General features: G+C 54.5%; 47 protein-coding genes and 3 pseudogenes (2 of these 50 running past the window's edge). 39 read left to right on the top strand and 11 right to left on the bottom strand.

Going from position 1 to position 57,671, the window contains the following annotated elements:
• The 3 genes in view from GMET_RS11210 to GMET_RS11200 are tightly spaced (at most 48 nt apart) and all read right to left on the bottom strand, a layout consistent with a single transcriptional unit that may run on beyond the window.
• On the bottom strand, positions 1 to 591 hold the 5' portion of the coding sequence (locus GMET_RS11210; RefSeq protein WP_011365981.1) for an SDR family NAD(P)-dependent oxidoreductase. It extends 195 nt beyond the left edge of the window; 591 of the gene's 786 nt are visible here — the first part of the coding sequence; its start codon is at positions 589 to 591; its stop codon lies off the left edge, out of view.
• 48 nt (positions 592 to 639) lie between these two features.
• Positions 640 to 2,250 (bottom strand): FAD-binding protein, encoded by a 1,611-nt coding sequence (locus GMET_RS11205; protein WP_011365980.1) that lies wholly within the window; start codon positions 2,248 to 2,250, stop codon positions 640 to 642.
• Positions 2,251 to 2,289: 39 nt separating this feature from the next.
• Positions 2,290 to 3,087: an enoyl-CoA hydratase/isomerase family protein gene (locus GMET_RS11200; protein WP_148206080.1), complete on the bottom strand. Its 798-nt coding sequence runs from the start codon at positions 3,085 to 3,087 to the stop codon at positions 2,290 to 2,292.
• A 246-nt stretch (positions 3,088 to 3,333) separates the two neighbouring features.
• Between GMET_RS11200 and GMET_RS11195 the strand changes: the two genes are divergently transcribed.
• The gene (locus tag GMET_RS11195) at positions 3,334 to 5,004 is read left to right on the top strand and encodes a sigma 54-interacting transcriptional regulator (protein WP_011365978.1); all 1,671 of its coding nucleotides are present in this window, start codon (positions 3,334 to 3,336) and stop codon (positions 5,002 to 5,004) included.
• A 224-nt stretch (positions 5,005 to 5,228) separates the two neighbouring features.
• Here the strand turns inward: GMET_RS11195 and GMET_RS11190 are convergent, their stop codons facing one another.
• The 5 genes from GMET_RS11190 to GMET_RS11175 form a co-directional block, all read right to left on the bottom strand.
• Positions 5,229 to 5,594: a hypothetical protein gene (locus tag GMET_RS11190; protein ID WP_041249148.1), complete on the bottom strand. Its 366-nt coding sequence runs from the start codon at positions 5,592 to 5,594 to the stop codon at positions 5,229 to 5,231.
• Between the two features lie 171 nt (positions 5,595 to 5,765).
• Complete coding sequence (locus GMET_RS11185) at positions 5,766 to 6,020, bottom strand: hypothetical protein (protein ID WP_011365976.1); 255 nt, start codon at positions 6,018 to 6,020, stop codon at positions 5,766 to 5,768.
• A 58-nt stretch (positions 6,021 to 6,078) separates the two neighbouring features.
• Entirely contained in the window at positions 6,079 to 6,219 is a 141-nt protein-coding gene (locus GMET_RS18825) for a hypothetical protein (protein ID WP_187148444.1), read from the bottom strand.
• A gap of 162 nt (positions 6,220 to 6,381) precedes the next feature.
• Positions 6,382 to 7,401 (bottom strand): adenine deaminase C-terminal domain-containing protein, encoded by a 1,020-nt coding sequence (locus GMET_RS11180; RefSeq protein WP_274377791.1) that lies wholly within the window; start codon positions 7,399 to 7,401, stop codon positions 6,382 to 6,384.
• Between the two features lie 2 nt (positions 7,402 to 7,403).
• On the bottom strand, positions 7,404 to 8,120 hold the full coding sequence (locus tag GMET_RS11175) for an adenine deaminase (RefSeq protein ID WP_041249146.1): 717 nt from the start codon (positions 8,118 to 8,120) through the stop codon (positions 7,404 to 7,406).
• Positions 8,121 to 8,370: 250 nt separating this feature from the next.
• Here GMET_RS11175 and GMET_RS11170 point away from each other — a divergent pair, with 250 nt between their 5' ends.
• The 26 genes from GMET_RS11170 (at position 8,371) to GMET_RS11045 (ending at position 39,056) form a co-directional block, all read left to right on the top strand.
• Positions 8,371 to 9,285: an amidohydrolase family protein gene (locus tag GMET_RS11170; protein WP_011365974.1), complete on the top strand. Its 915-nt coding sequence runs from the start codon at positions 8,371 to 8,373 to the stop codon at positions 9,283 to 9,285.
• A gap of 204 nt (positions 9,286 to 9,489) precedes the next feature.
• Positions 9,490 to 10,266, top strand: a complete 777-nt coding sequence (locus tag GMET_RS11165) for a glucose 1-dehydrogenase (protein ID WP_011365973.1) — start codon at positions 9,490 to 9,492, stop codon at positions 10,264 to 10,266.
• A gap of 262 nt (positions 10,267 to 10,528) precedes the next feature.
• Positions 10,529 to 11,098 carry a TetR/AcrR family transcriptional regulator gene (locus tag GMET_RS11160; RefSeq protein WP_011365972.1) on the top strand — a complete coding sequence of 190 codons (570 nt, stop codon included), beginning with the start codon at positions 10,529 to 10,531 and terminating at the stop codon, positions 11,096 to 11,098.
• A gap of 342 nt (positions 11,099 to 11,440) precedes the next feature.
• Positions 11,441 to 12,892: a 4-hydroxyphenylacetate 3-hydroxylase family protein gene (locus GMET_RS11155; RefSeq protein WP_011365971.1), complete on the top strand. Its 1,452-nt coding sequence runs from the start codon at positions 11,441 to 11,443 to the stop codon at positions 12,890 to 12,892.
• A gap of 7 nt (positions 12,893 to 12,899) precedes the next feature.
• Positions 12,900 to 13,214 (top strand): hypothetical protein, encoded by a 315-nt coding sequence (locus GMET_RS11150; protein WP_011365970.1) that lies wholly within the window; start codon positions 12,900 to 12,902, stop codon positions 13,212 to 13,214.
• 27 nt (positions 13,215 to 13,241) lie between these two features.
• Entirely contained in the window at positions 13,242 to 14,450 is a 1,209-nt protein-coding gene (locus tag GMET_RS11145) for a thiolase family protein (protein WP_238378916.1), read from the top strand.
• Between the two features lie 100 nt (positions 14,451 to 14,550).
• Positions 14,551 to 15,339, top strand: coding sequence for an enoyl-CoA hydratase/isomerase family protein (locus GMET_RS11140; protein ID WP_011365968.1), 789 nt, complete (start codon positions 14,551 to 14,553; stop codon positions 15,337 to 15,339).
• 43 nt (positions 15,340 to 15,382) lie between these two features.
• Complete coding sequence (locus GMET_RS11135; protein ID WP_011365967.1) at positions 15,383 to 17,230, top strand: acyl-CoA dehydrogenase; 1,848 nt, start codon at positions 15,383 to 15,385, stop codon at positions 17,228 to 17,230.
• Positions 17,227 to 18,219, top strand: coding sequence for a methylmalonyl Co-A mutase-associated GTPase MeaB (gene meaB, locus GMET_RS11130; protein ID WP_011365966.1), 993 nt, complete (start codon positions 17,227 to 17,229; stop codon positions 18,217 to 18,219). The genes GMET_RS11135 and meaB overlap by 4 nt, the downstream gene beginning before the upstream one ends.
• Before the next feature lie 80 nt (positions 18,220 to 18,299).
• Complete coding sequence (locus GMET_RS11125; RefSeq protein WP_011365965.1) at positions 18,300 to 19,970, top strand: methylmalonyl-CoA mutase family protein; 1,671 nt, start codon at positions 18,300 to 18,302, stop codon at positions 19,968 to 19,970.
• Positions 19,971 to 20,048: 78 nt separating this feature from the next.
• Positions 20,049 to 20,456 carry a cobalamin B12-binding domain-containing protein gene (locus GMET_RS11120; RefSeq protein ID WP_011365964.1) on the top strand — a complete coding sequence of 136 codons (408 nt, stop codon included), beginning with the start codon at positions 20,049 to 20,051 and terminating at the stop codon, positions 20,454 to 20,456.
• A gap of 45 nt (positions 20,457 to 20,501) precedes the next feature.
• The gene (locus GMET_RS11115) at positions 20,502 to 21,299 is read left to right on the top strand and encodes an enoyl-CoA hydratase/isomerase family protein (protein WP_011365963.1); all 798 of its coding nucleotides are present in this window, start codon (positions 20,502 to 20,504) and stop codon (positions 21,297 to 21,299) included.
• Between the two features lie 71 nt (positions 21,300 to 21,370).
• Positions 21,371 to 22,135 (top strand): SDR family NAD(P)-dependent oxidoreductase, encoded by a 765-nt coding sequence (locus GMET_RS11110; RefSeq protein WP_011365962.1) that lies wholly within the window; start codon positions 21,371 to 21,373, stop codon positions 22,133 to 22,135.
• A gap of 61 nt (positions 22,136 to 22,196) precedes the next feature.
• Positions 22,197 to 23,996, top strand: coding sequence for a CoA-transferase (locus GMET_RS18175; RefSeq protein WP_011365961.1), 1,800 nt, complete (start codon positions 22,197 to 22,199; stop codon positions 23,994 to 23,996).
• Between the two features lie 73 nt (positions 23,997 to 24,069).
• Positions 24,070 to 24,861 (top strand): enoyl-CoA hydratase/isomerase family protein, encoded by a 792-nt coding sequence (locus GMET_RS11100; RefSeq protein ID WP_011365960.1) that lies wholly within the window; start codon positions 24,070 to 24,072, stop codon positions 24,859 to 24,861.
• Between the two features lie 132 nt (positions 24,862 to 24,993).
• The gene (locus tag GMET_RS11095) at positions 24,994 to 25,866 is read left to right on the top strand and encodes a 3-hydroxyacyl-CoA dehydrogenase family protein (protein ID WP_011365959.1); all 873 of its coding nucleotides are present in this window, start codon (positions 24,994 to 24,996) and stop codon (positions 25,864 to 25,866) included.
• 230 nt (positions 25,867 to 26,096) lie between these two features.
• Entirely contained in the window at positions 26,097 to 28,163 is a 2,067-nt protein-coding gene (locus GMET_RS11090) for an FAD-dependent oxidoreductase (RefSeq protein WP_011365958.1), read from the top strand.
• 45 nt (positions 28,164 to 28,208) lie between these two features.
• Entirely contained in the window at positions 28,209 to 29,984 is a 1,776-nt protein-coding gene (locus tag GMET_RS11085; protein ID WP_238379030.1) for an adenine deaminase C-terminal domain-containing protein, read from the top strand.
• Positions 29,981 to 30,874 (top strand): MBL fold metallo-hydrolase, encoded by an 894-nt coding sequence (locus GMET_RS11080; protein ID WP_081431791.1) that lies wholly within the window; start codon positions 29,981 to 29,983, stop codon positions 30,872 to 30,874. Before GMET_RS11085 ends, GMET_RS11080 begins: the two co-directional genes overlap by 4 nt.
• Positions 30,875 to 30,990: 116 nt before the next feature.
• On the top strand, positions 30,991 to 32,157 hold the full coding sequence (locus GMET_RS11075) for an acyl-CoA dehydrogenase (RefSeq protein ID WP_011365955.1): 1,167 nt from the start codon (positions 30,991 to 30,993) through the stop codon (positions 32,155 to 32,157).
• Positions 32,158 to 32,168: 11 nt separating this feature from the next.
• Positions 32,169 to 33,305 carry an acyl-CoA dehydrogenase family protein gene (locus GMET_RS11070; protein ID WP_011365954.1) on the top strand — a complete coding sequence of 379 codons (1,137 nt, stop codon included), beginning with the start codon at positions 32,169 to 32,171 and terminating at the stop codon, positions 33,303 to 33,305.
• Positions 33,306 to 33,325: 20 nt separating this feature from the next.
• Positions 33,326 to 34,534: an acetyl-CoA C-acetyltransferase gene (locus GMET_RS11065; protein ID WP_011365953.1), complete on the top strand. Its 1,209-nt coding sequence runs from the start codon at positions 33,326 to 33,328 to the stop codon at positions 34,532 to 34,534.
• 38 nt (positions 34,535 to 34,572) lie between these two features.
• On the top strand, positions 34,573 to 35,412 hold the full coding sequence (locus GMET_RS11060; RefSeq protein ID WP_011365952.1) for an enoyl-CoA hydratase-related protein: 840 nt from the start codon (positions 34,573 to 34,575) through the stop codon (positions 35,410 to 35,412).
• 58 nt (positions 35,413 to 35,470) lie between these two features.
• On the top strand, positions 35,471 to 36,244 hold the full coding sequence (locus tag GMET_RS11055; protein WP_011365951.1) for an enoyl-CoA hydratase/isomerase family protein: 774 nt from the start codon (positions 35,471 to 35,473) through the stop codon (positions 36,242 to 36,244).
• Between the two features lie 33 nt (positions 36,245 to 36,277).
• Positions 36,278 to 37,045: an SDR family NAD(P)-dependent oxidoreductase gene (locus tag GMET_RS11050; protein WP_011365950.1), complete on the top strand. Its 768-nt coding sequence runs from the start codon at positions 36,278 to 36,280 to the stop codon at positions 37,043 to 37,045.
• 73 nt (positions 37,046 to 37,118) lie between these two features.
• Positions 37,119 to 39,056 (top strand): NAD(P)/FAD-dependent oxidoreductase, encoded by a 1,938-nt coding sequence (locus GMET_RS11045; protein ID WP_011365949.1) that lies wholly within the window; start codon positions 37,119 to 37,121, stop codon positions 39,054 to 39,056.
• Between the two features lie 61 nt (positions 39,057 to 39,117).
• Here the strand turns inward: GMET_RS11045 and GMET_RS11040 are convergent, their stop codons facing one another.
• Positions 39,118 to 40,824, bottom strand: a complete 1,707-nt coding sequence (locus GMET_RS11040; RefSeq protein WP_011365948.1) for an alginate export family protein — start codon at positions 40,822 to 40,824, stop codon at positions 39,118 to 39,120.
• A 122-nt stretch (positions 40,825 to 40,946) separates the two neighbouring features.
• Positions 40,947 to 41,072 (bottom strand): hemin uptake protein HemP, encoded by a 126-nt coding sequence (gene hemP, locus GMET_RS18385; RefSeq protein ID WP_081431789.1) that lies wholly within the window; start codon positions 41,070 to 41,072, stop codon positions 40,947 to 40,949.
• A 375-nt stretch (positions 41,073 to 41,447) separates the two neighbouring features.
• On the opposite strand from hemP, the pseudogene GMET_RS19190 reads away from it, so the two are divergent.
• The 3 pseudogenes from GMET_RS19190 to GMET_RS19290 all read left to right on the top strand — a co-directional run.
• Positions 41,448 to 41,692 (top strand): annotated as a pseudogene (locus GMET_RS19190) (metal-sensitive transcriptional regulator); the annotation flags it as partial.
• Positions 41,693 to 41,747: 55 nt separating this feature from the next.
• A pseudogene (locus GMET_RS11035) lies at positions 41,748 to 42,119 on the top strand (YkvA family protein); the annotation flags it as partial.
• Between the two features lie 78 nt (positions 42,120 to 42,197).
• Positions 42,198 to 42,305, top strand: a pseudogene (locus GMET_RS19290) (hypothetical protein); the annotation flags it as partial.
• A gap of 201 nt (positions 42,306 to 42,506) precedes the next feature.
• Here the strand turns inward: GMET_RS19290 and GMET_RS11025 are convergent.
• Positions 42,507 to 43,814: an SAM-dependent methyltransferase gene (locus GMET_RS11025; protein ID WP_011365944.1), complete on the bottom strand. Its 1,308-nt coding sequence runs from the start codon at positions 43,812 to 43,814 to the stop codon at positions 42,507 to 42,509.
• Between the two features lie 177 nt (positions 43,815 to 43,991).
• Here GMET_RS11025 and GMET_RS11020 point away from each other — a divergent pair, with 177 nt between their 5' ends.
• The 9 genes from GMET_RS11020 to GMET_RS18165 all read left to right on the top strand — a co-directional run.
• Entirely contained in the window at positions 43,992 to 45,137 is a 1,146-nt protein-coding gene (locus GMET_RS11020) for a sensor histidine kinase (protein ID WP_011365943.1), read from the top strand.
• Positions 45,138 to 45,515: 378 nt separating this feature from the next.
• The gene (locus tag GMET_RS18170) at positions 45,516 to 47,486 is read left to right on the top strand and encodes a DUF5666 domain-containing protein (RefSeq protein WP_011365942.1); all 1,971 of its coding nucleotides are present in this window, start codon (positions 45,516 to 45,518) and stop codon (positions 47,484 to 47,486) included.
• Between the two features lie 163 nt (positions 47,487 to 47,649).
• A complete protein-coding gene (locus GMET_RS11010; protein ID WP_011365941.1) occupies positions 47,650 to 50,151 on the top strand; it encodes an SLBB domain-containing protein in 2,502 nt (833 codons plus the stop codon).
• A gap of 49 nt (positions 50,152 to 50,200) precedes the next feature.
• On the top strand, positions 50,201 to 51,427 hold the full coding sequence (locus GMET_RS11005) for a GumC family protein (protein WP_238378914.1): 1,227 nt from the start codon (positions 50,201 to 50,203) through the stop codon (positions 51,425 to 51,427).
• A complete protein-coding gene (locus GMET_RS18590) occupies positions 51,361 to 51,765 on the top strand; it encodes a hypothetical protein (RefSeq protein WP_148206077.1) in 405 nt (134 codons plus the stop codon). Before GMET_RS11005 ends, GMET_RS18590 begins: the two co-directional genes overlap by 67 nt.
• Entirely contained in the window at positions 51,750 to 53,198 is a 1,449-nt protein-coding gene (locus GMET_RS10995; protein WP_011365939.1) for a lipopolysaccharide biosynthesis protein, read from the top strand. The genes GMET_RS18590 and GMET_RS10995 overlap by 16 nt, the downstream gene beginning before the upstream one ends.
• A 66-nt stretch (positions 53,199 to 53,264) precedes the next feature.
• Positions 53,265 to 53,840, top strand: a complete 576-nt coding sequence (locus tag GMET_RS10990; protein WP_148206092.1) for a class I SAM-dependent methyltransferase — start codon at positions 53,265 to 53,267, stop codon at positions 53,838 to 53,840.
• A gap of 2 nt (positions 53,841 to 53,842) precedes the next feature.
• Entirely contained in the window at positions 53,843 to 54,910 is a 1,068-nt protein-coding gene (locus GMET_RS10985; protein ID WP_011365937.1) for a glycosyltransferase, read from the top strand.
• A gap of 124 nt (positions 54,911 to 55,034) precedes the next feature.
• Positions 55,035 to 57,671, top strand: the 5' portion of a protein-coding gene (locus tag GMET_RS18165; protein ID WP_011365936.1) for an FG-GAP-like repeat-containing protein. Its footprint extends 15 nt past the window's final position; 2,637 of the gene's 2,652 nt are visible here — the first part of the coding sequence; it begins with the start codon at positions 55,035 to 55,037; the stop codon falls past the right edge of the window.

Genomic DNA, 57,671 nt, shown 5'->3' with positions numbered 1-57,671 from the left:
CCTGTCCAGCCCGTGCGGATTGAACATCGGTGTATCGACTGTGCCGGGATGGAGTGAATTGACCCTGATACCGAAGGGGCCCACTTCCATGGCTACACACTTGGTAAGGCCACGGACCCCCCACTTGCTGGCATTGTAGGCCCCCATGCCGCAGGACCCGCGCAGACCGTCCGTGGATGAGACATTGACGATGGACCCTGACCGCTGTTTTTTCATGATCGGGATTACCGTTTTCATTCCAAGGTAAGGGCCGATAACGTTGATGTCGAGTAACCGCCTGAAGGCTTCGCTCCTGGTTTCGTCAATTAATGCGTATAAAAAGATGGCGGCGTTATTGACAAGTATGTCGATGCGGCCGAATGAATCTATCGCACTTCTTGCCACATCTCCCCATCCCCTTTCGTCTGATACGTCAAGATGGCGGTAAATTGCGCCGTCTCCCATCTCTTGTGCCAGTGCCGTTCCTTCGGCATCAAGAACATCTGCGATGATTACCCTGGCGCCTTCTTTAGTGAAAACCTCGACAGTAGCCCGACCCATGCCGCGCGATCCACCGGTAATAATTGCCACCTTTCCGGCGAGTTTTCCCATCTGTTCCTCCTGTTATCATCGGTTTATAAAATTTGCGGCCCAGTGGTTTCAATCCCCTTGGCCGCAGGCATGACGCGCGGCACGATACGCTAAGACGCACCCCTGTCCCAGGGTTGCGCCGGCGCCGGGGTAGAAGTTCCCGAAGAAGGAAGCGGCAGCGTTTCCCGAGGCGTAGAGTCCGGTCACGAATTGGCCGTTTTCCAGCTGAGTGCGACCGTACTCATCGGTGATCGGCCCCATCTTCGTTCCGAGCGTACCAGCATGCATCCGCACCGCCTGGTATGGCCCTTCGACCTTCTCGATATTGGGGTGGCCGTTTCTGAACTTGTCTCCCATATAATTGTCGTACGGACTCTCTCCCCGGTGGAAATCGTCGTCTTTTTGCTTTCCTGCCATGGAGTTCCAATGCTCCACCGTTTCCCTGAGGTTTGCCGCAGGGATTCCGATTTTGTCCGCCAGATCTTCGAGTGTCTTTGATTTGTTCATGTAGCTCTTGGCAGGTTGCAGGTAAGAGACGATTCCCCTGACGTAGTTTTTGACGTAGTAGTCGCCCCAGATGAGCCATACGTTGTTAAGTGCCGGATCCTTTCCCTGGGCAAGCACTCCGCCGACAGTATTGTAACAGGCTGATTCATTGGTAAACCGTTTGCCGTTGCCATCGACCATGATGCCTCCAGGCCAGCAACGGTCATAGAGAGCACTGTGATAGGCCCAGAGATCCGGTCCCGGTTTTTCCTCGATCCGGTCATCGTAGGTTTTGAAGACAGGTGACCACCAGCAGTACGGATTGCCGATCTTGAGCCCGGCTTCCAGTGCAAGGCCCAGCCCTCCGTTGCCGGTATCGCACTCCTCGGGGGCTACGGAGAGAATGGGTCTCTCGGCGTCGATCCGCTTCATCAGTTCAGGGTTGTGGGAGAAACCGCCGTTTGCCATCATGACTACCGGCGCCGTTATCCGCTGACCGTTTATTATCGCCCCGGTCACGGTGCCATTCTCTATTTCCAGCCTTTCGGTAGTGCTGTTGAGGGAGAGATCAACACCGGCCTCGATGCACGCCTCCAGCAGGAAAGCAATGAATGCCTTTCCCATGGTCATATGTCCGGCAACGGCTCGTTTGGTCAACAGAGTCTTGTTCCAGTGCCCGAAACGGTGCACACCCCAGGTCATAGCCTCATTAAGGGTAAAGGGGACATAATAGGCGGGGGTTTTGCGGACCAGGGAGCGGTATTTCTTTGGCCCCTTGTAGACTCCGGGGAAAACCGATCTCTCCCTGGCGGAGCCTTCCTTCTCCATGTAGTAATCGGGGTAGCCGATGGATTTCTCCATCTCGACACCATTGGCGATCCAAAAATCCAACAGGTTTGGTGCATCAGCAAGGAATCCTTCGAGGCATTTTTCGTCAATCTCCGGGTAAACATTTTTGACATACCGGCGGGCCGCTTCGGTGTCCTGGGAAGGGTCTGCCATGAACCGGTGGCCGGGGAGCCAGACTCCTCCGCCGCTGTATGCCGTACACCCGCCGACACTCTCGGTCTTTTCCACCACGTGAACGTGCAAATTCGGTTTAAACTTTTTTACGGCGAGCGCAAACGTAAGTCCGGCCGCACCCGAACCAATGATTAAAATATCGCATTTCTTTGGTAAGTTCTTGATTATCATGATTTTCTCCTGTTGTTTTGAGATCTTTAGAATTTATTCCTATTTGAAAACCGGAGTTCGTTTTTCAATAAAGGCCTTGATTGCATTGCTCGAATCCTCAGTTCCAATCAGCAGCGCCTGCCCCAGTTCTTCGTGTTTCAAGGCATCCTCCAGGTCGAGTTGCAATCCTGTATAAATGGCCCATTTTGCCATTTTGTAGGCCTGTCTCGGCCCCTTGGCCAGTTCCTTCGCATAACTGAGGGCTGCGGTTCTGAATTCTGCGTCGGGGAAGACCTTGTTGACCAGACCTATACGGCAAGCCTCTGCGGCATCTATCTTCTCGGCAGTGAGGATCATTTCAATGGCACGTCCCACACCGACGATTCTGGGAAGGAAGTAGCTGCCACCCATATCTGTCATGATTCCGGCCTTGATAAACGATTCGGTAAAGACAGCGGTATCGGAAGCAAGCCGGATGTCGCAGGATAGAGCGATATTCATCCCCGCCCCGGCGGCTACCCCGTTGACCGCTGCGACAACTGGCTTAGGCATGTGGTGCAGAAGGAGTATCGCCTGATGGGATTCCTTGACGTATCCCTCGCGAACCAGCGGGTCCGATGTTTCAAAACTCGGATGGCCCTTGAGGTCACCCCCGGCACAGAACCCTTTTCCCGCGCCGGTGATAAGTACAACCCGTACCTCGTTATCGGTAGTCGCTTCCTGCAACACCTGGATCAACTCCAACAGGATGGTGCGGTTGAGAGCGTTCAGCCGATCTGGTCTGTTCAGGGTGATTACCCCGACTCCCTCTGTTTTCTCGTAAAGCAATTCCTGAAATCCCATGATGAATCCTTTCATTTTTTGTATTTTGATGCTGCTGCACTCTATTTATTATCGCAGCTTTCGTGCCATATACCGATCGTGCGAGCAGAAACTGTAACTAGCCGTTAATCTGCTATGTTATAGTCACAACATTTAATGGTACGCAGAAAGATAATGCTTGTTTCCTGTTGTATTTAACAGTAGTGTAACAATTGAAAGAAAAGTTTCGCTGGAAAGCGCTGTCGTGGGTGGCAGCGATGTCGTTAGCCGAGGAGGCGATGAATGGAGAAACCTGGAGGAAGCGGAAACAGGGGGGGTGCGACGCAGGGAGAGAGCAATCCTCCGGTAGACTGTTCTTCTTGTGGTCCAAACAGCAGCACGTTGGAAGAACGTCTGAGATTCGAGATGCTTCTTTCGGAGATATCTTCAGTCTATTCCAATCTCCCTGTGGAAGAGGTGGATAAGACGATTGAGTCTGGTCTCCAGAGGCTTGGTGAATTTTTGGGGGCCGACCGATGCAACCTGGTGCAATTCTCCGAAGACGGTTCCCGCGTCCTTGTTTTTCATTCGTGGATACACGATGACGCAAAGCCTGACCCCGGGTTTATCGCCCCCGATCATAATCTTTTCCCCTGGTTTGCGAAGATGTTTCATCTTGGGAAGGTCGTACAGTTTTCCCATCTGGATGACCTGCCGGCGGAGGCGGCGACTGATATAACGGCACTGCTGGCATTGCGCATAAAGTCGCAGGTGTCGGTTCCGATCTCGGTAGGGGGGCATGTCTTCGGGACTCTTTCCCTTGCGACGGTCCGGAGCTACCGTTCCTGGCCGGATGAACTGGTGCCACGGTTGCGTCTTGTGGGGGAAATCTTTGCCAACGCCCTGGTAAGGAAGCAGAAAGAACTGCAGATTCGCAAAGCGTTTCAGCAGATCAAGGAACTGAACGAGGAACTTGCGGCTGACTGCACGTATTTGCGGGAGGAGATCGATCTGAACTACGATGTGCATCATATCATCGGCCAGAGTCTTCCCCTCAAACGGGTGTTGGCCAAGATCCAGCAGATTGCCCTTACGGACACGACCGTCCTCATACTGGGGGAAACCGGCACTGGCAAGGAACTGGTTGCCCGGGCGATTCATGCGGCGAGCCAGCGTCGAGATCGGCCGATGGTTAAGGTGAACTGTGCCTCGCTTCCTGCAAATCTTATAGAGAGCGAGTTGTTCGGCCACGAGAAGGGTGCGTTTACCAGTGCCCAGGTGAGGCAGATCGGGCGTTTCGAGTTTGCCGACCGCAATACCCTCTTTCTCGACGAGATCGGTGAACTTCCTCTGGAATCCCAGGCGAAACTCCTCCGGGTGCTCCAGGAAGGAGAGTTCGAGAGGTTGGGCAGTTCGCGCACGTTAAAGGTCGATGTCCGTATCGTTGCCGCCACCAACAGGGACCTGGAGGAAGAGGTCCGCAAGGGGCGTTTTCGTCAGGATCTGTGGTATCGCCTCAACATCTTTCCCATCACGGTTCCGCCGCTGCGTGAGCGTACGGAAGATATCCCCCTGCTCATCAATCTCTTCGTGAACAAATTCGGCCGGAAACTGGGGAAGAGTATTCGGCGCATTCCCGCAGGTGTGATGAAGTCCTTACAGGCCTACGATTGGCCGGGGAACGTGCGGGAACTGGAAAACGTCATCGAGCGTGCGGCGATCAATACCGTCGGCCCATCCCTCCAACTGCTCGATAACCTGAAGAGTTCCTTGGTAACGGAAAAGACCGCAGCACCACGGCTGACCCTGGAAGAAGCCGAACGGAGCCATATCCTGCAGGTGCTTGCGGATACGAACGGCCGTATAGAGGGACCCAAGGGGGCCGCATTGATACTCGGTATCAACCACTCGACTCTTCGTGCCAGGATGCGCAAGCTCGGCATTCACATCCGAAGGATTTCAGACGCCGATTGAGCTGCAATGCAGGTGTAACGAGGCGTTGATTACAGGCGTTGGCAGAGCTTTTTTCGCAATATCGCAGTCAATTTTCCGGTAACGTCCTTTGCCGGTCCCTCCGCTTTTGGCTGTTTTCCCCCTCCCATATCATGAGTTGTTTTCGTTCTTCATGGTCCGGTCACGATCGGGGAACAATCTTCTCGAGCCATGTCAGAACTATTTCCGCCAGCCCCTCGGGGGGTTCACGGTAGAAGTGTCCGCAGTCGGGGATGACGGCCCGCGTCACCGGCCCTCCCCATACTCCGGCAATCCAGTCCCCTTTCTCTCGGATCGGGACGAGAGCTGCTTCCTTTTCCCCCTAGGGTGTGGAGAAGGGGGACCGAGAGACCGGACAGGAATTCGCACTGCTCGATGGCGTTGTGATCGACCCAGAGGTTGAGAACGGTTGCGGCCCTGGCAATAACCGGGAACCGGCCGGTGGGACGCTCGAGCACGATCTCGTCCGGCCTTCCCTCCTCCACCAGGGTGCGGGCCCGGGCAACGAACCCCTCCCAGTCATCCACCCAGAAGCGGTGGTTTGCACGCATGCCGGCCGGGGGGCTCATCATTGCCAGGGCCTCGATGCCGCTCCCCGGAGTCTGGGAGAGAAAATATCCCCCCCCGTTGGCTGGAGAAGCTATGACAGACGAGGATGAAGCGCCGGCAGCCCTGGGCACGCCCCCAGGCCAGGGCTCCGGGGAGATCGAGCAGGACATCCTCGAAGCGGCACCGGAACATCCCTAGCAGGTGCCGGTGGGGGGATGGAGATAGCCAATATCCCGGTCGCGGCTGTTGATGGCAAGGCAGTCATACCCTGCCAGGACCAGGTAGCGGGGCAAAAAACGTTGCGGGCCGGTGTAGAAATTCATCCAGGAGGCCCCGTGGGTCAAGATGATGAGGGGATCAGGGGCATGTCCTTTCCCTCTCTGCCGGTACAAGGCGGCATCAAGTTCGAGACCGTCCTCGGCTGTATAGGTTATTAACTCAAGATACATGATGTTCCTGCCTTTCAGAGCTGCATGCCGCCGGTAGCGCAGATGACCTGACCGGTGATTATCCAGCCCGCGTCGGGGCGACAAGGTTGGCGACGATGCCGGCAATATCGGACGGCTCCCCGATCCGGCCGAGGACGGTGCTGGCTTTGAAGGCTGTGTGGCTACTTTTGAAGGGGAGGGCTCCTGATATCCATTCCATGACGTGCAGGTCAGAGTGGCAGGTTCCGGCACCCCCAATCTTGATGAGCGCCTTGCCGTGCCCTGACTCAGGGACCGTAGCGTCGCGCAGTTACGGGGGCTGTCACTGGACAAGTTGAAATATCTTCATCGTATGCCTCATCGGGTTGATGTGCTGCCCGGTTCAGTCAAGCACCGGTGGCAGAAAGGCCCGTTCCTTCACGTCGTAGATCCCCCAGGGGGGCATGCGGAAAAAAGGGACGCCAATGTAGGTGAAGTAGCGCTGAATGAGGAAGATGTCGTCCCATGGGCACCCGAGCTCCTGGGCCCAGCGGTTCAGGAGCTCGATGTCCGCGGCGATATCGGGGACAGGGGCCGTGGATATGAATCCCCCCATAGGGAGTGGGAGTTCAGCCGCAATCTGGCCTTGCTGCACGGCCACAATCCCCCCACCGTTGCCAACCATGCGGTTGTATGCCGTGGCCATGTCGTGGTCGTTGCTGCCGATAACCAGGGTGTGGTAGGGGTCTGAGGCCACCGAGGTGCTGAAGCCTCCGAGATGAGCGCCCATCCCCACTAGAAAACCGACAGCGAAACCCCCTTCCGGTTTGGGCATGGCCATCTTAAGGATCACTTCTCGTCTGGTTTCGGGCGTAACCACCCCATCTCTCACTGCCATATGCAGGTCCCGGCGCCTGGTCACGGTTTTGTCGACCAGTTCGACGGTAGGCACGATCACATTTCCTCTTCGATTGGTGGCCATGCGAAAGTCGGTGACGTGTGTCTCCTGAACCGGCGGCTGATAGGGGGGGAGTTTCGGTTCCGCTCGCTCCCCGTCCCATCCATCCACGGTCAGGCCATTCCTTGCCACTACGCGGCCTGAGGCCATCACCCAGCGTGGTAGCGGTTCCTGGAGGGTGGCGAGGCAGAGGATGTCCGCATATCTTCTTGGAGCGATGGCCCCCACATCATCCTCGATCCCCAGGTAGCGGGCCGGGTTAAGGGTTGCCATGCGATAGGCATCAATGGGTGATATCCCCAGTTCCAGGGCAGTGGCGATGACATGGTTCAGGTGTCCGGTTTGCACGAGAGCGGCCTGCGGCACCCAGTCCGTGGTGAACATCAGCCGTGAGCGGTCCACCTCTTCACGATGGACGAGTCGGGCCAAAGCAGGGAGGTCAGGACGTGCGGGGCCGTGGCGCAGGATTACATAGAGACCTGCCCGCAGGCGGTCCAGCGCTTCCTCCGCGGACAGGGCTTCGTGGCAGTCAGTGAAACCAGCAGCTGCAAGTGCCTGGATCTGGTCGGCCCGGGCTCCGGGGAAATGCCCCTGGTGCCTGGGCCGCTCCTGAGTAACAGTTCCATGCTTGCCATGAGGTTCGGGTCGCCGGCCAGAAGCTTGCGCCAGGGAAGAGATTCTACGGTCCCCAGGACCTGGTCATCGCCGAGGGCGTCTGCAAGTTCCTCAGCGCTGAGACTGGCGCCGGTGGGATACCCCAGTTCTTCAAGTTCCGGTGCAAGGCTGGTGCGGGAAACCATGAAGAAGACGTGCAGGGGGAGAGATGAGGCTGCCGACTGGAGATAGTCGAGTCCTGTTTTTCCGAAGCGCCCCACCATGGCGAGGGTGTCGTTGACAACGGTTGTTGTCCCGAGGGGGAGGACCGCTTCGGCCATGCGTCCGAGGGAGACGATCAGGTCGAAGTGGGAGTGGGGTTCCACATACCCTGGCACGAGTAGGCCGTCCTCCGCATCAATCATTTCCGTGCCGGCGCCGACCATGCCCCGGGAGGTGCCCACATAGGCAATCCGCCCTCCGGCGATAGCCACCCCCACATCGGCAAGGATCTCTCCGGAATAGATATTGAGGACGCGACAGTTGTGGATATACAGATCCGCTTCCCTGTGTCCGCCAGCCACTGCCATCAGGTGCGTTGAACTTGGCGCCGCCTTGTTATTGGGATCTGACAGAAAAATATTCATATTTCAAACCATTGTTTGTTGCATGTGTTTGACTTGCATTCTCTCCGATATTGTGTTATTTGTCTGTAGAAAAATAAACCAACCGTTCGGTATATATAATATACGAACATTGTTTTTGTTGATTGGGTGGCGAGATATTGGCGGCCTGCGGCAGGAATCGCAGTCCTTTAGATGGCAAAGAGGTGGTCACGGCATGCACATATCACGCTATGTAACCTTTGATGCCCATGTGCACGTGATGAGCCGCAGCCGTCTCGAGAGCGGGTGGCGATGGCTGCAGCAGCAATGTCATGACGATGTGCGGACCACCGGCAAGCCCCCGACCCCGAAGAGCCTCATGGCCGACCTTGCTGGGTCTGGCATCCAAGGGTGCTTCAATTTTTTCTTTGCTATCTTTCCCCGCACATCCCGGGTAGTGAATGAATGGAACGACAGGTTCTGCTCAGGGAACGCCGGGGTACTTCCCTTTCTCACTCTCCACCCCCATGATACCTCTGGTGAGCGCAGTGAGATGCTGAATGAGTTTATCCTCAACCGTCATTTTGCTGGTGTCAAGATCCACTCTTTCATTCAGGACATCCGTCTGGATGCAGAATGGATGCACGATGTCTGTGCCTTTCTGGCAAAGAACCGGCGTATCCTCTATCTCCATACCGGTTTCTCTGCCACTTACCGCAATCGATACCACGAAGAAGAGATGGCCAGAGACCTTGCCACGCTTCTTTCTGCTTTCCCGGGACTAACGGTGGTGGCAGCCCACATGTTCTATCCCCGCCTTGATCTTGCCTTCCGCTTGTTGAACACCTTTCCCAATCTCTATCTGGATACGACAGGGTTGATCTCTACCCTAGAGAAAGGGGGAGATGTGGGAAGGTGGCTCCCTTCCTGGGAGGAGCACGCCGAGCGGATCATGTTCGGGTCTGATGCGGGGCTCAACCCTGCATCGATCCTGGAAGAGGTACGGCTGTTTGAGGAGCTTGCAATGAGTGAACAAGCGCTTCGGCGCATCGGGGGGGAGACGGCGTGGCGGCTGGTAGAAATCCTGGGCCTTTCACGAGATGGTATGAAGTTGCCACTGTCTCCCGCCAACATAGCGAAATCAGCTTGAAGGATATCTATTGGAAAGTAACTGTCATGACCAGAGATAAGAACATCCAGTTAGTTCGCAAAATTTGTGGGAAAGACCATGCGGCTGTCCGTTTTTTTCGGCACCATGTTGGCCTAGCAGGTACTATTCAAGTAATGGTGTATGGTGTGTACAATAGGGGCACGTTTAGTGCCATAGACTGATGGTCTAAAAAGGAGTAAGGATATGGGAAGAGTCGAGGGAAAGGTAGCAATTGTCACTGGTGCAGCATCTGGCTTAGGGGCTGCCAGTGCACGGCTTCTTGCGCGCGAGGGAGCAAGGGTCGTAATTACGGATATCAATGTAAAAGATGGTCAGGCGTTGGCTAATTCACTAGGTGAAGGAGCGATCTTTCTGCGGCATGATGTCAGTGACGAGGCGCAGTGGGTTGCCATTATCGAGCAGACGTTGTCACGCTTCGGACGCCTGGACATCTTGGTTAATAACGCGGGTGTGGTGGTTGTGGCTGATGTTGAACACACGACAGTGGAAGATTGGCGTTTTGTCAATGCCGTCGGCACGGACGGTACATTCTTCGGTTGCAAGCATGCCATACCAGCAATGCGAAGATCGGGGGGAGGATCTATCGTCAATCTGTCATCCCTTGCCGGCATCGGCGGCTATCCCCTTGTGTTTGCCTATTCCGCTTCCAAGGGGGCGATTCGTGCCATGACCAAATCCGTTGCTGTCCATTGTGCCCAGAATAAATACAATATCCGGTGCAACTCCATTCATCCGGGGGGGATCCTCACCCCCTTGGTTGAAGGATTTATCAAGTCGGCGGTTGGTACTGCGGATGCAAGTATGGACAAAGCACGGGACCTGTTTTCCAAGTTGGGTGAGCCTGATGATGTTGCCTACATGGTCTTGTACCTGGCGTCGGACGAGTCTAAGTTTGTGAGCGGCTCCGAGTTCATCATTGATAACACGGCAACAATTACCGAGGGAGTAGTGCCGACGTAGGCGGCTCGGTCCGTGCCTTATTGCTTGATCCGGAAATATATTCGGGTTGTTTCCTGGAAACTCGCTCCCATGGTGCGTCACCGGGAACCTTTGGTGGAATTTGGTGTGGCAGTAATCGCAAGGTGCTGTGAAGTAGAAGTGGAGCACACAAGTCTATTGACTTTCGGTCTGTTTTCTTGTAGCTGAAAGTTACAGCAGATTGCCTGGGGACAACAGTGCCAGAATACTGCAATGACAATCCGTCGAATGAAAGGGCTAGCCTATGGAAAATACCTACGACAAACTGATTACGGCTGCGATCGAATTGATGAATATTGAGGGGTATCCCGGTGCATCCATCGGCATGCTTGCCTCCAAAGTCGGTATTTCCAAAAGTACGGTGATCCATTATTTCAAAAGCAAAGAAGGGATTCTTCTTGCCATACTGGAAAATTTCCTCCCCGGATATATTGATGCTTTCAAACCGGTACTTAAAGATCCCGATATGGATGGGGTTGAAAAACTGCACAAATTCCTTCACTTCCATATGAAACTGGTGGTTGAAAGGAGGGATGTGTTAACGATCAATCTAAGGGATACCAAATACCTGACAGGTAAAAACAAAGTTATTTACCAGAATCAACAACGGCTCTATGAAGAGCAGGTAGTGAAGATTATCGAACAAATCCAGAAGGAGGGGCATGGTTTGTTCAGAGGGTTAAAGCCTTCCATTACCGCGAAGGCGATCCTGGGCATGTGTAACTATGCCACCATCTGGTACAAGGAGGACGACCGGTTAAGCATAGAAGACCTTGCAGAGCACTTCTTTGCCATTTTGACCAGAGGTAAGTAGCGGGCGGACCGGACTCCAATCCGGTCCCGCTGTCTTTTCACTCGTTTCACCGTTCTTCAAATCCTTAAGAGTCCTTCCCCTCACGTTACCTAACACCTTCCGCGGTATTCTGCTTCAGTTCCATCTAGTGTAAATTTTTCAAAATCGAGAACACTACTTTCGTGTTTTCCCCGGCCCGTCAGTAGTTATTGAATTATTTTTTCCCTTGACAATGTGACGCTGTTTTATCATACTATACCAAACGTTCGGTATATGATGGCCAGTCGATGTGTGGACTCGTAGCAGCGGTAGACAGAAAATCTTATTTTTCAAATACTCGGGAACATTTGGGGGGAGGTAAAGATGGCACTAAGAGATGGGAATTCCTACCGGGAAAGCCTTCGGGCGCTCAATATCAAAGTCTATGCCTTTGGAGAGAAGATTGACAGCATAGTAGATCACCCATTGTTCCAGCCCCATATCAATGCGGCTGCATTGACGTTCGACTTGGCCCATGATCCGACCACGGAAGCGCTCGTCACAGCCACCTCACACCTGACGGGGAGTAAAATCAGCCGCTTCACCCATATCCACCAGAGCACCGACGATCTCATAAAAAAGGTGAAGATGTTGCGGCTTATTGCAGGGAAGACGGGAAGTTGCTACCAGCGCTGTGTGGGGTGGGATGCCCTGAACGCTAACTATACGGTAACCTATGAGATGGACCAGGAGCTTGGTACCGACTATCACCAGCGTTTTAGGCGTTACCTCGAATATATACAGGACAATGACCTGATGGTGGCGGGAGCAATGACCGATCCCAAGGGGGACAGGGGGCTGCCTCCGGCAAAACAGAAAGACCCGGACATGTTCGTGCACGTGGTGGCAAAGAATGACAAGGGGATAGTCATTCGTGGGGCAAAGGTTCACCAGACCGGAATTGTCAATTCCCATGAAATGCTGATTATGCCAACCATGGCCATGGGGGAGGAGGACGGCGACTATGCGGTTGCCTGTGCTCTCCCCACGGATTCCCCCGGTGTCATCCATATCTTTGGTCGTCAAACCAACGATACACGCCGTCTGGAAAAGGGAGACCTTGATCAGGGTAATGCTGAGTATGGAACTGTCGGAGGCGAGGCTTTGACCATACTTGAAGATGTCTTCGTCCCGTGGGAACGCGTCTTCATGTGCGGAGAGTACAAGTATGCGGGGCTGCTGGTTGAGCGTTTCGCGAGCTATCATCGACAGAACTATGGTGGATGCAAGGCAGGCGTGAGCGATGTGATCATCGGCGCAACTACCGCTATGGCAGAGTACAACGGAGCAGCCAAGGCTTCCCACGTGCGTGACAAGATCGTGGAGATGGTCCACCTCACCGAGACCCTTTATTGCGGTTCCATCGCCTGCTCCTGTGAGGGTGCTCCCACGCCGTCAGGGGCCTATTTCGTCAATCCCCTGCTGGCCAATACGGTTAAGCAGAACGTGACCCGTTTCATCTATGAGATTGCACGCCTTTCCCACGATATTTCCGGTGGCTGCATGGCAACCATGCCTTCGGAGAAGGATCTGCACCACGATGAGATCGGCAAATATGTAGAGAAGTATTTCCGGGGGGTGGACGAAGCTCCCACTGAAGAGCGCATGCGGATGGCCCGGCTCGTTGAAAATATGACGGGCGGCACGGCTTTGGTGGAAAGCATGCATGGTGCCGGCTCTCCCCAGGCGCAGAGAGTCATGATCCTCCGCCAGGCAAATCTCGGCCATAAGGTAAAGCTTGCCAAGAAACTGGCCGGCATAAAGGAAGAAAAATAGCGGGGCCATGGGGCATTTCAGGGTCTGTGTCAAGTATTGCGGCAACTGCAACCCTGAGGTGGATACGCCCGGGATTGTCAGGAAGGTACAGGCGCTTGCCCCTGATATCGAATGGGTGTGGGGAGATTGCCCGTCTGTCGACCTGGTGCTGGTTGCCAGCGGCTGTTCCGTAGCGTGCGCCGCCAGCCCGCTTTTTACCGGGCCGACGGTGACCCTGGTCTGTACAACCTTAAATGGCAGGAAATTACCGGAGGCGGATCTTGCAGCCGCGATACTTGCGGAGATTCGGGGCTCTCTCGGCACTGTCAGAAAAAAGGCGTGATGAAATAGTTCTTGATTTTATGCAGCAGTGAAACTACGCAAACTGGAGGCCGATTTCATGGAAGAAGCAGTCATAGTCGGAGCAGCCCGTACGGCGATTGGAGATTTCATGGGGGCACTCAAGGATGTGTCCGCGGTGGATCTGGGCATTGCTGCCGTTCAGGGGGCCTTGAAAAAGGCCGGGATTGGTCCGGAACTGGTGGAAGAGGTTGTCGGGGGGATGATCTACAAGGCAGGAGCCAAGGGGAACCCGGCGCGCCAGGTCCAGCTCAAGACGGGAATACCTCTCGAGGGGGCAGCCACTACGGTGGAGCAGTTGTGCGGGTCAGCCATGCGGGCACTGGAAATCGCCTCGCAGCAGATACTCCTTGGGAAGACGTCTGTAGGTGTTGCTGTAGGGATGGAGAGCATGTCCCAGGCTCCCTATCTGCTCCTCAATGCCCGTCAGGGCCTGCGCCTCGGTTCAGATTCTATCGAGGATCATCTTCTGCACGATGCGTTGATCGATGCTTTCAGCGGTACGCACATGGGGATAACCGCTGAGAACCTGGCGGAGAAATACGGCATTTCCCGCGAGGAACAGGATGATCTGGCTTTGTTGAGCCATCAGCGGGCCGTTGCGGCCGCGGAGTCAGGGAAATTCAGGGCTGAAATCGTGCCGGTGGAAGTGAAGAGTCGCAAGGGGACCATCGTCATCGACACCGATGAGCATCCCCGGGCGGACATGAGCCGGGAGAAGCTGGCCGCCCTGAGACCGGCATTCAAAAAAGATGGCACGGTCACGGCGGGCAACGCTTCGAGCATCAACGATGGTGCTGCCGCGCTTGTGCTCATGACAGCAAGGCGGGCCAGGGAGCTTGGGGTGAGCCCCATTGCCCGGATACGGGCTACGGCTTCCTTCGGTGTTGCACCGGAGATCATGGGAATCGGGCCGGCCTATGCCATTCCCAAGGCTTTGAAATATGCCGACCTGCAGATGAAAGACATCGACTACTTTGAAATCAACGAAGCCTTTGCGGCCCAATTTCTGGCCGTGAATCGTGAGCTGAACATCGACCTCTCCCGTGTGAATGCGAACGGGTCGGGGATTGCCCTGGGGCACCCCGTTGGGTGCACGGGGATACGGATCATCGTGACCATGCTGGAAGAGATGAAACGGCGGCAAGGTAGATACGGGGTTGCTTCCCTCTGTGTCGGTGGTGGACCGGCAATGGCAACGGTCATAGAGATGATCTGAAACCTTCTCGAAAAAATTTAAGAACAGGAATTTTTGTACTTGACATGTAAACCGAACGGTCGTACTATTCGGATAACTGATAGGAAGAGAGGGTCGGATAATGAGTTATGAAGCAATCATGCTGGAGCGTAACGGAGCAGTTGGAGTTCTGACTTTTAATCGGCCAGAGGTATTGAATGCATACAACCGGACCCTTGCCGCAGATATTATAACGGGATTCAACGAGCTTGTAGCGGACAAATCGGTGAGGGCAATCGTATTGACCGGTGCCGGCAAGGCGTTCATGGCCGGTGCGGACATCAATATGGTCAATGGCTGGACCAAGTTGGGGAATGCCGCAAAGATCAAGGAGGATCTCAGGCAACTGGTCAATCCGAATATGATAGAGGATTGTCCCAAGCCGACCATTGCTGCAGTAAACGGTCTTGCCTTTGGCATGGGATGCGAGCTTGCCATGGCCTGTGATTTTCGGATTGCAGCAGAAAAAGCCCAATTCGGCCAGCCCGAGGTAAAGCTCGGCATCATTCCCGGTGCAGGGGGGAGCCAGCGTCTGCGGGAACTTGTCGGGCCGACCAGGGCGCTGGAGATGATTTCCACCGGCGACCCCATTGATGCCCAGGAGGCCTACAGGATTGGCCTTGTCAACCAGGTGGTCCCCCGCGATGAGTTGATGGAGGCGGTCAACGCGTTTGCCGGCAGGCTGATCGACAAGGGAGCGGTAGTGCTGGATATCTGCAAGAAGCTGGTCTACGAAGGGGGTGATCTACCTCTCCGTGGGGGGATCGATTACGAGCAGGACCAGTTCTGCAAAATCCTCCTGACAGCAGATGCACAGGAAGGGACTCTGGCCTTCCTGGAAAAGCGCAAGCCGGTCTTCAACAAGGGTTAGTAGACACAGGTGTTCAATCCTCCACAAAAGAAAGACGGATGCCATGGCAAATCTGTTAGTCGATGAACGTGATGTGAAATTCGCCCTTTTTGAGCAGTTAAAAGTCCAGGACCTGTGTGCGTCCGACCGTTTTTCCGGATGGAACGAGAAAGTCCTGGGATTGCTGCTTTCAGAGGCGAGCAAGTTTGCCGAAAAGGTGTTGTTCCCGCTGAATATCGAAGGGGACAAGGTCGGTGCCCGCTTTGAGGGGGGAGAAGTTTATTCGGTTCCCGGTACGGCAGAGGCTTACCAGAGCTTCGTTGAGAACGGCTGGCTCACTGCTTGCGAAGAGGAGACCCTTGGCGGCCAGGGACTCCCCCATGTCATCAAGAATGCGGCCCATGAGATGTTCTTTGCCGCCAACTTCCCGTTCATGTGCTACGTCAACCTTACTCACGATGCCGCCAAACTCATTGAACTTTTCGGCTCGGAACAGCAGAAGAGTCAGTATCTGCACAAGATGTACGGGGGTGAGTGGCTCGGCACGATGGCCCTGACGGAACCTGCGGCGGGTTCGGACGTGGGGAACATCGAGTTCAAGGCGACGAGAAACACGGATGGTACCTATTCGCTGGTTGGTCAGAAGATATTCATTACCAACGGCGACAGCGACGTGTGTGAGAACACGGTACATATGGTTCTAGCCAGGATTGAAGGGGATCCGGCGGGGACCAAGGGGTTGTCGATCTTTATTGTTCCCAAATTCAAGATCAATTCTGACGGATCTCTAGGGGAGGCGAACGACGTCAAGTGTATTGGCATCGAACACAAGATGGGGATCAAGGCATCGCCGACCACTACCATGTCGTTTGGCGAAAAGGGGTGCTGCACTGGCTACCTCCTTGGCAAGGAGCAGGATGGCATCAAGATCATGTTCCACATGATGAATGCCTCGCGGCTCGAGGTGGGGATGTGGGGCCAGGGGACCTGCTCGGTTTCCTACATGCATGCACTGAGGTACGCCCTGGAGAGACGGCAGGGTCAGAGTATCGCTGATCCGGATTCCGGACAGGTTCCGATTATTCACCATCCTGATATTCGTCGTACGCTCCTCATGATGAAATCGTACATTCAGGGGATGCGGGCGATGCTCTATTACTGCGGCTACGCCATGGACCGGATGGCAGTCGTCGACAACGAGGAAGAGAAAAAGAAGCTGCAGGGGATTGTCGATTTGCTGATACCGCTCTGCAAGGCTTACCCCACGGAGAAGGGGGTGGAATTCGCTTCCCACGCCATCCAGGTATATGGGGGATACGGTTATACCCAGGAGTATCCGGTCGAACAGTTCATGCGGGATTCCAAAGTTGCCTGCATTTTCGAGGGGACAACGGGAATACAGGCAATGGACCTGGCTTTGCGTAAGATCAGGATGAAAAAGGGGCAGGTCTTTGCGGAATTCCTGAAGGATATGGATGGGATGGTAAACCGTGCAGCAGAACTGCCCGGCTTGAAGAAGCATATCGAGCAGTTCGAGCGCACGAAATCAGCTCTGGCGGGTATACCGGCCCACCTTGCCGAAGGGGCCGAAGCAAACGGAGTGCACTATTCCTATCTCAAGGCGACCCCTTTCCTGGAGGCCTTCGGGGATGTGGTTGTGGCGTGGTTTCTCCTTTGGGGCGCAGTGGTTGCGCACGGGCAACTCGAGGAACTGTTTCTCAAGAAGAAGCTTGAAGATGCGGAGAGCAGGAAGTCATTCATTCAGAAGAACACGGACGCTGCCTTTCTGGACGGAAAAATCAGGAGCGCCCAGTTCTTTATCGGCAATATCCTGCCGGTCACCGACGGCAAAATAGCCGCTCTTGCCTGGGGCGACGTCTCGGCCTGGGAGGCGGTGGACAAATCGTTTTGAAAACCCTGGACAGATCCATTTCCCGGCTGATCTCCCTGCTCGAACGGCGGAATCCGGAAGGGATCGAGGAGTTGAAAGGTCTCTACTGCAAATGCGGCAGAGCTCATGTCATCGGGATAACCGGACCACCGGGGGCAGGGAAAAGTTGCCTGGTTGCAGCACTCGTCAGGGAGATAAGAAGGCGCGGAAAAACAGTAGGTGTTCTGGCAGTCGATCCATCCAGCCCGTTTAGCGACGGAGCAATCCTTGGCGACCGTGCCAGGATGACAGAGTTCTCAGGCGACAACGGGGTATTTATTCGTTCTTTCTCAGCTCGAGGCGCCAGCGGTGGGTTGGCACCAGTGATCAACGATGCGGTCGATGTGCTCGATGCCTTTGGCAAGGAGGTCATCATTGTTGAAACCGTGGGGGTCGGTCAGGTGGAGATGGATATTGCCAAGATTGCCCATACGGTGGTTCTGACCCTGGTTCCGGGATACGGGGATTCCCTCCAGGCGATGAAGGCCGGAATCCTGGAGATCGGCGATATCCTGGTGGTGAATAAGTCTGATCAGCCGGGTGCGGATGGAGCGGTAAACGATTTAAGTTTCGAGATGCCGGTCACCTATGGGGGGAAAGAGTTTCAGTGTGCAAACATCAAGGCCGATCAATGGGGAGTACCGATTGCCAAAGTGTCTGCGTTGAAGGGAGATGGAGTAGAAGACCTTGTAACGGTGATTTTTGAGCACCTGATGTTTATAACGGAACGGAATATTTTTACCGGCATATGTCAAAAACGAAGAAGCAGGCAATTTCTGGACATTCTTACACAGCAGGTGAGGGACAGATTCTTGGAAACATTGAAAACAGATAGGGATCTGCAGAAGTGGATCAACAAAATAGAGAATCTGAAACTTGATCCATACAGTGCATCTGAACAGGTTGTTGATCTCGTTGAAAAAGCGAGAATCCTTGCAGACAATGGCACGACGCCACGGAACAACAGATAGTCGACAAAATATCCTGGAATTAAGCTTCATGCCGACGCCACGGGTTCCCGCCCCATACGAATAGAAACGGAGGAGTAAATATGAGTAGTCCTGTTGCTAATGAAAATTTTTCCAAGGTGAAAGAGGATTGGGAGAAAGCCCGGGCAAAATACGTTGCCAAGCTGAAGCAACGGGAAAACCTGTCGGGCATCCCCCTGAAAACGGTCTATACCCAGGAAGACATCCAGGGGCTTGACCTGGCAACCATGCCCGGGGTTTACCCCTATACCCGCGGCCTCTACCCCGACGGTTACGCCCTGACCCCCTGGATGCAGCAGATGGTTTTCGGTTACGGGACAGTCGAGGAAACCAGGAAGAAGATGGAGACCCTGGTTGCCCAAGGGATGGAGGGGTATTTCGGCAACAAGGTGTTCAACATGGTACTGGATATCCCGTCCATGTACGGCATCGATTCCGACCATCCCGAGGCCGAAGGCAACGTCGGGCAATGCGGCGTCACCCTCTGTACCGTGGAAGACTATGATGACCTTATCCAGGGGTGGGATCTCAACACGACTAATTTTTCGCTGATAACCGGCGATAACTGTCTCCCCGCCCTGGCACTGATAACGGCAGCCGCAATCCGGCGCGGCGAGGAACCCGGGGTTCTTCATGGCAACTCCATGAACTGGTATCCGCGGACCGCTGTTCAGGACATCCCTTCATGGGAGCCGAAAAATGGCTATCTGCTTATGACCGACCTTATCAGGTACTGTTCCAACAATATCCCCGCCTGGAACACGGCCAACCTGTTCATGTACGGATTGTCAGAGGCTGGTGCCACGCCGGTCCAGGAACTGGCGTATGGTTTGGCCTGGGGCAAGTCGATTATCGATGCCTGTAAGGAGCGTGGGCTTGAACCGGACAGTTTTGTTGGGCGCATGGGTTTCCAGATCGGCATCCAGATGAATTTCTTCGAGGAGGTCGCCAAGCTGCGGGCCCATCGGCGGATGTGGGCGAAAATAACCAGAGACGCCGGCTGCACCAAGCCCCAGTGCATGCATGCCCGGGTGCATGTCCATACCAGTGGCAATGTGCTGACCGCCCAGCAACCTCTCAACAACACGGCGCGCATCACCATGCAACTCATGGCGGCAGTCATGGGGGGGGTACAGTCGATACATTCCTGCTCCTACGACGAAACGATTGGCATCCCGACGGAACTGTCGCACCGGACAGCCTTACGCTCCCAGCAGATCATGATGTGGGAGAGCGGGTTGCCGGATGTGGCAGATCCCCTGGCAGGGTCCTATTACATTGAAGCATTAACCGATCAGATGGAGCAGGCTGCCTGGAAGATATACAACGAACTGGAAGAGCAGGGAGGCTATAGGCAAGGTCTCGCTGACGGCAGCATCAAGCGGGCCATCGACAACAGCGCCTATGCAACCAAGGTCAAGATCAAGAGCGGCAAACAACCGGTGGTGGGCCTTAACAAGTATGTCATGGACAGAAAAGACAACTATGAACCATTCAAGGTTGACACCGCTCTGGAAGTGAAGGCACTGGAAAGGTTGAAGGCGTTCAAGGCCAAACGGAACCAGGGGGATGTGGACAAGGCCCTGGCAACGGTGAAGAATGCCTGTCTGGAACTGCGGGATGGCCAGGGTGAATTGATGCCGGTTCTGGTGGAAGCTGCGCTGAAGGGGGCTACGAACGGCGAGATGTGCCAGGTGATGCGGGATGTGTTCGGTTGGGTAGTGACGGAATAGGCTGGTTCTGTCGGTAACAGGGATTGTGCGCGCAGAGTCTACTACTTCAATGAAGATTGATAATTCGAGGTGAATGGTATGTCCAATCAACACATAAAAGTACTATTGGCAAAGAAAAAAATCGACGTCCATGGTCGCGCTAGCAAGCTGATCGCGCGAGAACTGCGGGATGCGGGCATGGAGGTGGTCTATTTCCGCTTCGGCACGGTTGACGACATCGTCACGGCGGCGATCCAGGAAGATGTTAACGTGATTGCGCTCAGCATCATGACGAGCGGACACATGCTGATTGCCAAGAAGCTGATCCCTGCTCTCAAGGCAAACGGTATGACTGATGTCCTGGTGATAATCGGTGGCATTATCCCCGAGGTGGATTTCGAAGAACTGGAGAAGATCGGCATTCACAAATGCTTCATTTCCGGCCTGCCGGGAGAAACCGTTGCCGAATACATCAAGGAAAATGTGGGCAAGGTCAGCTTGCGCTAGTGCCGTAGCAGCATAAACAAAACAACTGGTCGAAAGGTGAATCCCATGTCTTTTGAGACTATCATTCTGGACAAGAAAGATGGCATTGCCACCATAACGTTTAACCGTCCCAAGGTATTCAACGCCTACAGCGAGCAGATGTCTCAGGAGTTGAAGGCTGCCGTGGCGGATGTCGGATCCGATACTTCACTGCGTGTTCTCGTTCTTAAAGGGAGTGGTGAAAACTTCCTCGCCGGCGCGGACATAAACATGCTCAATTCCTGGTCAAAGATCTCTGCGGAGCAGGGCTGGGAAAAGGTTAAGGAGATCCTTGACCATCATTTCAGCCCAACGTCGCTGGAAAAAATTCCTCTGCCGGTCATTGCGGCAGTAGATGGCATGGCTTGGGGGATGGGGAGCGAGATAGCGCTGGGGTGCGATTTCCGGATATGTACGACGCGGGCGTCATTTGCCCAGCCTGAAATCAACCTTGGGATCATCACCGGCGGAGGGGCGAGCCAGCGGCTTCCCAGGATCGTCGGTAAGGCAAAGGCGATGGAGATGATCCTGACCGGAAAGCCGATTAATGCGGCCGATGCCTGCAAATGGGGGTTGGTGAATGAGGTTGTCGAGCCTGAAGGACTCGATGCTGCGGTTGCACGGCTTGCCAAGGCGATCATGGGGAAAAGCCCCCTGATGGTTAAATGGGCGAAGGATTGTGTCAACCTGGTGCTGGACCACGATCTTTTATCCGGCATTGACAAGGAGTTGACCCAGTTTGCCAAGACCTTTGCAACGCAGGATTCAAAGGAAGGGACCGCCGCATTTCTGGAAAAACGGAAGGCGAATTTCACGGGAGCATAACGTCTCGGTGTGCATGAAGAGCTGTCGGGACTGTTCGGAAAAAAGCAACAATTCTATTTAAGGGAGAGCATATGAGTCTGGACATATTCAATCTGGAGGGGAAGGTTGCCATAGTAACCGGAGGGAGCCGTGGTTTCGGCAAAGCCATTGCCCTGGGGCTCGCTCAGGCGGGCGCCGACGTGGTCGTTGCCAGTCGTACCCAGGCCGACCTGGATGCAGTGGCCGAGGAGATAAGAGCTCTGGGGCGCAAATCGCTTGCCGTCGCTACTGACATGCTCGACCGGGGATCGATTGAAAACCTGGCGGCAAAGACGATGGAGGCGTTCGGCAAGATCGACATCCTCGTCAACAACGCGGGACAGGGGTGGACGGTGCCGTTCCTGAAATGGACCGATGAGCAGTGGGACCAGATCCTGGATGTTAACCTCAAGGGTTATTTCCTCTGTACCCAGATCGTCGGCCAGCACATGTTCAAGGCAAAAGCCGGGCGAGTGATCAATATCTCCTCGGCCATGGGGAGTTATCCGCTTCCCTACATGGTTCCCTACGCCGCTTCCAAGGGGGGGATCAACGCCATGACCAAATGTCTGGCGCAGGAATGGGCGACACGCGGTATTACGGTGAATGCCATCGCACCATCCTACTTTTCCACTGACATCAACAAGGATGCCATGGAGGATGAGGCGACCACCAAGCTGATCATGTCCAAGACACCGGTGAACCGCTGGGGGAATGTGGAGGAACTGGTCGGTCTCGTTATCTACCTTTCGTCCAATGCATCGAGTTTCATGACCGGTGCGGTACTGCCGCTGGATGGAGGGTGGTCGGCCGGCTAGTGACGGTGTTTTCTCCCGGCTACAAACTGCTACTTACGTAACGAGAGGAGATAGGAAGCCCATGGGCAAAAAGATAGAACTTACATCAAAGATCGGGCAGCTTTCTGACATCGGCAGATTCATCACACCAGGGGCGTTTGTCGCTTTTGGCGGTGGCTGGAGCTGCAACAAGCCGATGGCTGTTATCCGTGAGATAGCCCGTCAGAATATAACCAACCTCAAGGTAATGTCGATTGTCGGCGGTTGGGAGATGGAATGGCTGCTGGGTGCCGGGTGCGTCGATCACCTGGTCTTCAGTTTCCTCAGCCTCGAGTTTTTCGGGCTTCCGGCCAATTTCCGACGCGTCGCTGAGAGACAGTTGGTAAAATTGACCGAGATCGAAGGGTGCAGCATGATTAAGGGTCTTGAAGCCGCGCGTCTTGGCCTCCCCTTTGCTCCCTTCATGGGGCCCAAGGGGTCGGATATCGTCAAGGAGGCGCCGGAGCTATACAAGACCGTCGCCTGTCCCTTTACCGGCAAGGAGCTGACCGCCATCCAGGCTATTGTGCCTGATGTGGCGGTGATCCATGCCCAGCGCGCCGACGAGCAGGGTAACGTCCAGATCTTCGGCACATCGGCCTCCGACCTTGACATGGCCATGGCCGCAAAGAAGACGATAGTCACGGTAGAGGAGATCGTCTCGGGAGACCAGATCCGGGCTGACAAAACTGCCACCAAGCTCTTCCGCACCGATGTCGACATGGTCATTCATGTCCCCTTCGGTGCCAGTCCCTGTAGTTCCATACCGTATTACTCTGCCCACCTCCTTCAGATGAACCGGGATGTGCAGGGGCTCAATCCGAAAACGGCCAAAGAGTATATCGCCGCAACGGTCGGAAAGAATGAGGACGAGTATTGGGCGAAGGCTGGCGGCGATGCCGCCAAGAAAAAGCTGCAATCCCTCGCACGGCAGACAACCCGTGTTGAATGGCCCCAGAAGCTGGTTAACGATAAAGCCGAAGAGTATGAGGTCGCCGACCAGATGGTCACCAGCCTGGCCCGTACCATTGACGACGGGGATACGACGGTGCTCGGCTCATTCACCCCCCTGGCATACGCTGCCTACAACCTGGCAAAACTGACCACGGCCCCCAACTCGTTCATGGTCGGCTACAGCGGCGTGGATGCCTATCCGTTCCAGATGGGGTTCCATACATCGGAAGCGGCCTGTATCGGCAACTCGGCGGGACTCTGGTCCATGACCGAATGCATCGAGGCCCTCCATTTCCGGGGTACCGGCGACGTGGAGGCGGTGTCGAGCGCCCAGATGGATGCCAACGGCGACATCAACATCTCCTGGCTGCCGATGCCGGTCATGGATGCCGAGGGGAAGCCAACCGGCGAATTCAATGCCAGGGGACTCAGGCTCCCCGGCGGGGCCGGTGCGCCGGTCGTCTTCGGACTGCACCGCAAGTCGGTTGCCTACTTTCCCAACCACTCGAAACAGATTTTTGTCCCCAAGGTGAATTATATAACTGGCACGCGGGTCTACCTGAACGATGAAGAGCGGTTGGCCCAGGGACTGCAGCCGGGACCGATGATCGTGGTGACCAACCTGTGCGTCATGGAAATGAGGGAACGTGGCAAGTGGAAGATCGTCTCCCTTCATAAAGGGGTTACACCGGAAGATGTGGTCAAAAACACCGGCTTTCCCGTGGAAATCGCGGCCGATTGCCCGGTCACGGAGCCTCCGACCAAGCAGGAACAGGAATTGATCGGCAAGATCGATCCCAAGGGGATTCGCCGGCTCGATTTCATGAGTGGAAAGGAACGGGCCGTCAAGCTTCCCGATATCCTTCAAGAGGAATGGGATTCAGTGTAGCGGGGAACCAGGCCCCCTCGAAGGGGGAATATTGATACGATTATGGCTGTTAGCCGAAAGGAGATGACTAACAATGAAGTATACCGTTTTCAAGGTTGAAAGGAAGAAAAACTACGGCATCATTACCTTCAACCGTCCGGACAAGTTCAATGCCGCCAATGCCCAGATTTTCAAGGAACTGGCTGCTGCAGTGCGGGAACTTGACGCGGACAAGAAGGTAGGCTGCATCGTCCTGACGGGCCAGACCTTCAAGCATCCGAAAAAAGGGACCGATTATCCGGTGTTTTCCGCAGGGGCCGATGTGGAGCAGTTTGCAACTGTTGGCAAGGTTGAAGCTGGTTTTGATTTCATCAAGCTCTGTTTTGAGCCATTCAAGGCCATTGAACTTGCTGAAACGCCGATCATTGCAGCCGTGAATGGTGCGGCATTCGGTTTTGGCTTCGAAATTTCCGGTTGCTGCGATATGGTCTTTGCCGCCAAGAGCGCCAAGTTTGCCCTCAAGGAAATAAATCATGGCGCCATTCCTGCCTGGTGTATTACCCGCGGTCTGGAAAAGTACGGTAAGAATGTGGCCGCCTACCTCTGTTTCTCGGCAAAAGAACTGGATGCCGATGAAGCGCAGCGTCTCGGTATTGTGGTGGATGTCTATGAAGACAACGAACTCCTTCCCCGATGCGAAGAGCTTGCCGAGCGTATCGCTGAAAAAAGCCATGTTGCCAAGACCTTTATCAAGACACTGCTGAACCGGAAAGCAGTTGAAGGATATCAGGAGGCAGAACGATTCATGCCGACGGTCTTTGCCACGCAGTACATGCAGGGTGCCTTTGCACGGTTCCTTGGTGGCGAGACGAAGAACGTCAAATAGTTGCCTGATATGGCGAGTAATCGCCCGATGGGGATGTGGAGTGACTACGATCCTGTGGCACAGGGTTCGACCCCGTAAGTAAATTTGTGATTTCGTCATGCAAAATCATGTTTGTGCAAAGGAGATCGTACGATGGGTGACATAAAAAAGGTGGCAATACTGGGTGCAGGGATGATGGGAAGCGATATCGCTCTTAGCTGTGCCCTGGCGGGGTATGACGTGCTCCTGAAAGAAGTGAGTCTTGATCTTGCCGCAGCTGGCGTGGAACGGATCAGGGGGAGTCTGGCAAAGTGGTCGGAGAAGGGGCGCCTTGCGGTTGACGCTGAGCAGCAGAAAAGTGCCGTAGCCAGGATAACCCCCGTTGACAATTTCAGCGGATTCGGCGATGTGGATCTCGTCATCGAGGCAATCTTCGAGGATCTCGACGTGAAATCCCAGAATTTCAGGCAATTGGAAGAGGTGTGCAAGCCTTCGTGCATCATCGCCTCCAATACCTCTTCCCTCCCCATCACGAAACTCGGGGCGTGTTTCAGTTCCGCCGAAAGGAAGTCGCGCTTCGTGGGGATGCACTTCTTCTCGCCAGCCGCCATCATGAAGCTGGTCGAGGTCGTCAATGGCGAGGATACCTCGGCGGAAACGGTGGAGACCGCGTGTGCGTTTTGTACCAGTATCGGCAAAGAGCCGATAAAGGTGAACGACTGTGCCGGTTTCGTCGTCAACAGGATCCTGGGCGCCATCAACGATGAGGCGATCCGGCTCCTTGAAGAGAATGTGGCCTCGGCGGCAGACATCGACAAGGCCTGCCAACTAGGTCTTGGTCATCCGGTCGGGCCCTTTGCCTTGATGGACCAGATCAGCAATGAACTGAACCTGAAGATCGCCCGCATTTTCCACGGGATTTACGGTGACAGGTTCCTGCCGCGGCCAGCCCTGGTCCGGAAGGTGGACGCTGGTCATTTTGGGCGCAAGACGGGTAAGGGATGGTTTGATTACAGCAAAAAATAGGGCATGCGGATCGCCGGCAGGCGTTCCCAATGTCTCTATCAGATGAACTCTTTCTGGGGGGCGGGTCATGCACCCGCCTTTCTTATTGCCTGGCTCTTTGCCTCCCCGCGAAGGAGTTTCATGGACAGGCTGAATCTGGCGGACAGGTGAAAAACGGCGCTACCGTCTTGCACGGTACATCATGTAAATAAAGGACAAATCTCGAAAAAGGTCTGCAGGAGGATGGTGACATGAAGCTTTTTGAACCGCTTACAATACGCGGCATGACCGTAAAGAACAGAATCGTCATGTCATCCATGGGGGTAGGGCTCGGTTATTCAAACAAGCGGGTAATCGATTTCTACGTGGAACGAGCTAAAGGAGGCGTTGGCACTATCATCGTCGGTGCAGGAATTCCGGACCTGTTCATGAATAATGATGTATGGGACAAGCCGGGCGGCGTAGAGACCTTCATCAAGCGCCTGAAGTCGCTTACGGCTGCGGTGAATGATGCTGGTGCCAAGATTGGCATCCAGTTCATCTACGGTAACCGTTATCCTCTCGGTCTGGATTTGACCAGCGGCGAGCTAGCCGCCCCTTCCGCCAGGGTTGAGCCCAATCCATCCCGTCACGCCTTTGTAAAACCGGGCGAGCAGTTACGCGAACTTACCTTGACGGAAATCTCGTCCATCATCGACAAGATCGCCAAGGCCGCGGCCGGCGCCAGGGAAGCAGGATTCAATTTCGTGGAGCTGCACAATGGACACGGCATGCTCCATTGCCAGTTTTTTTCTCCTACCACCAATCAGCGCACGGACCAGTATGGCGGCGACCCGCAGAGACGCATGGCATTCGGGATTGAAACCGTGCGCGCCATGCGTAATGCAGTAGGTGAAGATTTCCCCCTCTTTGTCCGACACGGTGTGGTAGATGCGGTGCCGGACGGAGCAAGCCTGGCAGAAGGCGTAGCCTTTGCCGTTGAGTTGGAGAAGGCCGGTGCCGATGTGCTGAACGTGTCTCTGGCTACCCCCCCTATTTGCGGCGGCTATGTGCCGACCGGCGCTGACCCGGTGGCGACCCATGTCCATCTCGCAGAGGCGGTTAAACGGGCTGTCGGCATCCCGGTTATCGGGGTCGGGAGGATCAAGACCCCTGACGTTGCCGAATCCATTCTGGCCCAGGGAAAGGTTGACCTGGTTGCCATCGGTCGCCAGCTATTCGCCGATCCCCACTGGCCGCTGAAAGCAGCCGAAGGACGTATCGCCGAGATCGTGCCGTGCATTGACTGCCATGAGTGTTATGAGCGGGCAACCGCGGGGGAGGGTGTGGAGTGTACGGTCAACTATGCTGCCGGCCGGGAAGACGAAAGGAGGATCAGGCCCGCTGAAAGGAAAAGGCGGGTTCTTGTGGTGGGGGGGGGGCCGGCAGGTATGGAAGCTGCCCGGATTGCAGCCATGCGGGGGCATGATGTGACGTTGCAGGAAAGGAGCAGACAGTTGGGCGGCGCCATGCTGTTACAGGCCATGGTTCCCTCAAAGGCGGAAGTGGAAAAACTGACGGCGTGTCAAACCGCCCAGGTCTCAAATGAAGGGGTTCGCCTCATGCTCGGGCAGCCGGCCGGGCCTGGGCATTTGGGTATCGATGGGACGGATGTCGTTGTTGTCGCCATAGGAGCGAAACCGATCAAACCTGACATTCCGGGTATAAACAGGGAGAATGTCGTCAGCAGTGGTGCCATTCGCCTCATGATGTCCGGTATTTCCGGCCCTGGCGCCGGGACGATCCGGACCGGTTGGCGCGGCCAACTCATCCGGTTTGGCGGGAGTTTTCTCGACAGACCCCTGTCGCTCTCCCTGCGCAAGCGGCTGGCGGGACTCGGCATTCCCGTCATGTTCGGCAAGAGTGTTGCCATCATGGGGGGGGGGATGATGGCCTGCCAACTTGCGGATATGCTGGCTGAACATGGCCGGGAAGTGGCCATCGTGACGCAGGATGAAGAATTGGCTGCGGATATGGTCTCCACCCTCAGATTCAAGCTGATGAACAGGCTGTCACAACAGCGTGTGACCATTGTCAGGGGTATTGCCGGATTTGAGGAAGTGACGGAGCGTGGTCTGGTCATCCGTGATGCCGGTGGAAACAGGATGACGATCCCTGCCGCTACCGTCGTACCGATGCTCGGTTTCACGAATGACAGTGAAGCGGTAGAGGCGCTGCGCCGGCAGATACCGGAGCTCTTTGCAGCCGGTGATTGCTCCGAGCCGCTCAACCTCCTCCATGCCATTCATGACGGCGGCAGGATCGGACGAGAGATCTAGGGCGGGGTAGCCCTGTTACCCCGTAAAGGAAATACCGTGCTGCAGATGCGTACAGACCTGATGGCGGTGGCGTGCGGTCGGCGCTCCGCCGATCTCTATATCGAGAACGGCCGGGTACTCAACGTCCATTCGGGCGAGATTCTGTCCGGGGTTGGTGTGGCTGTCGCCAGTGGCCGTGTGGCATATGTGGGACCGTCACGGGGGATGATCGGGCCTGAGACGCAGTTTCTGGATGCGGAAGGGGGGATACTCGTTCCTGGTTATGTGGATCCCCATGCCCATTTCGACAATATCCTCTCCCCCCGTCGTTTAGCGGAAGCGTTGTTGCCGCTTGGAACGACTATGGTGGTCAACGACACCCTGGCAGTCGTGGCCCGTTTCGGTGCTCCAGGTCTGGCCTGTCTGCGTGCCGCAGCGACAAGCCTGCCTTTGCATTTCGGCTGGACGGTCCCCATATCCGGTTGGGCACCCGAACTGGAAGAAGCAGGATACTTTGCAGGGCTGGGATTGACTGACGCTGAACTGGATGTCCTTCTTGCCGATGAAACGGTTCTGGGTACCTCCGAATTTCTTCCCTGGAGGCGTTTGCTGGCGGGTGACCAGCGCCTGATTGCCCGGCTCGACATTGCGCGGCGTCATGGAAAGTGCTGCGAAGGACACAATCCCGGCGCGAGGGCGGATCACCTCCAGGTGATCGCTGCGGCGGGACTTACCGATTGTCACGAAGCGCTGACGTCTGCCGAAGCGCTTAATCGGCTGCGTGCCGGTCTCTATGTAGTGCTACGTCACGGACCAGCCCGTTACGATCTGCCCGAACTTGCCTCGCTGGTCATGAAGGAGGGAGTGGACAGGTCCCGCCTCATGCTGACCCCGGACTGGGTTCCCCCGAATGACCTTGCTGCTTTCGGCCATATGGATCATCCCCTCTCTGCTGCCATGGAAGCGGGGATCCCGCCGCTGGATGCCTATCGTATGGCGTCTCTGAACCCTGCCCGCTATTTCCGGATCGAAGGGCAGATCGGATCTATTGCCCCCGGCCGTTATGCTGACATCCTCTGTCTCAATGATCTGCGGGAACCGCGTCCCAAATGGGTTATGGCGCAAGGGGCGGTTGTCGCACGCAACGGAGTGCCCACTCCCGACTGGCATGGGCTGGATGAGCTGGAACTGCCGGCGTATCGTCCTTCCGTGCTGCACGCCTCGCCAGCCGATTTCAGGGTCGCTTCCGCCGGTACCGGCGATGTATTGGTGCCTGCCATCGAGATCATGGACCGTACGGTTACCCGGCGTATTGATCTGCATCTGCCGGTTAAAGACGGGGTCGTTTCCTGCGCCGGCGAAGAGGGCCGGGTGATGAAGATGGCCATGCCTCATCCTGAAGGCGGCTTTTCCATAGGCTTTCTCGTGGGAGTGGGGGGCTGTCTGGGTGCCATGAGCAATTCACTCGCGTCGGAGCCCTATCACACCCTGGTCATCGGCACCAGTGATGATGATATGGCCATTGCCTACAATCGTATGATTGAGCTGGGTGGTGGAGTGGTAACGGTCCAGGATGGCAGGATCGAGGCTCAACTGCCGCTCCCCCTTGGCGGATTTATGACCAAGGCGTCTGCTGCCGATGTCGGAGCTGGAATCGATGCGGTAAATCAATGGGCGCGCAACAATGGGAGCAATCTGGAAAATGCCTTTCTTACCCAGCACTTCCTTACCTACGTTGGAGTTCCGTTTTTCCGGATGACGCCTTGGGGGATTTATGATGTGAGGAAGCACTGCTTTCTTCCCCCGATTCTAAACCAAGGATCTGAAGAGGATGCCCTATGAGAGTGCGAAAACCGGGGAGGATCGCCGAAGGTTTATGGTTTTTGGGGAGTGAAACGTCGTGCGTTTACCTCCTTGAGGGAGCGGAGAGTTCCATGCTGATCAACGGAGGGATAAGCTGTATCGTTCCGGATATTCTAGAACAGTTCCGGGCCTTCCGTATTGATGATACGAAAATCGACAAGCTCCTCATCCTTCATTCCCACTTCGACCACGTTGGCATTGTTCCCTTCTTTTTGCGGCGCAAGCCGGGCATGGTACTCTACGGATCATGCCGTTCCCTGGAAGTTCTCCAAAAACCCAAGGCTCTCCATGCCATCAATGCTGCCAGCCGTTACGTTATTGAATCCTCCGGTTTGAGCGAATCCACTGCTTCCTGTGATCTGGAGTGGCGGGAAGGGTACCCCGGTATTGCCGTTGCCAACGGTGACATGATCGATCTAGGTGGCCTTGAGGTACAAATATTCGACACCCCGGGGCATTCACCATGTTCCGTATCCGCCTATGTTCCTCGCCTTGAGGCGCTCTTTCCTTCCGATGCCGGCGGCGTCCCCAGCGGGGAAAAGATCGTAACTTACGGTACGTCCAATTACGGAATATTCGAAGAGAGTCTTTGCCGGTTGAAGGAACTTCCGATTGCTTACTACTGTGCGGACCATTGCGGTTATGTGACGGGTGACGAGGCCGCCGGCTTTGTGACGGCATCACTCGCGGCGGCCACGGCGCGGCGGAACCTGATGATCTCCGTATACCGGCGTACCGGCAATCTGGATGATGCTGCCAGAGAGCTTGCCGAGTACTGTGCCGATGAAAATATCGGTGGTATCGTTCCCCCCGAAACCTTCGTGGAAGCCCAACGGCAGATACTTATGCATCTGGTGGGATTAAAATGATTTCTTGTTTTTTTCTCTTGACGGGACAAATGACATGTACTATATAGATAGTAATCGAACGTTCGGTATAGAGCTGATGTATTTACCGTCCTGGTAATTCATTCAGGAGGAAACCAATGGAAATAGAATTGAACAGCAGGGAGAGTGCAATTTTGGAGGAGGTGCGCCGTTTTCTCAAGAGCGAAGTCACTCCTGAACTGCTCGCCGAGTCGCACCATCTTGAGTATATCTATGGTGGCGAAGAAGGCCGGAAATTCGTCCGGAAATTTGCCGCCAATGGTTGGTTGACCCCCTGCTGGCCGGAAGAATACGGTGGGCTCAACTCGTCTGAAATGCTCATGTATGCCATCCGGAATGAAATGGCATATGCACGGGTGCCGATACATTTTGCTGGTGCGCACATGGCCGGGCCGAGCATCCTCAGATACGGGAACGACGACCTGAAAAAAAATTATCTTCTCCGACTCGCGAGTGGTGAAATCGAGTTTGCCCTCGGCTATTCCGAGCCTGCAGCAGGTTCGGACCTCATGGGCCTTGAGATGCGAGCGGCGGACAAGGGTGATCACCTGATTGTTAACGGGCAGAAGACATTCAACACCCATGCCCATGTTGCCGATTATCATTGGCTGGCGGTAAGGACCAATCTTGAAGGGCCCAAACACAAAGGGATATCGATTCTCATTGTGGATCTCAAAAGTCCGGGGATAACCATACGCCCCATGATCACCATGGCTGGAACCAGGACCAACGAGGTCTTTTACGACGACGTGGTTGTCCCCCGTGCGAACCTTGTTGGTGAAATCAACAGCGGTTTCAAGTACATCATGGCGGCGCTCGATTTTGAACGGATGTTTCCGTTCGGTCACTACAAAAAGTTTTATGAGGATCTGGTGGCCTATCTCAAAACGGTTACGCGCAACGGCATGCCGCTCACCAAGGACCCACTGGTTCGGCAGAAACTTGCCCAGTTGGAGATTGAACTGGAGATAATCCATCACCTTTACTTCCAGCTTGCCCACATGCTGGACAACGGCAAGATACCCAATTACCAGGCATCCATGGAGAAGAACTTCCTGACCGATTTCGAACAGCGGCTGGCCAATACAGCGCTTGAGATACTGGGGGCAAGAGGCCAACTGAGGGAGGGTGCAAATGGAGCTATTCTGGACGGTTTGCCTGAATGGCTCTACCGCTGGACTGTTATTGAGACCATTTACGGGGGGACCGCCGAAATCCAGCGGAATATCATGGCACAACGCGGTTTAGGGTTGCCGAGAGCATAGGGGGGCGAGGAATGAACTACAGTTTGAATGATGAACAGAAGATACTTAAAGATACCGCTCGGTCCTTTTTTACGGAGGAGTTGAAGAGTTCGCTTGTTCGCGAAGTTGAAGAAGATGAACAGGGGTACAGTCGCAAACTGTGGGAGAGCATAGCGGAATTTGGCTGGATGGGAACGATAATCCCCGAGGAATTCGGAGGGTTCGAAGCAACATTCTTTGAACTCTCCCTGATCTTGGAGGAAATGGGCTACGCCGGGTATGCCGGCCCCTTTTTCTCCACGGTGGTTTTGGGCGCGCTCACCATCCTGACAGCAGGTACCCCTGAACAGAAACGGTCGGTCCTGGAGGAAGTCTCCCTGGGGAAGCGGTTGATGACACTGGCGCTGGAGGAGACCGGCGACGGACCGTCAGCGTGCGAGATTGCGACTACTGCGAAAAAAGTGGCTGATGGTTTTCTGTTGAATGGATGCAAGCGCTTTGTCCCCTTTGCCCATGTAGCTGATACGATCATCTGCGCTGCCAGGACAGGCGACGGCGGTAAAAATGGTGAAGAGGGAATAAGCCTCTTTCTTGTCGACAGAAGATCTCAGGGAGTGTCGATAGAGGTTCTCAATACCATTGCCAGGGACAAACAGTGTGACGTTGTCTTCAATAATGTTCTGGTGTCGGGAGATTCCCTACTAGGTGAAGCGGGGGAAGGGTGGCAGCTGCTGCAAGGTGTGCTACGGGTAGCCTCGGTTGCAAAGTGTGCGGAGATGGTAGGCGGAGCACGGAAGGTCCTGGAGATGGTCGTGGAGTATGCCAAGACGCGCAAGCAGTTCGGTCAACCCATCGGGAGCTTCCAGGCGATCCAGCACCATTGTGCCAATATGCTCACCTGTCTGGACAGTTCAGCGCTTCTGACCTTTTATGCCAGTAAGCGCATCGGTCAGGGGCTTTCCTATGAAAAGGAAGCTGCCATGTGCAAGGCGTGGGTGAGCGACTCCTATCGGAAATTGACCGCATTGGGGCATCAGGTGATGGGTGGCGTCGGCTTTATTGACGAGAGCGATTTGCAGATCTATTTCCGTCGTGCAAAGGCCGCGGAGCAGGCACTCGGAGATGCGACCTACCATCGGGAAATCGTAGCGCAGTTGATGGGACTCTAATTTAGCAAGAGGGGATCTGTATGAAAAATGAAGCATACATCTATGACGCGATACGTACGCCGCGAGGCAAGGGAAAGAGTGATGGATCGCTGCACGAGGTAAAGCCGGTTACCTTGCTGGGTGACCTCTTGAATGAGTTGAAGGTGCGTAACAATCTGGACACATCTCAGGTGGAAGACATCGTCATTGGGTGCGTCACCCCCCTGGGTGATCAGGGGGGGAATATCGCCAAAACCGCGGCGTTGTATGCCGGATGGGACGATGTGGTTGCCGGCTTCCAGTTGAACCGGTTCTGCGCTTCGGGATTGGAGGCGGTGAACCTGGCGGCGATGAAGGTGATATCCGGATGGGAAGATCTTGTGGTGGCGGGTGGCGTGGAATCCATGTCGCGGGTAACCATCAGTTCCGATGGAGGTGCCCTTGGCCTGGACCCGGAAACGAGCCTTAAGACCGGCTTTATCCCTCAAGGGGTATCTGCGGATCTGATAGCTACACTGGAGGGATTTTCCCGCGAAGATGTGGATGCCTTTGCGCTGGAGTCCCAGAAGAAGGCGGCGGAGGCTTCCGAGAAAGGCCATTTCTCTAAATCGCTGGTTCCGGTGAAGGACAGAAACGGCTTGACGATCCTTGGCCACGACGAGTTCATCCGCAAAAGTACGACCATGGAAGGTCTGGCCCAACTGAAACCCTCCTTCGAGGGGGTTGGCGCCGTCGGTTTCGATACGGTTGCGTTACGCAAATATACGCAACTCAAGGGGATCAACCATGTCCATACGCCGGGGAACTCGTCGGGTATTGTTGATGGAGCCGCTGCGGTGCTGGTAGGCAGTTCCGCCAAGGGGAAGGAGTTGGGACTCACGCCGCGTGGACGCGTGGTGGCCGGGGTGATCACCAGTTGCGAACCGACAATTATGCTCACCGGTCCGACGGCAGCTACTCGCAAGGTACTGCAGAAAGCGGGGCTGAAGATCAGCGACATCGATCTGTTCGAAGTTAATGAAGCCTTCGCCGCAGTCGTCATGAAATTCCGGAAAGACCTGGACATACCGGCAGAAAAGATCAACGTGAACGGCGGGGCAATCGCGATGGGACATCCCCTTGGGGCCAGTGGTGCCATGATATTAGGAACCGTTCTGGATGAACTGGAGCGGCGCAGGCTGCGCTATGGCCTGTGCACCCTCTGCGTCGGTGGCGGAATCGGGATAGCGACCATTGTCGAACGGCTGTGACAGCGGCACACAATCAAACAATAAAAGGTGGGACATATATGAGCGCATACAGATATGAAAGGGATGGAGAGGGTATCGTAACCGTTACCATCAATCCCGCAGGCCAGCCGGCCAGCATCATGGATGAAGGAACGGCGGGAGAGCTTCTCGATCGCCTTGAACGCGATACCATCAGTGGTGTCATTATCACCATTGATCAGGCATCACCCGCTACCGCCTGCACTGTCAGCGAAAACAGCCTTTCGGCACGTCAGCAGGTTTTTAACCGCCTCAGTGCTTACAAAAGCATGCTGCGGCGTCTTGAAACTCTTGGCAAACCGGTCGTTGCAGCCATCAATGGTCCGACTCAGGGAAGAGATTACGAACTTTGCCTGGCCGCCCATCACCGCATAGCGGTCAACGATCTTGCCATCGCGATCGGCCTGCCGGACGTAGCGGCAGGTCTGATTCCCTGCAACGGTGGAGTAGCGCGCTTGGTCCGCCTGATTGGGCTCGAAAAGGGGTTGCCGCTCCTCATGGCAGGAACAAAACTTGCCCCGGAAAAGGCGAAAGAGACTGGTCTGATTGACCAACTAGCTGCCAGCAGTGGCGAACTCCAATCCATGGCACGAGACTGGATCGCTGCCAATCCCGCTGCCGGTCAGCCCTGGGACCAGAAAGGATATAAGATGCCGGGGGGGACACCTTCCAGCCCCAATATAGCGCAACAGATCTTTGTTGCACCGGCCATCCTGCGGAAAAAATGCGCTGACGGGCAACCGGCACAGGAATCGATACTGGCGGTGGCGGTCGAAGGCGCCCAAGTCGACCTGGAATCGGCTCTGCGCATCGAATCCCGCTATTTTACGGATCTGCTGTTTCGAACAGCTGCCGGTTAACGCGGAATGCCGGTGTGGCAAAAACTGAAATCAATCTGGATTCCCTGAGGAGAGAACCATGACCGAAAAATTCGAAACGATTATCTTCGAAAAGCGCGGAGCCATTGCAGTTATTACCATGAACCGCCCTGACAAGCTCAATGCCTGCAACACGGTCATGTACCGGGAGCTTGATTGTGTCCTTGACAAGATAGAGTCGGACCGGGAAGTGCAGGCGGTGGTCATCACCGGTTCGGGCGACAAGGCGTTCAGCGCCGGAGCCGATCTGGAGGAGCTGAATTTCGATAACCTGCGCGACTCGTCAGAGTATATCAAGGTTGACGCCAGGGCCTTCCGGCGGCTGGAAAATATCCCCCAGCCGGTTATTGCCGCGGTAAACGGGGCCGCCATCGGTTACGGCTGCAAGGTGGCGATCGTGAGTGATATTGCCATCGCTTCGGAAACGGCAAAATTCTCACTGCCTGGCGCTACCTTCGGCGCCGTGCACGTCATAATGCTCGGCAGGGCGCGGGAGGTCATGGGGAGGAAGCGGCTATCCCAACTCCTCCTGACAGGGGAGAAGATCGATGCCCACGAGGCGGAGAGATACGGGATCGTCAACAAGGTCGTTCCCCAGGACCAGGTGATGGCAGAGGCCATGAAGATAGCGAACAGGATTGCGGAGTGCCCGCCGCTCTCGGTCCAGGTGACCAGGCGCATGCTGCATCGCGGCATGGATGATGATTACCGGTGGGAGGATCTGCTGAGCCCCGGGTTGTTGCTCATGGAGGATGTCAAGGAAGGGCGCCGGGCATTCAAAGAGAAACGGAAACCGAAATTTGTTGGTAAATGAGAATGATAAATGCATACAGAGGAGGGAAATCCCATGGGCTTGGAACGTTTCAGTCTGAAAGGTAAAACCGCTATCGTCACCGGTGCCAGTCAGGGGCTGGGTGAAGCCATGGCACTGGGTCTGGCGGAAGCAGGTGCCAATCTGGTGCTGGCGAGCCGCAACGAAGCCAGTATGGCCAAGGTCGCTTCCGAGGTGACCTCAAAAGGGGTCCAGTGTCTTACGGTCAAAACGGACATGCTGAAGGCCGATGACATTCAGGCGATGGTGGATAAGGGGATCGCCCAATTCGGAACGATCGATATCCTGGTCAACAATGCCGGCATCAATCTGGTCAAGCCGTTTGTGAATCTTACCGAGGAGGACTGGGACTCGGTCGTTGATACGAACCTCAAAGGATATTTCCTCTGTAGCCAGGTTGTGGGCAGGGAAATGATCAAGAACAAGAACGGCTGTGTTATCAACAATGCCTCCGTCTTCGGTCTCAGGGGCTTTCCCAATATTGCGTCATACATAGCCAGCAAGGGTGGGGTTGTCCAACTGACCAGGGGATTGGCCGTGGAATGGGCCCGTCACAATATCCGGGTGAACTGTATTGCCCCGGGCTATATCGTTACCGAAATGGCCAAGAGGGATATTGAGACAAATCCGAAGATTCTGGAGCAGAACCTGCTGAAGATCCCCATGAAAAGGGGCGGTCAGCCCCGGGAAGTCGCCGATGTCGTGGTGTTCCTGGCGTCGGAGGCCTCAAGCTACATGACAGGACAGATCGTCTCCATGGATGGCGGCTGGTCGGCTTTCTAGCAACTCGAGGTCGGAATTTCCGGCTGACCCCGTCAAGAAATACATCGCGGGAAACTGCGCAAGGGTTATCACAATGAACACAAAACCAGTCCCGGCAGAAGCGCCAGATCTCTTTTCTCCAATTACCATCAGCGGGCTGACCATAAAGAACCGGATCATCATGCCTGCGTTCATCCTCAACTATCCCATAGACGGATACGACATCAGTGATGAATGGCTCCGGTTCTATCGGCGGCGAGCCAAAGGTGGGGCCGGCCTGATCATCGTCGGCGCCTGCCATGTGGATCCGGCCGGAAGGCAGGATGAGCATCAGATCGGGGCGGACCGGGATGAGTGGTTGCCGTCTCTGGAAAAAGTCGCCAGGGCGATCAAAGAAGGCGGCGCCGTTCCGGCCCTGCAACTGAACCATGCCGGGCGTTATGCAAAAAAGGCGATCAACGGCGGCTTGGATCCGGTCGCTCCTTCGGCTTTGCCCTCCCGCTACACGAAGGAGCTGCCGCACGAGTTGACCACTGCAGAGGTAGAAGGGATCATCGAATCTTTTGCCGCAGCTGCAGGTCGGGCAAAGCGCGCGGGATTCGAGGCCGTTGAATTTCTGGGGGCAACTGGATACCTGATCAGTCAGTTTCTCTCTCCCCTGACAAATCAGCGCACTGACAGGTTCGGCGGGGATGAAGAGAAGCGCCGGACCTTTATAAGAGAGGTCATCGCAGCGGTGAAGCGTGAGGTCGGGCATGATTTTCCACTTATCTTCCGGATGTCTTCAACGGACAATATGCCCGGGGGGATGGATGATGCGGATCACCGAAACTTTGCGATCGAACTGGAAAAATGGGGGATTCATCTCCTTAACGTAACTGCTGGGTGGCACGATGCGCCGGTCCATCAGATAGGTCCCTCCGTTCCCCAAGGCCATTTCATCCCCTATGCGACAAAAATCAAAGAGGTCGTCTCTATACCAGTTTCGTGCGCCGTCCGTATTACTGAACCCCAAATGGCGCGTCAGGTCATTGCCGAAGGAAAGCTGGACATGGTAACGCTAGGGAGAGCCCTGATCGTGGATCCAGACTGGCCCAACAAAACTCAGGCGGGAAAGGACGAATCTATCCGCCCCTGCATTTCATGCTGTAACTGTTTTGACCGCGCCTTTGCCAGGGACAGGATCGAATGCTCGCTGAATGCCGACCTGACCGATGATGGTTCGTTGCCGCCTGCCAAACCCAAAAAACGCATACTCGTGGTAGGAGGCGGCCCTGCAGGCATGGAGGCTGCACGCGTCCTGGCTACGCGCGGTCACAAGGTGACCCTTCTGGAAAAGAACCGGCAAACAGGCGGAAGGCTTGGCACTGCTGCAGCCCCCCCACACAAATCCGAGATTGCCGGACTGATCCGCTATCTTACCCATGAACTGGCGGGACTGAAGGTGCCAGTCGTTGCGGAAACCGACTTTTCACGACTTTCTGAAAATTTCGACGCAGTCATTTTGGCTACCGGCGCCAAGGAGAGAACCATTCTCATTAATGGAATGGAACAGGTTCCCTGTTACACGAGCAGCGAGATTCTGGATGGCACGGTCTCACCCGACAATCCGGTGGTCATCATCGGTGCCGGTCTGGTGGGGGGGGAAACCGCCGATTATCTCAGTTCAAAAGGATTTGACGTCTCCCTGGTGGAGATAAGACCAAAACCGCTTGCTGACATGGGCGCAACCCTGAGGTGGGTTCTTTTGGACCATCTGAACAAGGGGGGGGTGAATATCCATACCTCATCCTCTGTTCAGGAAATAAAGGATGGAAAAGCGGTCATCCAAACGCTCGAGGGGGTGATTACCGTCCCGCTTGGATGTCTGGTCATATCTGTCGGCTTTGAGTCAGACGATCTTCTCGTCGGCGATCTTGACCGTGCCGGATTACCATATTGCATCATAGGTGACAAGAAATCCCCCCGTAGAATCAAGGATGCGATTCATGAGGGGTTCTTGGCGGCTACTCACTGGGTGGACAGTATTTAAATAGTGTAGAAATTGAGAACATTCATGGATTGGCGGGAGAATGGGGGGAAGGTCAAAGTGACTACCGCTTGCGCTTTGTCCAGTCGTAATTGAACTGGAGCATGGCAAAGACATAGTCGATGTCTCTGTTTCCGGCGTTGGCGTCGCGGAAGAACCTGCCGGTGAAAAAGTGGTCGTAACCCAGCACCAGGGCATAGTCCTTGTTGTGGGTGTAGGTGAGGGTGAGGTCGGTCTCGATGCCGATGTCGCGGCTGATGCCGTCCGCCACCTTGTCAGCCACGAACTTGCGTCCCGTGGCGGAGATGTTCAGCTTCTTGGAGAGGTCAATCCCGAAGCCGAGGGTGTAGACCTGGATGCCGCTGGCGTGCTGTTCCCCGGCGTCGAAGCCGGACAGGTCGCCGATGAGTCCCATGTCGCCCACCAATGACGTGTCGTTGTTCGGGTTACGGAATTCCCGGGCCGATGAGGTTCCGTTGACCGCATTTTTATCCCCGGACCCCATGGCGTAGCTGAGGAAGACCGAGCTGTTGTAGGAGTTGTCGAAAACCCTGATGGGAATTTCGCCGGTCAGGTCAACGTGTCCGCCGAACGCGAAAATATTGTCGTTGCTTGCGCCGTTGAAGGATTTGCCGGTCTGGTAGGCCAGTTCGTATTCCAGCCCGAAAATGCCAACTGAACTGGTGCTGCGAAAGCCCAGGGTATCCAGATGTTCACCGGAATGGCGCTCCTCAGACCCGGTGTCGCGGAAGCCGTATGCTTCGAAGCTGCTGTCTGCGGATGGCTGGTAGGTAAGATAGGCGCCCAGCAAGTCTCCGTTCACTCCATCGGAAAATGGCCTGGCATAGGAGCCGCCCAAAAGGTCGAGGGAGAGGTTGTTGAACCAGTTCCACGAGGGTTGTACCCTGAGTCTTCCGGCATCGAAGGTCAGGCCGTTGAAGAAACTGTCGGTCCCGAGGATAAAGCCGCTGCCGTAATTGAACTCCTGGCGGCCGGCCTTGAGGGCCAGGAGGTTTTTGCCTGAACCGTCTCCCTGGGGAAGCTTGGCTTCCACGAATCCCTGATACAGATTGAATTCATGGGAATCCCTGGAGCCTTCGCCGGTAAAACCATATCCCTGCCCCTCAAGATGGACATCCAGATAATCGTTGGGATGCCAGTAGGCGAACGGCTTGACCCGATACAACATCCGGCCGGCATCCTTGCCCGCGGCATAACTCAAGTCCGCCAGCCTGAAGTTGGACGAACCTTCGCCCCTCAAAAAGCCGTTGACGCCTACCTTGTACTTAAAAACGGGGACCGGGGGTTCGACCAACGTAAGGAGTTGTTCAATGGTGGTGCGGATAGTGGTGTAGCTGTTGTTTCCGAAAAGCTCATCCTCCAGCGCAACAATCAGAGTGCGAATGTTCTCCAGGTCATCCCGAGAGACCGCCTGCCCCCCCTCCTTGTCGTACCTGTCTGCAATTCTGGTGAGCGCGTCGACGAATTTGTCCAGCAGCTCATTCCGGGAGGCGCTCTGTCCTTCAGCGAGTTTCCATCCCGCCCCGTATTTTTCTTCCAAATCGGCGACCAGTTGATAGGCCCAGTTTTCGGCAGTGATTTGCCCGGGAATTTCCTGATTCGGGTTGTTCGAATTGTTACGTTTCCCGGCAGAGTAGGCATCATCAGCATTTCCATCGGACCGGATCGCTTGACCAGGGCTGGCATGGGCGGCGGCTGACATAGTCAGAACAAAGGCAAAGGCAAGGGAGGTGGTGCGCAGGGCAGTCATTGACAAATCTCCTTTTAATGAGTTCTTGTCTCTGGCTGGCTGGCTGCGTGACGTGAAGTCTGCGTGGCTGGCTTGAGATACTGTTTTTCAGGTGATGGTGCGGGCCAGGGGAGCCAGCACGGCTATTTCGTGAGTATCAGCTTGTTGTTCGCGGTAATCCTCAACCGGTACTGTTCCCCGGCGTGGACAATAATGATTTCAATCTCTCCATCCATAAGCTCTGCAGCGGTGATGCACTTTACCGGCATTGCGCCATTACCTCCTGCCTGAATATTGATGTGCGTCCTGGTTTGCTGGAAAGTATGCAAATGAAAATCACTATCAACTGCAATGCAAAAAAAGGCGCTCTTGAACGAGTATGGAGGTACTCAAAGGGCGACGCACAGGTTGCCCGTCCCTCCGCTATCCGCCTGGTGATGAACCAGTCCATGAAACTGCTGGTCCGAACCACTGTGTGGCACAAATCGTGACTGTCCCATGCGTCTCTCCGTCAACGTTTGGTCACTATAAAAGAAATTGAAATTCGTTGTCAACTGGAAATGTGTTAGAAAATTTGTTTCAGGCAGGTCTGGCCATGCAGCAACAAGCAGTAGCGAGATTTTTAGAGACGTGGGTCGGTGGGTATGGCACTCTGTGGAGATGATCACAAGGTATTACTTTCGAGAATCAACCGGATTGAAGGTCAGATCAGAGGCATTCGCAAGATGGTGGAGGACGACCGGGACTGCCTCGACACTTTGAAGCAGCAGCCACGAGTGGTGCGATCCGTTCCCTTGGAATGGTGATTCTGGAAGATCACCTGAAAGGATGTGTCTCGAATGCCGTCAGAGACAAGAGTGACAATGATGAGCTCATTCATCAGGTGATCGAAATTTTCAACAAGTCAGCAAGTAACGTACTGAGAAGACCCCACTATGACAACAACAAGGCTGATCTCCAACGCAAGGCAATGGGCGCGTACAATCAAACGGGATGTGCATGCAGTCTGGCTTGCCGCCCGGGACCCACACACACCTTGGTTCGCCAAGGCTCTTGCGCTGGTCGTAGCTGCCTATGCTGTGTCACCCATCGACTTGATTCCGGATTTTATCCCAGTGCTCGGCTACCTGGACGATCTGGTGATCGTGCCGCTCGGCATCCTGCTTGTTGTCCGGCTGATACCGTACGAAGTAATGGCGGAACACAGAGAAGCAGCATCCAAGGCCACCGAACGGCCAGTCAGCCGCTTGGCGGCCGCCACGGTCATTACCGTTTGGATCATTTGCTCTCTGTTTTTTGCCAGAATGTTCATGTGAGGCCGCAGGCATGTCTCCACTTGCCTCACCATTTATCTTGTTGAGATTTTTTCCCGAAAAATCAACGCAGGAGTACTCATGTTCATAAAGACCCTGGGGCTGTTCGTTCTGACGGCTCTCGCCGGGATTCTCGGCTGTTATCTGCCGTACCTCTGGTTGAGGAAAAACGTTCATTGGTCGGCATGGCCATCATCATGTTTGCGCCGCGCCAGGTATGAGGCCGCCGCAGAAGGGAAGCCGCAAATGATCTATGTGGATGGTATTTGCCCTGCTGCCGATCGGAGCCTTTCTGCTGCTACGGTTCATTTGACGGTGTAACGTCTTGATTCAACCCCATGGCCGAAGAGGGGGGCGGTCTGATCATGCGCTGGCTGCCTGCATGAGAATTCAGGCGTACCAGTCGGCACGGGTCAAGGGCTGTCCGCTTTTCCCCTTGTCCGGTTTCGCAAGCAGGGCCTGGTAGATATTGATTCGATTGCAGTCGAAAGCATGGGCGGAGCCTGCCATGTAGAGGCGCCAGACGCGGAAAGTTGTCTCGCTGGCAGCGATGAAGGCTTCCGTTGCCGCGGCGTCCAGACGTTTTATCCAGTGGCGCAGGGTAAGGGCATAGTGTTCCCGCAGGCTTTCCAGGTCGCGCGCTTCAAAGCCGGCCGCGGCGGCGGCGTGGAGCGTGACGTCGACCGGCAGCAGTTCGCCGTCCGGAAAGACGTAGCGGTCAATGAACGAGTTGTCGTCGTCGGGACAGTAGCCCTGACCGGCGGCAATCCCATGGTTGAGAAACGCCCCGCCGGTTCCGAGAAGCCGGAAGGCACGGGCGAAGTATTCCTCAAGGCGTGCTTTCCCCACGTGCTCGAACATCCCGACACTCACGATCTTGTCGTAGATTCCCTGCCCCTCCAGTTCCCGGTAATCCTTTACCTCCACTCGACAGCTATCTTCCAGTCCGGCGGCCCGGATGCGCTCGCCGGCCAGTTCCGCCTGGGGACGGCTGAGGGTTATACCGTGGGCCTTAACGCCGTAATTACGTGCGGCATGGAGCACCAGCCCACCCCAGCCACAGCCGATGTCCAGCAGTCGCTCTCCCGGTTTCAGCCTCAGTTTGCGGCAGATGTAGTCGAGTTTTCGCTCCTGGGCAGCGTCGAGTTCATCGCTGGTGGACGTGAAGTAGGCGCAGGAATAGACCATCCGTTCGTCCAGCCAGAGGCGGTAGAAGTCGTTTGAGACGTTGTAATGAAAGGCGATGGCCTGGCTGTCCCTTTTTTTGCAATGCACGGACCCGGACAGATGAGCGGAGGCGTGGCCGGGACGTGACGGCTTTGCCGTTGCCGGGAGGGTGAAGAGGTCCCTGCCCATGCGGAACCGGTCGAGAATCCCCCAATGGAGACCCATTAGATAGTCACCGAGGGCAAAGGCCGCGACCACGTCCCCTTCGATGTCGAAGTCCTTGCGGACGAACGCCTCGCCGAGGGTTATCTGGCTGGGATTCAGGAACATTCCGCGGAGGACGCCGGGGTGGTTGAGTACCATGGTGAAGCGGGGCTTCTCTTCGGCCTTGAGAAGCGTGCCGTCCCAGAGGCGAACCTCGAAATCACGCGGATGATACCCTGCCAGCACTTTTTCCAGAAAGGAGAGGGCTGCAACGGCGTCCTCGTCCGCGCGGTGGGGACTTTCGAGTACCATATGGTTTCCGGGCATATTTTCCTCCTTGAAAATATGTCTCTGAAATTGAATTGTAATGAGGTTTCCGGAGTATGCAAGCCGGCCTCTCAATTCTCGATGGTTGAGGAAGGTGAGGCGGGCGGGTATACTATTTCAGATTATTGGCTGATCCCAACACTCACGACGGCGCAATGTTCAGGATAGGGGTGAAATGTGACGGCATCTGATGCTGAAGAGCGGGGGATAGCGCTTCTCTATGTTGAAGATGAACCGGGCACCCGTGAGATGTTCAGCCTGATCATCTCACGTCGTTATCCGGAGTTGCGGATTATTGTCGCTGAAGACGGCCAATCGGGATTTGTCGCATTCAGGCAGAATCTACCCCAGATCGTTATCACCGACATCAACATGCCCGTAACCGACGGCCTCAAGATGGCGGCGGAGATCAAGGCGTTGAGTCCCCAGACCGAGATCATCGCCCTGACTGCCTATGCCAACACGCAGCAGTTGCTGCAAGCCATCGAGATCGGCATCAGTCACTACATCCTGAAGCCCATCGATATTCAGCAGATTTTCGCCGTCCTGGACAAGGTGCTGTCTATTATCAGGGCGCAACAGGAGATTTCACGGCAGAACGAACTGATTCGAAGCCTCAATGCTGACCTGGCCCGCAAGGCGGCGGACCTGGAGATGGCGAACAGTGAGCTTGAAGCATTCAACTACACGGTTGCCCACGATCTCCGTTCCCCCATGGTATCCATCAGCGGTTTCTCCCAGGTGCTGCTCGAAATGCACGCCGCGGTCCTGAACGACGAGGGGAAGAAATATCTCGGGATCATACACCGGGAAGTTCTCCGCATGAGCAACCTCATCGGAGTCCTGCTCAAATTCTCCCTCTACTCGCGAAAGCGTGTGGAAAAAAGCTGGTCGGATCTCAGCGGCATGGCTAATGAGATCAAAACTAACCTGCTCCTGCAGCAACCGGACTGCCGGGCGGTTTTTTCAATCGCCGAAGGGGTCAAAGGCTTTTGCGACCCCGAACTTCTGCGGATAGTCCTTGAAAATCTTTTCGAAAATGCCTTGAAGTACTCCATGAAAAAAGAAGATGCCCATATCGAGTTCGGCATGGTCAACCAGGAGGACGATCTCATCTATTTTGTCCGTGACAATGGGATCGGATTCGATCAACAGGATGCCGACAAGCTTTTCCTCCCCTTCCAGAGACTCGAATGTGACCGCGAGATTGCCGGATTCGGCATCGGTCTCGCCACGGCGTCACGGATAATCCAGCGCCATGGCGGCAAGATCTGGGCCGAGGGGGAGAAAGGGATTGGAGCGACATTCTATTTCAGCCTTTGATCCCTGCTCTCTTGTTTGGTCGCGCAGGGGGGGCCCGATTCCCTTGCCCCCTGCACGGTTATCCGTCCCCGTAGGACTACGCCGCACTGTGCTTCTCTGAATTCCTACCCTGTTTCTACCAAAAACTCCTAGTTCAAAAACAGACGTACTCCTATCTTCCCTTCCTGATTGGCCTGCTAAGATATCCTACAGTTAACGCCGGTCAGTCCGCGGGTGCGGACATGCCTCCGGTTCTCGAATGTCTTAATCCAAAAACAGACATGCACCTACCTCCTCACCCGGGGGCTGCTGGTACTATTGCCCTGGGTTGCCGCAGAGCCAATCTGCGCATACGAAACAGTCGGCAAAGTCACACAGCAAAGGGTCAAGGAGGACACGATGAGAAGACGATTGTTGTACCAGGTGTTTGTCGCCGCATTCATGATGGTGTGGGTGATGGTCATGGCAGGTTGCGGAGGAGGGGGCGGCGGTTCGGCGCCGGTCGCCAGCCAGGGGGTAAGCAAAGGGACCATTACCAAGCTGGGGAGCATTTTTGTCAACGGGGTGGAATACGACACCACTGGCCTCACCCCCGACATGGAAAATCCCGGTGACGTGGCCGGAGGGCTCAAGGTAGGGATGGTCGTCACGGTTATGGGGACATTCAGCGACAGTACCCACGCCAAGGCGACCTATGTCAAGTTTTCCGATACCCTCGAGGGGCCGATCGCGGCAGTGGACAGCGTTGCGAAAACCATGACGGTTCTGGGGCAGAACATCACGTTCGATTCGGCAACGGTGTTCGACGATTTCAACAGCGCCCCCATGCCGGGACAAATGGTCCAGGTAAGCGGCTACGCGGATGCCAGCGGCACGATCAAGGCAACCCGCATCGAGCGGCATCTCCCCGACTGGACACCGACCACGGTTGTTGAGATGAAAGGGACCATCACCGCCATGCCGACGGCCACCAGCTTCGCCATCGGCGGCCTGACCGTTGACGCAACCGGCATCACCCTCCCGGCCGGCACCGCCGTTGGGTCGTTCGTCAAGGTCGAGGGGACCATGACGGCTGCCACCGCCACTACCCTCAAGGCGACCAGCGTTTCCTCCCGCAAAGAGGGGGTCGAGGTCGACGATAACCACAAAGGGCACGTGGATGTCGAGGGCTTTGTCCAGAATCTTACCGGCAATACGTTCACGGTGGCAGGCACGAAGGTTAACGCGGGCAATCTTTCCCTTGCCGGGATCGCCAACGGCGTCAAGGTGGAAGTGGAAGGCACCGTTGTCAACGGCGTACTGAATGCCACGAAGATCTCGATTGAAGGGGCAGCGCCTCCGGCGGCCGTTCCGTCAGCTCCCACGGCAACCGCCGCCGCCGGTTCCGGGCAGGTAACCATCTCCTGGGGCGCCGTGTCCAGTGCCACGTCGTACAATATCTACTGGGCCACGACCACGGGCGTTACCCCGGCAACGGGGACCAAGATCGCCAATGTCAATTCTCCCTACACCCAGACCGGTCTCACCAACGGCACCACCTACTTCTACGTCGTGACCGCGGTTAACGCCGTTGGCGAGAGCGCCCCGTCGGGCCAGGTTTCGGCCACTCCTTCCGCCGTCGCGACCGTGCCGGCTGCTCCCGTTGCAAGTGCCGCCGCTGGTGCCAATCAGGTGACCATCACCTGGCCTGCCGTCACCGGTGCCACCTCGTACAACCTGTACTGGTCCACGACCACGGGCGTTACCCCGGCTAACGGGACCCTGATCGCCGGCGTTACCTCTCCCTACGTCCAGACCGCCCTGACCAACGGCACCACCTACTTCTACGTCGTGACTGCGGTCAATGCCGTCGGCGAAAGCGCCCCGTCGGCCCAGGTTTCGGCCACTCCCGCCGCCGCGGTGACCGTGCCGGCCGCTCCCGTTGCGACTGCCACGGGCGGCGCCAATCAGGTAACCATCACCTGGCCGGCCGTTACCGGCGCAACCTCGTACAACCTGTACTGGTCCACCACCACGGGCGTTACCCCGGCCAACGGGACCCTGATCGCCAACGCCACCTCTCCCTATGTTCAGACCGGTCTGACCGCATCCACCACCTATTTCTACGTGGTCACCGCCATGAACGCTGCCGGCACCAGCGCCCCGTCGGCCCAGGTTTCGGCCATGACATCGGCTCCGGCCCTGGACGGCGCGGCACTGTATGCAGCCAACTGTGCCGGCTGCCACAACCCGTTGGCGACGTCGACCAAGAGGATGAGAACCGCAGCCCAGATTCAGGCTGCAATCAATAACAACGTTGGCGGCATGGGCTTCCTGTCGACCCTGACTGCTGCCCAGGTTCAAGCCATTGCCACAGCCCTGAACTTCTGATTCCGGAACGTAATGCACCTGCCGGGGGGGTCCGCACGGACCCCCCGGCAGGTAACACCCTTACCAAGGAAAAACAGAATTTCCGACAGGGCTGTGGGGAGCAAAGGAGAATCCCTTGAAAAGAGGAAATTCGTTTTTCTGTGCCCTTCTCGGGTTGGTCGGGGTGTTGTGCGGTATTCACTTGGTTTTCGCCGCGGAATTTTTCCCAACCCTGTCCCGGGAGTTGCCACAGGCCTCCCCACACCGCCCTGCCGCAGCCTTGCCAACGTTTACATCCCTATCGTCGGCTGCCAAGGCCTCGCCCCCGGCAGAGGCTTCATCCCCACGGAAAAATACTGAAGAAGGCAAGACGGTAACGGCAAAAGAATCCTCCGCGGATGCGGATGAGCTTTCCGCCATTGAAAAAAGCGTTATTGCCAAAGCCGGCGCAGAAGACAATACCCGCCCTCAGCCCTACGAGGTTCAGGAGCTCAGGCAGTTCGGGTACAACTTCTTCAGGCCAGCCGCGGCCGGTTTCGCTCCCCTTGCCGATATCCCGGTGGGCCCCGATTACGTTATCGGCCCGGGAGACCGGATCATCCTGAACCTCTGGGGGAGCGCCGAAGGCACCCACGAACTGGAGGTGAACCGGAGCGGGGAAATCGTGCTTCCGCGGGTGGGGAGCGTTAAGGTATGGGGAATCACCTTCGAGCGGCTGCCGGAGGTGCTGAAAACCCATTTGTCGAAGATATACAAGAATTTCGACCTGAATGTGACCATGGGCAAGCTGCGTGTCATCAAGGTGTACGTGGTCGGCGAGGTGAAGATGCCCGGCGACTACAACCTGAGCCCGCTCTCGACGCTGATCAACGCCCTTGCCGCATCGGGCGGCCCCCTGAAAACCGGCACCCTGAGAAATATCAAGATCAAGCGTGGGGGGAAGGTCGTGGAAACGGTCGATCTCTACGATTTCTTCCTCAAGGGGGACAAGGGAAAGGACATCCGTCTCCAACCCGGCGACACCATCTTCGTGCCGGTCATCGGCAGGGTCGCCGGAATCGCCGGCAACGTGAAGCGCCCCGCCATCTATGAACTGAAGGACGAAAAGAACCTCGGCGATCTGGTTGAGCTGGCGGAAGGGTTCCTTCCCACCGGCTATCTGCAGAGGGTGCAGATCACCAGGGTCGACGCCCATGACAAACGGATGGTTGCCGATTTCAACATCGATCCGAAAGGGGCGGGGAAATCCCTGGATCAGATCGTACAGGGGATAGCGATCCAGGATATGGATATCGTCAAGATATTCCCCATCAACGCCACCCTCCGTGACCATGTCCGGCTCGACGGGTACGTGCTCCGCCCCGGAGTCTATGCGCTCCAGCCCCACATGCGGCTGAGCCAGCTCCTGTCCCAGGACAATCTCCTCACCGAATATTACAAGGATGCCGCGGAAATAACCCGGCTCTACCCGCCGGATTCCCATCTGGAAAAAATATTCGTCAGTGTCGCCAAGGCGCTTGCGGGCGATCCCGAGCACGACCTGGAACTGAAGGAGTTCGACGAGGTGCGGATCTTCTCCCGCTGGGAGATGGAGGAGATGCCGAAGGTCAAGGTGAACGGCGAGGTGCAGCGGCCGGGAGAATATCGGCTCTTCGCCAACATGACGGTCCGCGATCTCCTCATGGAGGCCGGCAACCTCAAGACCTCCGCCTATCTGAAAAACGCCGAGATCAACCGGATATCCAAGACCGGCGAGTCGGTTTCATCGTTTCCCATCGTCATCAATCTGGAACAGGCCCTGAAGGGCGATCCGAAGGACAACCTGGTGCTCGCCCCTTTTGACGAGGTGACCATCAGGAAAATCCCCAACTGGGCCGAGGAAAAGGAGCGATACGTCACGCTGCGCGGCGAGTTCAGGTTCCCCGGCGTCTATCCGATTCACAAGGGGGAAAAGCTGAGCGCCCTGATCGAGCGTGCCGGCGGCTTTACGGACAAGGCATACCTGCGCGCCGCCAAATACACCAGGGAGCCCCTTCGGGAGCTGCAGCAGAAGAGGATGGATGAGATGGTGGCCGCCTCCGAGCAGGAGATCCTGAAAAAACAGGCCGAGCTGGCCACGACCGCATCCTCCAAGGAGGAAGTGGAGGCAACCAAGGCGGCCCTGGAGAGCCTGCAGCGCTCCGTGGCGCTGCTGAAGACGGCGAAGGCGGAAGGGCGGCTGGTGATCCGTCTGGAACAACCCGACGCGTTCAAGGGAACTGCCTCCGACGTGGAACTCATGGGGGGAGACACGCTGGAAGTGCCCCCGCAGCCCCATGCCGTGAGCGTCCTTGGGCAGGTCTACAACCCGACCAGCTTTATCCCCGAGAACAATGAGGATGTGGCGTTCTATCTGGAGAAGGCGGGCGGTCCGACCCGAAACGCGGAAAAGTGCGACATCTATATCGTCCGCGCCGACGGGACGGTCTTGAGCCGCCAGCAGTCGTCCTTTGGCATCAACTGGAGTGACTCCCAGCGTCGCTGGACCTTCGGCGGTTTCATGTCAACGACCCTGGAGCCGGGCGACACCGTCATAGTGCCCCAGAGATTCGAGAGAATTGCCTGGATGCGGGAAATCAAGGATATAGCCGTCATCCTCGGCAACCTGGCCCTTGCGGCCGGGGTGATAGTAGCGGCAGGTCTGTAGCGATGGCGGCGGAAAGGGAAAACCTACAAGGATTCGCGGAGTTCATATGATGCTGCATTCAGAAAATTCAACTGACGATACCCGCACCTCGAAACCCCTGTTCACTCTGCTTGATTTCGCGGCCGTAATCATCAAGCACTGGCGGCTGACTGCCTGCATCACCCTCGCTGCGGCCCTTGTCGCCGTGATTTACACGCTGATGCTGCCGAACCTCTACACGGCACGGTCCATGATCCTGCCGCTGGAGGACGATCGCGAAGGGGTGGGAGCCGCTCTTGGCCAACTGGCCGGCCTGGCCGGAGTCGGACGGATCGGGCTCGGCAACCCCTCCAAGGCCGACGTGTATCTGGCCATGCTCAATGGCGAAACCATCAGGGACCCGCTCATTGACCGCTTCAGGCTGTTGGAAGCCTACGAGGCGAAGTACCGGACCGAAGCCTATGGAGCGCTGGACAGAAATGTTGCGGTCACGGTGGGAAAAAAGGACGGCATCATCACCATTGCCGTGGATGACAGGGACCCCAGGCGCGCGGCGGAGATGGCCAACGCCTACGTGGAGGAGTTGGGGAGGCTGGCAAATCGGCTCAACATGGCGTCTGCGGGCAATGACAGGATGTATCTGGAAAAACGGCTTGCCTCGGCCCGTGTCGATCTTGCCAAGGCTGAGGATGCGCTCAAGGCCTTTCAGTCGAAAAACAAGGCCGTATCGGTAAGCGATCAGGCGAAAGCCACGATCGATGGCGTGGCGCAACTGCGTGCCCAGCTTGCCGCCCAGGAAGTGCAACTTTCCGCTTACCGGAGCCAGTTCACCGATTCGAGCCAGGAAGTGAGAACGTCCAAGGCCGCCATCGGCAGACTGCAGGCCCAGATCGCCAGGCTCGAAGGGAATGGCGGCGGAGGCAGCGCCATTCCGTCGGTGGGGAGCATGCCGCAGCTGGGACAGCAGTACCTGCGGCTGATGCGGGATTTCAAGATCCAGGAGACAATGGTTGAGCTGCTTGCAAAGCAGTATGAAGTGGCAAGGATGTCCGAGGTCAAGGATGTTTCGCCGTTCCAGGTGCTCCAGGTGGCAAAAGTGCCCGAGAAGAAAAGCAAACCCCATCGCACGCTGATCGTGCTGGTTGCCGCACTTACGGCGTTCCTCTGCTCGATCTACCTTTCGTTCGTGCTCGAACATCTCGACAGGATGTCCGAGCAGGACAAGATGCGGTGGTTCGAGTTGAAAAGCCGGCTGTTGTTCTGGAAAAAACAGAAGCTCACTTTGCAAAACGAATAGTGCCTGAAGGAATGCATGTTCGGGCGCTTGAATTGGAAAAATCATGCCCTTTCAAGCCATTACTCAAAACGGGATATCAGAAATCTATGAACGACCGGCCTGTCATAAATGCAAAGAGTTTCACCAGCGGTTGCTCGATTGCCAGAAACGCCACACTCAATCTGGTAGGCCAAATAGTCCCCATGGGCGTCGGACTTGTCACGATTCCGGTTCTCATCAAGCATCTCGGCACAGATCGCTTTGCTGTAATCACCATTGTCTGGATGCTGATTGGTTATTTTAGCCTGTTCGACATGGGGCTCGGGCGGAGACATTTCTGCAAATGCATAGAGAGCTGATAGCTAAGACAGTCAATAACATCGGTTATAATTCAATAGCCACTATTTTGGCGGCAATTATACAATTTGTCACAACGATATATTTGGCTCGAATTCTGACACCACAAGATTATGGCATTGTAGGATTTGCGCAGATATTCAGTAATTTCATGATCCAGTTTTGTGATTTCGGTATCAACAATGCTGTGGTTCAAAAAAAAGAAATCGATAGCACTACTTTGTACACGGCATTTACGTTAAAAGTAATACTAAGTCTTATAATATTCGCATTGATTATTATTGCGGCACCTCTGTCATACTATTTTAATGGCCAGCATGAAATACCAACAGTAATCAGGGCATTATCATTAAATTTCCTGATCTCCATATTCATTTTTTTGCCGCAAGTGGTGCTGACCAGGAACCTGGACTATAAGAAACTCGTAGGCCCGCAGACATTGGCACTCGTCGGGAGTTCGATATGTTCAGTATACATGGCGTATCTCGGATTCGGTTATTGGAGCGTAGTTGGCGCCAGCTTGTTGTCAAATTTGTTGAATGCCGCAATGCTGGTCATTATAAAGCCGGTTTCCCTCAGGGTTGTCTTTGATAGCTCTATTGCCAGGCAACTCTTGGGTTTTGGTTGGAGTCTTCTGCTCCCGGGGATCATTGTATTTGTAATATTTAATACGGATAACTTTCTTATCGGCTCTTTGTCCGGAATCGAACAGTTGGGTTATTACTCGATTGCGTTTAACTGGGGATCGATGGTTTGTGTGCTAATGGGGGGCATGTTTCATAAGGTACTGTTCCCGACATTTTCAAAGCTTCAGTACGAAACATCCTCTATGAAAAAGGCATATCTTACTTCATTGCAATATATAGCTTTCTTGGCAGTGCCTGCGAATGCGATTTTATTCATAGAGGGAAGAGAGTTCCTTTTTTATATTCTCGGGCGAGGGACCGATAGATGGTTGCCAGCGGTCATTACTTTCCAGATATTTTGCTTGTACGGAGTCTTGAGGTCACTATTGGAACCGATCGGAAACGTGGTGATGGGAATTGGCAAACCTCAGCTTTTTATGAAAGCAATACTTATTGTCACAGTGGTAGAGCTTAGCCTTATTTATCCTGCAATAAACTATTATGGAATTGAAGGAGTTGCAATAGCCGTCACGCTTGCTTATGCAACTCAATATTTTGTCTATATTCCGATTATAAAAAGAGAGATAAATGTTGATTTGGCCGAATTTGTAGATGTTATAAAGCTACCCATAGCTTCCGTAGTAGTTATGGGCATTGCCATGACATTGCTAAAGCAGGCGATTCACATGACTCCGGTTTTGCTTATAATTAATTCAGTATTCGGCATTATTGTTTATCTCGTATTTTTCATATTAGCAGATAGGGGCAAGTTATTTAGAGAAATACGGACGGTGTTCTTGCATAGTTAATCGCAAGCGACTTTGTTGCTATATTTTGATCTAAAAGGCCTGATTATGCACGATAAAACCGGTGTCATGAAAACGATTAACAAAAAGCCTTCGGTAATCATAGAATGCGGCTGTGGTGAGTCCAAACGAATGGCTGATTCGATCGCTATTGATATTATCAACATGGATGGAGTTGATATTGTGGCAGACCTTAATAAAGGTTTCCCTTTTTTTGATGATAACAGTGTTGACGGAATCGTTTCACATCATTTTCTGGAACACCTTACTAGTATTGATCTGTTCTTTAAGGAATCATACAGGATACTTAAAAAGGGCGGAAAATTTAGTGGAACCGTACCACATTTTTCTAATCCGTATTTCTATAGTGATTACACTCATAAGACTCAGTTTGGCCTGTATTCGTTTTCCTATCTTTCAAAAAAGCAATTTTTCAAGCGGACTGTTCCAGTTTTTTACAATGATTTGGATTTCGAAATTATTAAGTTGGAAATAGTATTTTATTCGATCTTTAACTCGCGAAAGTTCCCCAAGAGGATCGTGCAGAAAATTGTAAATCGCTCAAAATGGACCCAGGAATTTTATGAAGAGTGTTTCTGCTTTATGTTTCCGGCATTCGAAATCAAGTTTGAGTTGCAAAAATAGTCATGAGCGAACCTAGAGCAACTGATATATTTGCAGAAAAAATAGTTGTAGTGACGGTCACCTATGGGGATAGATCAGTTTATGTATCAAGACTGCTGGAACGAATAGCACAGCTTAACATAAAGAAAATAGTCCTCGTGGACAATAACTCGAGCTGCTCCACTAAAGCCCTGTTGGATACCGCTGCATCTCAATACCATAACGAGCTCATTGATAGTATAACCATGGCAGAGAATGTCGGATCAGCAAAAGCATTCAAGGCTGGATTGATAAAAGCCAACCAGTTGGAGGGGTATGAATACATTTTGCTTCTGGACGACGATAACCTGCCAGACTTGGATCTGATTGAAGTCCTGGAATCATATTGGACTAACCTAGCTTACAAGCATGAACTAACGGCTCTGGCTTGCAACAGGGTACATTTGGGAATCAATGAAAGAGTTGTCGCTCAGGATAACCCTTGGCTATTGCTCGGGAAGCCGAACAGTTTCTTGGGGTTCCATGTTGGTGAAATTATCAGAAACACATGCGCCAGGCTTTTTAAGTTACCCAAAGCCAGCCTGAGCGGTCGCGGAACCAATTACAGGACAACAAACTTTGCACCCTATGGAGGCCTGTTTTTTCATAAAAGTCTACTCGAGGTTATCGGATATCCAAACGAAGACTATGTCATCTATGCTGATGACTGTGAATTTACGTATCGTATACCTTTAAACGGCGGAATGATTCTCGCATTATTGGATGCCAAAATATATGACATGGATGACAGATCTGAGATGACCGCCAATATCTTTAGTATTTATGCCAATATTTATGACAAGGTGAGACTGTATTACACCTTTAGAAATGCAATACATTTCCATTTGAATCAACATTGCAACAACAAAACTATATTTATCTGCAATTTATTGATCTACTACGCGATATGCGTATGTTTCGTGCTGAGTAAATTTAATTATTCTCGGTTGCGGATTTTTTATGACGCGTTATTGGACGGTATCAGCGGTAATATTGGAGAGGCTGACAGTTACACGTTAGCAGATGTGAATTTATCGGTTAGAACTTTATAGGAACAAATATTTAATCATATGACACTATGACTTAATCCAAGCAGTATTATATAGCAACCACAAGATTGCACTACTAACACTGAACTTTCACTTATTATTCTAAAGGTACGTTAGGAGGTTCGAGATGACAAAAACTCTTGCGACTTTACTTGCCAGTACGTTGTTAACCCTAATTAGCGTTACACTTGTGACTTCGATTGCATCTGCAATCATGATTCCCAAAATCGTTGACTATGACGGTGATGGTAAGACCGATGTAGCCATGTTTCGTCCATCAGAGGGCAAATGGTACATTTTGTACAGTTCAAATAACACACAGCATGTTGTGAATTACGGAATCAGTGGTGATATTCCAGTTTTTGGCGATTTTGACGGCGACGGCAAAACCGACGAAGCTGTATACCGGCCATCAGAAGGAAGGTGGTACATCTTGAGGAGTTCTAATGGCTCTCAAAATGTTATTAACTATGGAATTAGTGGCGATATCGCAGTTCCCGGCGACTATGACGGAGATGGTAAGACCGATGTAGCCATGTTTCGTCCATCAGAGGGCAACTGGTACCTTTTATACAGTTCAAATAACACACAGCATGTTGTGAATTACGGAATTAGCGGTGATATTCCTGTTTTTGGCGATTTTGACGGCGACGGCAAAACCGACGAAGCTGTATACCGGCCATCAGAAGGCAAGTGGTACATCTTGAGCAGCTCTAACGGCTCTCAAAATGTCATTAGCTATGGAATTAGTGGCGATATCGCAGTACCCGGCGACTATGACGGTGATGGTAAGACTGATGTAGCCATGTTCCGTCCATCAGAGGGCAACTGGTATATTTTGTACAGTTCAAATAACACACAGCATGTTGTGAATTACGGAATCGGTAGCGACATTCCGGCTCCCGGCGACTACGACGGCGACGGCAAGACTGACGAAGCTGTATACCGGCCGTCGGCAGGGAAATGGTACATCCTAAACAGCTCCAATGGCTCGCCACAAGTTGTATCGTACGGCTTACCGACGGACATGCCTTTAGTGAATCTGTTTCAACATTTTTCATCCGGTTATTCTGTGGTACGGCAAATAACAATTAATGGAGGGCTCTCCGGCATAGCCGCGGGGGCTGTTGCATCACTCACGATTGACTCTAGGGCACTAATCTCTGAGGGGCTGTTGCGGTCCGACCGTAACGACTTGCGACTTTTCTATGACAACCAGGAGATAGATAGAGCTCTGGCTGATACCGGGACCATTCATTTCAAGGTACAGGTAGCGATTGCGGCAAATGGCGCAGACAGTGGGTATTGTCTCTACTATGGCAATCCGAACGAATCTGTCTCTCCAAAGTCGAACAGAGAGAACATTTATCCTTTCTATGTTGACGGCAGTTCAACGGCCGCATTCGTTGTTACCGGTCCGACTCCGACCATCATGGCGATGCCGAAGCCAGAATTCCTGAAGTTCAGAAACAACCCTTTGTTGAGCCGTACCCCAGGTTATTACGACTGGAAAAATGTGCGTGATATCAATTCACTCCTATACGAAGATGGATGGTATTACGCCTATTACGATTGTGACGATGAGGGAACTCTTGACGGGTTCCAAGGATGGGGTGTCTGTCAGGCAAAAAGCCAAGATTTGTCCAACTGGTTAAAGCTGGGACCGATCTTGCAGCCTAGCCTAGAGGAGGATTCGGGATCAGCTAGTGGCGCATATGTAACGAAAATTGGTTCAACATTTTATATGTACTACCTGGGTACTCCCAACATTGTCTTGGGTGTACCTCTTACTCCGTATAATGGAATGTTAGCAACTGCTTCTGCGATAACAGGACCGTATACCAAGAAAGGAGTGGTTCTACCTCTGAGGAAAGGGGAATTTGACCAAGACGAGGCATTGATCAATACCGTTTGGTACGACGGCACCAAGTATAATTGTCTGTACTCAGCCGCGGCCTTGGGATATGCAAACGCTCTTGACCCGTCTGGCCCCTGGGATCATAGGACTAGCGTTATTGATGGGCGAGAAGGTATTGAGAATCCCGTGCTGATTCATGACGCGTTGTCTGGGTATTATTACTTGTTTGCAAACCATGTGCAGCAACCGAATTCAGAGCCAGCATATACAGATTCTATTGTCATGTACTGGTCTAACGACCCGAAATCTTGGGACGTATCAAATAAGACTACGGTCGTTTCTCCGGGGTACGGTGCCTGGGATGGCTACATAATCGGGTTGCTTTCGAGTCTGGTCGTGAGAAATGGGGTTGTATACGGAGCTTATGACGGTAGGCAGCGGCCACCTTCCGGTGAACCTGTCTGGGGGCATGAATTTCGTGATGGGGGGTTCGTGGAGGCAAAATGGCCATTTTCATGGGGTAGCCGGATGAAAGTGGCGAGCGGTACGTCGCTACGATCAGGCCAAAAGTTTGGCGATGGTACACTACGGATCACTGCGCAGATGACCGGAGGCAACACCCCTAAGGTAGGACTCTCCGATGGGACCACTCACTTGTTTTTCCAAGTGGACAGCAGCAACATATTTACAGTGAACAACAACGGTACCATGATTGCCGGAGGATTCCAACGTGTGAAGGAACTGACAAAAACTTTCGAAATTCGCCGGTCGGGAACTAATGTGAGCTATATTTTTGATGGGGTGTTGGTTGCAAGCACAACTGGCCCAACGGGAGATCTGCCAATCTCTATTGCGGGAGATGTATTTTTGGAATCTATCACCTTTGAACCTGCCGCGCTCGTAACA

The organism is Geobacter metallireducens GS-15, assembly GCF_000012925.1.
Lineage (GTDB): Bacteria > Desulfobacterota > Desulfuromonadia > Geobacterales > Geobacteraceae > Geobacter > Geobacter metallireducens.
The sequence above is the reverse complement of the archived record's forward strand: the minus strand, read 5'-3'. Positions and strand labels throughout refer to the sequence as shown.

Coding starts and splice junctions, on each gene's coding strand:
- GMET_RS11195 (WP_011365978.1), top strand. CDS start 3,334: ATGGAGAAACCTGGAGGAAGCGGAAACAGGGGGGGTGCGACGCAGGGA.
- GMET_RS11050 (WP_011365950.1), top strand. CDS start 36,278: ATGGGCTTGGAACGTTTCAGTCTGAAAGGTAAAACCGCTATCGTCACC.
- GMET_RS11055 (WP_011365951.1), top strand. CDS start 35,471: ATGACCGAAAAATTCGAAACGATTATCTTCGAAAAGCGCGGAGCCATT.
- GMET_RS11125 (WP_011365965.1), top strand. CDS start 18,300: ATGAGTAGTCCTGTTGCTAATGAAAATTTTTCCAAGGTGAAAGAGGAT.
- GMET_RS11175 (WP_041249146.1), bottom strand. CDS start 8,120: ATGGCAGTGGCTGGCGGACACAGGGAAGCGGATCTGTATATCCACAAC.
- GMET_RS11075 (WP_011365955.1), top strand. CDS start 30,991: ATGGAAATAGAATTGAACAGCAGGGAGAGTGCAATTTTGGAGGAGGTG.
- GMET_RS11025 (WP_011365944.1), bottom strand. CDS start 43,814: ATGCCCGGAAACCATATGGTACTCGAAAGTCCCCACCGCGCGGACGAG.
- GMET_RS18175 (WP_011365961.1), top strand. CDS start 22,197: ATGGGCAAAAAGATAGAACTTACATCAAAGATCGGGCAGCTTTCTGAC.
- GMET_RS11140 (WP_011365968.1), top strand. CDS start 14,551: ATGAGTTATGAAGCAATCATGCTGGAGCGTAACGGAGCAGTTGGAGTT.
- GMET_RS10995 (WP_011365939.1), top strand. CDS start 51,750: ATGCATAGAGAGCTGATAGCTAAGACAGTCAATAACATCGGTTATAAT.
- GMET_RS11120 (WP_011365964.1), top strand. CDS start 20,049: ATGTCCAATCAACACATAAAAGTACTATTGGCAAAGAAAAAAATCGAC.
- GMET_RS11135 (WP_011365967.1), top strand. CDS start 15,383: ATGGCAAATCTGTTAGTCGATGAACGTGATGTGAAATTCGCCCTTTTT.
- GMET_RS11095 (WP_011365959.1), top strand. CDS start 24,994: ATGGGTGACATAAAAAAGGTGGCAATACTGGGTGCAGGGATGATGGGA.
- GMET_RS11045 (WP_011365949.1), top strand. CDS start 37,119: ATGAACACAAAACCAGTCCCGGCAGAAGCGCCAGATCTCTTTTCTCCA.
- GMET_RS11005 (WP_238378914.1), top strand. CDS start 50,201: ATGCTGCATTCAGAAAATTCAACTGACGATACCCGCACCTCGAAACCC.
- GMET_RS11100 (WP_011365960.1), top strand. CDS start 24,070: ATGAAGTATACCGTTTTCAAGGTTGAAAGGAAGAAAAACTACGGCATC.
- GMET_RS11170 (WP_011365974.1), top strand. CDS start 8,371: ATGCACATATCACGCTATGTAACCTTTGATGCCCATGTGCACGTGATG.
- GMET_RS11085 (WP_238379030.1), top strand. CDS start 28,209: ATGCGTACAGACCTGATGGCGGTGGCGTGCGGTCGGCGCTCCGCCGAT.
- GMET_RS11115 (WP_011365963.1), top strand. CDS start 20,502: ATGTCTTTTGAGACTATCATTCTGGACAAGAAAGATGGCATTGCCACC.
- GMET_RS11150 (WP_011365970.1), top strand. CDS start 12,900: ATGGGGCATTTCAGGGTCTGTGTCAAGTATTGCGGCAACTGCAACCCT.
- GMET_RS10985 (WP_011365937.1), top strand. CDS start 53,843: ATGAGCGAACCTAGAGCAACTGATATATTTGCAGAAAAAATAGTTGTA.
- GMET_RS11080 (WP_081431791.1), top strand. CDS start 29,981: ATGAGAGTGCGAAAACCGGGGAGGATCGCCGAAGGTTTATGGTTTTTG.
- GMET_RS11200 (WP_148206080.1), bottom strand. CDS start 3,087: ATGAAAGGATTCATCATGGGATTTCAGGAATTGCTTTACGAGAAAACA.
- GMET_RS18170 (WP_011365942.1), top strand. CDS start 45,516: ATGAGAAGACGATTGTTGTACCAGGTGTTTGTCGCCGCATTCATGATG.
- GMET_RS10990 (WP_148206092.1), top strand. CDS start 53,265: ATGAAAACGATTAACAAAAAGCCTTCGGTAATCATAGAATGCGGCTGT.
- GMET_RS11160 (WP_011365972.1), top strand. CDS start 10,529: ATGGAAAATACCTACGACAAACTGATTACGGCTGCGATCGAATTGATG.
- GMET_RS11090 (WP_011365958.1), top strand. CDS start 26,097: ATGAAGCTTTTTGAACCGCTTACAATACGCGGCATGACCGTAAAGAAC.
- GMET_RS11040 (WP_011365948.1), bottom strand. CDS start 40,824: ATGACTGCCCTGCGCACCACCTCCCTTGCCTTTGCCTTTGTTCTGACT.
- hemP (WP_081431789.1), bottom strand. CDS start 41,072: ATGCCGGTAAAGTGCATCACCGCTGCAGAGCTTATGGATGGAGAGATT.
- GMET_RS11155 (WP_011365971.1), top strand. CDS start 11,441: ATGGCACTAAGAGATGGGAATTCCTACCGGGAAAGCCTTCGGGCGCTC.
- GMET_RS11060 (WP_011365952.1), top strand. CDS start 34,573: ATGAGCGCATACAGATATGAAAGGGATGGAGAGGGTATCGTAACCGTT.
- GMET_RS11190 (WP_041249148.1), bottom strand. CDS start 5,594: ATGATGAGCCCCCCGGCCGGCATGCGTGCAAACCACCGCTTCTGGGTG.
- GMET_RS11185 (WP_011365976.1), bottom strand. CDS start 6,020: ATGTATCTTGAGTTAATAACCTATACAGCCGAGGACGGTCTCGAACTT.
- GMET_RS11205 (WP_011365980.1), bottom strand. CDS start 2,250: ATGATAATCAAGAACTTACCAAAGAAATGCGATATTTTAATCATTGGT.
- GMET_RS18825 (WP_187148444.1), bottom strand. CDS start 6,219: ATGGAATGGATATCAGGAGCCCTCCCCTTCAAAAGTAGCCACACAGCC.
- GMET_RS11110 (WP_011365962.1), top strand. CDS start 21,371: ATGAGTCTGGACATATTCAATCTGGAGGGGAAGGTTGCCATAGTAACC.
- GMET_RS11065 (WP_011365953.1), top strand. CDS start 33,326: ATGAAAAATGAAGCATACATCTATGACGCGATACGTACGCCGCGAGGC.
- GMET_RS11070 (WP_011365954.1), top strand. CDS start 32,169: ATGAACTACAGTTTGAATGATGAACAGAAGATACTTAAAGATACCGCT.
- GMET_RS11165 (WP_011365973.1), top strand. CDS start 9,490: ATGGGAAGAGTCGAGGGAAAGGTAGCAATTGTCACTGGTGCAGCATCT.